Origin of the sequence: Leptolyngbya sp. KIOST-1 (genome assembly GCF_000763385.1) — a bacterium.
Lineage (GTDB): Bacteria > Cyanobacteriota > Cyanobacteriia > Phormidesmidales > Phormidesmidaceae > Nodosilinea.
In genome coordinates this window covers 1,774,784-1,828,789 of the sequence record NZ_JQFA01000002.1, presented here as the reverse complement: position 1 = coordinate 1,828,789, position 54,006 = coordinate 1,774,784, and the positions used below count along the sequence as shown (strand labels likewise).

59 protein-coding genes (2 of these 59 only partly in view) are annotated in these 54,006 nt (G+C 60.3%); 31 read left to right on the top strand and 28 right to left on the bottom strand.

The window, feature by feature from the left end; genetic code table 11:
* The 4 genes from glp to NF78_RS08035 form a co-directional block, all read right to left on the bottom strand.
* On the bottom strand, nt 1-775 hold the 5' portion of the coding sequence (gene glp, locus NF78_RS08050) for a gephyrin-like molybdotransferase Glp (protein WP_035985679.1). 458 nt of this gene lie to the left of the window's left edge; only the first 775 of its 1,233 coding nucleotides appear in the window; its start codon is at nt 773-775; its stop codon lies off the left edge, out of view.
* A gap of 94 nt (nt 776-869) precedes the next feature.
* A complete protein-coding gene (locus tag NF78_RS08045) occupies nt 870-1,088 on the bottom strand; it encodes a hypothetical protein (protein ID WP_035985678.1) in 219 nt (72 codons plus the stop codon).
* A gap of 301 nt (nt 1,089-1,389) precedes the next feature.
* Nucleotides 1,390-2,208, bottom strand: a complete 819-nt coding sequence (locus NF78_RS08040) for a tetratricopeptide repeat protein (RefSeq protein ID WP_035985677.1) — start codon at nt 2,206-2,208, stop codon at nt 1,390-1,392.
* Between the two features lie 7 nt (nt 2,209-2,215).
* A complete protein-coding gene (locus NF78_RS08035; RefSeq protein WP_081972549.1) occupies nt 2,216-3,049 on the bottom strand; it encodes an RMD1 family protein in 834 nt (277 codons plus the stop codon).
* Nucleotides 3,050-3,334: 285 nt separating this feature from the next.
* On the opposite strand from NF78_RS08035, the gene NF78_RS08030 reads away from it, so the two are divergent.
* Nucleotides 3,335-3,910 carry a cyclic nucleotide-binding domain-containing protein gene (locus NF78_RS08030; protein ID WP_035985676.1) on the top strand — a complete coding sequence of 192 codons (576 nt, stop codon included), beginning with the start codon at nt 3,335-3,337 and terminating at the stop codon, nt 3,908-3,910.
* A 279-nt stretch (nt 3,911-4,189) separates the two neighbouring features.
* A complete protein-coding gene (locus NF78_RS08025; protein WP_318655454.1) occupies nt 4,190-4,576 on the top strand; it encodes an FHA domain-containing protein in 387 nt (128 codons plus the stop codon).
* Nucleotides 4,577-5,090: 514 nt separating this feature from the next.
* Here NF78_RS08025 and NF78_RS08020 read toward each other — a convergent pair.
* Complete coding sequence (locus NF78_RS08020) at nt 5,091-5,408, bottom strand: hypothetical protein (RefSeq protein ID WP_035985675.1); 318 nt, start codon at nt 5,406-5,408, stop codon at nt 5,091-5,093.
* Between the two features lie 220 nt (nt 5,409-5,628).
* Between NF78_RS08020 and tmk the strand changes: the two genes are divergently transcribed.
* Both tmk and NF78_RS08010 read left to right on the top strand, forming a co-directional pair.
* The gene (gene tmk, locus NF78_RS08015; protein ID WP_035985674.1) at nt 5,629-6,312 is read left to right on the top strand and encodes a dTMP kinase; all 684 of its coding nucleotides are present in this window, start codon (nt 5,629-5,631) and stop codon (nt 6,310-6,312) included.
* A complete protein-coding gene (locus NF78_RS08010; protein ID WP_035985673.1) occupies nt 6,285-7,238 on the top strand; it encodes a DNA polymerase III subunit delta' in 954 nt (317 codons plus the stop codon). The genes tmk and NF78_RS08010 overlap by 28 nt, the downstream gene beginning before the upstream one ends.
* 236 nt (nt 7,239-7,474) lie before the next feature.
* Here the strand turns inward: NF78_RS08010 and sigC are convergent, their stop codons facing one another.
* Nucleotides 7,475-8,737, bottom strand: coding sequence for an RNA polymerase sigma factor SigC (gene sigC, locus NF78_RS08005; protein ID WP_035985672.1), 1,263 nt, complete (start codon nt 8,735-8,737; stop codon nt 7,475-7,477).
* 403 nt (nt 8,738-9,140) lie between these two features.
* On the opposite strand from sigC, the gene NF78_RS08000 reads away from it, so the two are divergent.
* From NF78_RS08000 to NF78_RS07990, 3 genes are all read left to right on the top strand, one after another.
* Nucleotides 9,141-9,311, top strand: a complete 171-nt coding sequence (locus tag NF78_RS08000) for a PCP reductase family protein (RefSeq protein ID WP_035985671.1) — start codon at nt 9,141-9,143, stop codon at nt 9,309-9,311.
* A gap of 346 nt (nt 9,312-9,657) precedes the next feature.
* The gene (dps, locus tag NF78_RS07995; RefSeq protein WP_035985670.1) at nt 9,658-10,188 is read left to right on the top strand and encodes a DNA starvation/stationary phase protection protein Dps; all 531 of its coding nucleotides are present in this window, start codon (nt 9,658-9,660) and stop codon (nt 10,186-10,188) included.
* A 207-nt stretch (nt 10,189-10,395) separates the two neighbouring features.
* Nucleotides 10,396-11,445 carry a cation diffusion facilitator family transporter gene (locus NF78_RS07990; protein WP_156119699.1) on the top strand — a complete coding sequence of 350 codons (1,050 nt, stop codon included), beginning with the start codon at nt 10,396-10,398 and terminating at the stop codon, nt 11,443-11,445.
* A 249-nt stretch (nt 11,446-11,694) separates the two neighbouring features.
* Here the strand turns inward: NF78_RS07990 and NF78_RS07985 are convergent, their stop codons facing one another.
* The 5 genes from NF78_RS07985 to tgt all read right to left on the bottom strand — a co-directional run bounded on the left by NF78_RS07985 (nt 11,695) and on the right by tgt (nt 16,620).
* Entirely contained in the window at nt 11,695-12,303 is a 609-nt protein-coding gene (locus NF78_RS07985; RefSeq protein WP_035985669.1) for a GUN4 domain-containing protein, read from the bottom strand.
* 15 nt (nt 12,304-12,318) lie between these two features.
* The gene (locus NF78_RS28115) at nt 12,319-13,863 is read right to left on the bottom strand and encodes a GUN4 domain-containing protein (RefSeq protein ID WP_052049976.1); all 1,545 of its coding nucleotides are present in this window, start codon (nt 13,861-13,863) and stop codon (nt 12,319-12,321) included.
* A 59-nt stretch (nt 13,864-13,922) separates the two neighbouring features.
* Nucleotides 13,923-14,981, bottom strand: coding sequence for a hypothetical protein (locus NF78_RS07975; protein WP_035985668.1), 1,059 nt, complete (start codon nt 14,979-14,981; stop codon nt 13,923-13,925).
* Between the two features lie 244 nt (nt 14,982-15,225).
* On the bottom strand, nt 15,226-15,363 hold the full coding sequence (locus NF78_RS07970; protein WP_035985667.1) for a photosystem II reaction center protein K: 138 nt from the start codon (nt 15,361-15,363) through the stop codon (nt 15,226-15,228).
* A 114-nt stretch (nt 15,364-15,477) separates the two neighbouring features.
* A complete protein-coding gene (gene tgt, locus NF78_RS07965) occupies nt 15,478-16,620 on the bottom strand; it encodes a tRNA guanosine(34) transglycosylase Tgt (RefSeq protein ID WP_035985666.1) in 1,143 nt (380 codons plus the stop codon).
* Between the two features lie 105 nt (nt 16,621-16,725).
* On the opposite strand from tgt, the gene NF78_RS07960 reads away from it, so the two are divergent.
* On the top strand, nt 16,726-17,061 hold the full coding sequence (locus NF78_RS07960) for an ArsR/SmtB family transcription factor (protein WP_035985664.1): 336 nt from the start codon (nt 16,726-16,728) through the stop codon (nt 17,059-17,061).
* A 154-nt stretch (nt 17,062-17,215) separates the two neighbouring features.
* Here NF78_RS07960 and NF78_RS07955 read toward each other — a convergent pair whose 3' ends face one another.
* Nucleotides 17,216-17,464, bottom strand: coding sequence for a hypothetical protein (locus tag NF78_RS07955; RefSeq protein ID WP_035985662.1), 249 nt, complete (start codon nt 17,462-17,464; stop codon nt 17,216-17,218).
* A 620-nt stretch (nt 17,465-18,084) separates the two neighbouring features.
* On the opposite strand from NF78_RS07955, the gene NF78_RS07945 reads away from it, so the two are divergent.
* The 4 genes from NF78_RS07945 to NF78_RS07930 all read left to right on the top strand — a co-directional run bounded on the left by NF78_RS07945 (nt 18,085) and on the right by NF78_RS07930 (nt 20,957).
* The gene (locus NF78_RS07945) at nt 18,085-19,236 is read left to right on the top strand and encodes an AAA family ATPase (protein WP_035989091.1); all 1,152 of its coding nucleotides are present in this window, start codon (nt 18,085-18,087) and stop codon (nt 19,234-19,236) included.
* Complete coding sequence (locus NF78_RS30980) at nt 19,233-19,976, top strand: hypothetical protein (RefSeq protein WP_156119698.1); 744 nt, start codon at nt 19,233-19,235, stop codon at nt 19,974-19,976. The genes NF78_RS07945 and NF78_RS30980 overlap by 4 nt, the downstream gene beginning before the upstream one ends.
* Nucleotides 19,977-20,156: 180 nt before the next feature.
* Nucleotides 20,157-20,495, top strand: a complete 339-nt coding sequence (locus tag NF78_RS07935; RefSeq protein ID WP_035985657.1) for a hypothetical protein — start codon at nt 20,157-20,159, stop codon at nt 20,493-20,495.
* On the top strand, nt 20,496-20,957 hold the full coding sequence (locus tag NF78_RS07930; protein ID WP_035985655.1) for a type II toxin-antitoxin system VapC family toxin: 462 nt from the start codon (nt 20,496-20,498) through the stop codon (nt 20,955-20,957).
* Nucleotides 20,958-21,091: 134 nt separating this feature from the next.
* Here NF78_RS07930 and NF78_RS07925 read toward each other — a convergent pair whose 3' ends face one another.
* From NF78_RS07925 to NF78_RS30975, 3 genes are read right to left on the bottom strand one after another with little or no spacing between them, the layout of a single operon-like run.
* Nucleotides 21,092-21,352: a DUF4926 domain-containing protein gene (locus NF78_RS07925; RefSeq protein WP_035985653.1), complete on the bottom strand. Its 261-nt coding sequence runs from the start codon at nt 21,350-21,352 to the stop codon at nt 21,092-21,094.
* Nucleotides 21,353-21,357: 5 nt separating this feature from the next.
* Nucleotides 21,358-21,687: a DUF6883 domain-containing protein gene (locus NF78_RS07920; protein ID WP_035985652.1), complete on the bottom strand. Its 330-nt coding sequence runs from the start codon at nt 21,685-21,687 to the stop codon at nt 21,358-21,360.
* Between the two features lie 59 nt (nt 21,688-21,746).
* Nucleotides 21,747-21,902 carry a hypothetical protein gene (locus NF78_RS30975; protein WP_156119697.1) on the bottom strand — a complete coding sequence of 52 codons (156 nt, stop codon included), beginning with the start codon at nt 21,900-21,902 and terminating at the stop codon, nt 21,747-21,749.
* A 42-nt stretch (nt 21,903-21,944) separates the two neighbouring features.
* On the opposite strand from NF78_RS30975, the gene NF78_RS07915 reads away from it, so the two are divergent.
* From NF78_RS07915 to NF78_RS29250, 5 genes are all read left to right on the top strand, one after another.
* Nucleotides 21,945-22,277: a nucleotidyltransferase domain-containing protein gene (locus NF78_RS07915; protein ID WP_035985650.1), complete on the top strand. Its 333-nt coding sequence runs from the start codon at nt 21,945-21,947 to the stop codon at nt 22,275-22,277.
* Nucleotides 22,252-22,641, top strand: a complete 390-nt coding sequence (locus tag NF78_RS07910) for a HEPN domain-containing protein (protein WP_035985648.1) — start codon at nt 22,252-22,254, stop codon at nt 22,639-22,641. Before NF78_RS07915 ends, NF78_RS07910 begins: the two co-directional genes overlap by 26 nt.
* A 382-nt stretch (nt 22,642-23,023) precedes the next feature.
* On the top strand, nt 23,024-26,326 hold the full coding sequence (carB, locus tag NF78_RS07905; protein WP_035985646.1) for a carbamoyl-phosphate synthase large subunit: 3,303 nt from the start codon (nt 23,024-23,026) through the stop codon (nt 26,324-26,326).
* 73 nt (nt 26,327-26,399) lie between these two features.
* The gene (locus NF78_RS32910) at nt 26,400-27,179 is read left to right on the top strand and encodes an NfeD family protein (protein ID WP_197064792.1); all 780 of its coding nucleotides are present in this window, start codon (nt 26,400-26,402) and stop codon (nt 27,177-27,179) included.
* Nucleotides 27,180-27,186: 7 nt separating this feature from the next.
* The gene (locus tag NF78_RS29250; protein ID WP_072016021.1) at nt 27,187-27,567 is read left to right on the top strand and encodes a PIN domain-containing protein; all 381 of its coding nucleotides are present in this window, start codon (nt 27,187-27,189) and stop codon (nt 27,565-27,567) included.
* A 46-nt stretch (nt 27,568-27,613) separates the two neighbouring features.
* On the opposite strand, the gene NF78_RS07895 is transcribed toward NF78_RS29250, so the two are convergent.
* On the bottom strand, nt 27,614-28,666 hold the full coding sequence (locus NF78_RS07895; protein WP_052049973.1) for an NERD domain-containing protein: 1,053 nt from the start codon (nt 28,664-28,666) through the stop codon (nt 27,614-27,616).
* A 179-nt stretch (nt 28,667-28,845) separates the two neighbouring features.
* Nucleotides 28,846-30,453, bottom strand: a complete 1,608-nt coding sequence (locus NF78_RS07890; RefSeq protein WP_035985642.1) for a photosystem II high light acclimation radical SAM protein — start codon at nt 30,451-30,453, stop codon at nt 28,846-28,848.
* A 481-nt stretch (nt 30,454-30,934) separates the two neighbouring features.
* Here NF78_RS07890 and NF78_RS07885 point away from each other — a divergent pair, with 481 nt between their 5' ends.
* The 5 genes from NF78_RS07885 to NF78_RS07865 all read left to right on the top strand — a co-directional run bounded on the left by NF78_RS07885 (nt 30,935) and on the right by NF78_RS07865 (nt 34,638).
* Nucleotides 30,935-31,300 (top strand): DUF1830 domain-containing protein, encoded by a 366-nt coding sequence (locus tag NF78_RS07885; protein WP_035985640.1) that lies wholly within the window; start codon nt 30,935-30,937, stop codon nt 31,298-31,300.
* A gap of 146 nt (nt 31,301-31,446) precedes the next feature.
* The gene (locus NF78_RS07880; RefSeq protein WP_197064790.1) at nt 31,447-31,887 is read left to right on the top strand and encodes a DUF4079 domain-containing protein; all 441 of its coding nucleotides are present in this window, start codon (nt 31,447-31,449) and stop codon (nt 31,885-31,887) included.
* Between the two features lie 93 nt (nt 31,888-31,980).
* Nucleotides 31,981-32,553, top strand: coding sequence for a hypothetical protein (locus NF78_RS07875; RefSeq protein WP_052049971.1), 573 nt, complete (start codon nt 31,981-31,983; stop codon nt 32,551-32,553).
* Between the two features lie 155 nt (nt 32,554-32,708).
* Nucleotides 32,709-33,854, top strand: coding sequence for an ABC transporter ATP-binding protein (locus tag NF78_RS07870; RefSeq protein ID WP_035985638.1), 1,146 nt, complete (start codon nt 32,709-32,711; stop codon nt 33,852-33,854).
* 148 nt (nt 33,855-34,002) lie between these two features.
* Entirely contained in the window at nt 34,003-34,638 is a 636-nt protein-coding gene (locus tag NF78_RS07865) for an SH3 domain-containing protein (protein WP_225885253.1), read from the top strand.
* A gap of 141 nt (nt 34,639-34,779) precedes the next feature.
* On the opposite strand, the gene NF78_RS07860 is transcribed toward NF78_RS07865, so the two are convergent.
* Together NF78_RS07860 and wecB are read right to left on the bottom strand one after the other, a co-directional pair.
* Nucleotides 34,780-35,712, bottom strand: coding sequence for an MBL fold metallo-hydrolase (locus NF78_RS07860; protein ID WP_081972546.1), 933 nt, complete (start codon nt 35,710-35,712; stop codon nt 34,780-34,782).
* 279 nt (nt 35,713-35,991) lie between these two features.
* Nucleotides 35,992-37,119: a non-hydrolyzing UDP-N-acetylglucosamine 2-epimerase gene (gene wecB / locus NF78_RS07855; protein WP_035985634.1), complete on the bottom strand. Its 1,128-nt coding sequence runs from the start codon at nt 37,117-37,119 to the stop codon at nt 35,992-35,994.
* A gap of 235 nt (nt 37,120-37,354) precedes the next feature.
* Between wecB and NF78_RS07850 the strand changes: the two genes are divergently transcribed.
* Nucleotides 37,355-37,831, top strand: a complete 477-nt coding sequence (locus NF78_RS07850; protein WP_035985631.1) for a CRR6 family NdhI maturation factor — start codon at nt 37,355-37,357, stop codon at nt 37,829-37,831.
* Nucleotides 37,832-37,983: 152 nt separating this feature from the next.
* Here NF78_RS07850 and NF78_RS07845 read toward each other — a convergent pair whose 3' ends face one another.
* Together NF78_RS07845 and NF78_RS07840 are read right to left on the bottom strand one after the other, a co-directional pair.
* Nucleotides 37,984-38,715: an EcsC family protein gene (locus tag NF78_RS07845; protein ID WP_052049969.1), complete on the bottom strand. Its 732-nt coding sequence runs from the start codon at nt 38,713-38,715 to the stop codon at nt 37,984-37,986.
* 197 nt (nt 38,716-38,912) lie between these two features.
* Nucleotides 38,913-39,752, bottom strand: a complete 840-nt coding sequence (locus NF78_RS07840) for a DNA adenine methylase (RefSeq protein ID WP_035985629.1) — start codon at nt 39,750-39,752, stop codon at nt 38,913-38,915.
* Between the two features lie 170 nt (nt 39,753-39,922).
* On the opposite strand from NF78_RS07840, the gene NF78_RS07835 reads away from it, so the two are divergent.
* The 4 genes from NF78_RS07835 (at nt 39,923) to NF78_RS07820 (ending at nt 42,930) form a co-directional block, all read left to right on the top strand.
* Nucleotides 39,923-40,120, top strand: a complete 198-nt coding sequence (locus tag NF78_RS07835; RefSeq protein WP_035985628.1) for a DUF751 family protein — start codon at nt 39,923-39,925, stop codon at nt 40,118-40,120.
* Between the two features lie 27 nt (nt 40,121-40,147).
* A complete protein-coding gene (rbfA, locus tag NF78_RS07830; protein ID WP_035985627.1) occupies nt 40,148-40,606 on the top strand; it encodes a 30S ribosome-binding factor RbfA in 459 nt (152 codons plus the stop codon).
* A complete protein-coding gene (locus NF78_RS07825; protein ID WP_072016020.1) occupies nt 40,603-42,258 on the top strand; it encodes a glycoside hydrolase family 3 N-terminal domain-containing protein in 1,656 nt (551 codons plus the stop codon). The genes rbfA and NF78_RS07825 overlap by 4 nt, the downstream gene beginning before the upstream one ends.
* Before the next feature lie 225 nt (nt 42,259-42,483).
* Nucleotides 42,484-42,930, top strand: a complete 447-nt coding sequence (locus tag NF78_RS07820) for a hypothetical protein (RefSeq protein ID WP_035985626.1) — start codon at nt 42,484-42,486, stop codon at nt 42,928-42,930.
* A gap of 156 nt (nt 42,931-43,086) precedes the next feature.
* On the opposite strand, the gene NF78_RS07815 is transcribed toward NF78_RS07820, so the two are convergent.
* Both NF78_RS07815 and NF78_RS07810 read right to left on the bottom strand, forming a co-directional pair.
* Nucleotides 43,087-43,500: a ketosteroid isomerase family protein gene (locus tag NF78_RS07815; protein ID WP_035985625.1), complete on the bottom strand. Its 414-nt coding sequence runs from the start codon at nt 43,498-43,500 to the stop codon at nt 43,087-43,089.
* 193 nt (nt 43,501-43,693) lie between these two features.
* On the bottom strand, nt 43,694-44,191 hold the full coding sequence (locus tag NF78_RS07810; RefSeq protein ID WP_035985624.1) for an orange carotenoid protein N-terminal domain-containing protein: 498 nt from the start codon (nt 44,189-44,191) through the stop codon (nt 43,694-43,696).
* Nucleotides 44,192-44,573: 382 nt separating this feature from the next.
* On the opposite strand from NF78_RS07810, the gene trpD reads away from it, so the two are divergent.
* Nucleotides 44,574-45,653, top strand: coding sequence for an anthranilate phosphoribosyltransferase (trpD, locus tag NF78_RS07805; protein ID WP_318655453.1), 1,080 nt, complete (start codon nt 44,574-44,576; stop codon nt 45,651-45,653).
* A gap of 9 nt (nt 45,654-45,662) precedes the next feature.
* Nucleotides 45,663-46,109 carry a hypothetical protein gene (locus tag NF78_RS07800; protein ID WP_052049968.1) on the top strand — a complete coding sequence of 149 codons (447 nt, stop codon included), beginning with the start codon at nt 45,663-45,665 and terminating at the stop codon, nt 46,107-46,109.
* A gap of 74 nt (nt 46,110-46,183) precedes the next feature.
* On the opposite strand, the gene NF78_RS07795 is transcribed toward NF78_RS07800, so the two are convergent.
* Complete coding sequence (locus NF78_RS07795; RefSeq protein ID WP_035985622.1) at nt 46,184-46,390, bottom strand: DUF2283 domain-containing protein; 207 nt, start codon at nt 46,388-46,390, stop codon at nt 46,184-46,186.
* Nucleotides 46,391-46,597: 207 nt separating this feature from the next.
* On the opposite strand from NF78_RS07795, the gene NF78_RS07790 reads away from it, so the two are divergent.
* Entirely contained in the window at nt 46,598-50,458 is a 3,861-nt protein-coding gene (locus tag NF78_RS07790) for a CHAT domain-containing protein (RefSeq protein ID WP_035985621.1), read from the top strand.
* 100 nt (nt 50,459-50,558) lie between these two features.
* Entirely contained in the window at nt 50,559-50,795 is a 237-nt protein-coding gene (locus NF78_RS07785; RefSeq protein ID WP_035985620.1) for a hypothetical protein, read from the top strand.
* Between the two features lie 323 nt (nt 50,796-51,118).
* Here NF78_RS07785 and NF78_RS07780 read toward each other — a convergent pair whose 3' ends face one another.
* The 4 genes from NF78_RS07780 to NF78_RS07765 form a co-directional block, all read right to left on the bottom strand.
* Nucleotides 51,119-51,322, bottom strand: a complete 204-nt coding sequence (locus NF78_RS07780) for a hypothetical protein (protein ID WP_035989074.1) — start codon at nt 51,320-51,322, stop codon at nt 51,119-51,121.
* A 120-nt stretch (nt 51,323-51,442) separates the two neighbouring features.
* Nucleotides 51,443-52,048 carry a rhomboid family intramembrane serine protease gene (locus tag NF78_RS07775; protein ID WP_225885252.1) on the bottom strand — a complete coding sequence of 202 codons (606 nt, stop codon included), beginning with the start codon at nt 52,046-52,048 and terminating at the stop codon, nt 51,443-51,445.
* Between the two features lie 29 nt (nt 52,049-52,077).
* Nucleotides 52,078-53,700 (bottom strand): bifunctional ADP-dependent NAD(P)H-hydrate dehydratase/NAD(P)H-hydrate epimerase, encoded by a 1,623-nt coding sequence (locus NF78_RS07770; RefSeq protein ID WP_072016019.1) that lies wholly within the window; start codon nt 53,698-53,700, stop codon nt 52,078-52,080.
* 49 nt (nt 53,701-53,749) lie between these two features.
* On the bottom strand, nt 53,750-54,006 hold the 3' portion of the coding sequence (locus NF78_RS07765) for a hypothetical protein (RefSeq protein ID WP_156119696.1). The gene runs 742 nt beyond the window's last position; 257 of the gene's 999 nt are visible here — the last part of the coding sequence; its start codon lies off the right edge, out of view — the gene reads right to left on this strand; its stop codon occupies nt 53,750-53,752.

Sequence of the window (54,006 nt, the reverse complement as noted above, 5' to 3'; positions counted from 1 at the left end):
AGTCGTAGTCGCCTACCGAAACGCCCCCGGAGGACACGATCACATCCGCCTGGGCCAGGGCCGATTGAATTGCGGCTCGCAGCGCCTGGGGTTGGTCAGCTACAATGCCCAGCGGCACGGGGATTGCCCCCGCCTGCCGCACCAGCGCCGCCAGGGCGTACTGGTTGGAGTCAACAATTTGCCCCGGTTGGAGGGCCGTTCCGGGCATCACCAGCTCGTCGCCCGTGGACAGAATCGCCACCCGAGGTTGGGGAAACACCGGCACCTGCACGCACTGGGCCGAGGCCAGCACCGCCAGCTCAGGTCCACCGATCGCAAGCCCTGCCTGCATTAAAGGATCGTCCGCCCGACAAAAGCTGCCCCGGTGGCGGACAAACTGCTGGGGTTCGGGCACCTCTAGCACCAGCACTTGCTCGCCCTCCCGCCGGGTTACCTCTTGCATGACGACGGTGTCGGCCCCAGTCGGCAGCATGGAACCGGTGAGGATGCGCGCCGCCTGGCCGGGGCCGACGGGCTGGGTGGGCGATCGCCCCGCCGGAATGGTCTCGGTCAGCGCCAGCGCCACTGGGCTCTCGGTGCTGGCTGCCTGCACATCGGCGTAGCGTACCGCGTAGCCATCCATCGCCGAATTGTCCCAGTGGGGAAAATCGAGCGGGCTGGGGATCGCCTGGGCCAGAACGCGCCCCAGGGCCGACTCCAGGGGAACCTGCTCCGCCGCCGCTGGGGATACAACTAAATCGAGAATCTTGGCTTCGGCCTCAGCGGCGGGGAGCATGGGCGGGGTGGGGAGATGAAGAGGTGAGGGTGTGAGGGGGATGGGAAGGGGGTGAGCGATCGCCTGAGAGCCAAAGTATGGGAAAGGCTAGGGTTTAGAAATCGGGACGGGTGATCAGGCAGCTCAGGGCCAGGGTGACGGAGCCGGCCAGGGTGGCGGCGGTTGAGGCATCGGTGCCAAAAAACACCAGCAGGCCGTAGAGCGTGACGCCGACCGTGGCTACCATCCCTAGCGGGGTTGTGACCACATCCAGAAATTCCAGCAGTCCTTCGAGAAACCGCAAAAACTGAAGCCAGCGGGTTAGAAATGCCATAGGTTTACCGCTCAGGTAGCGTCGGCAGATTGCTTGGGAATCAGCTTAGGGAACTACTTCCAGAATAACTGTTGTGGTCTTGACCAAATTTGTCCAGCCTGAAATTCTTCAGAATTTCCCCCAAAATCGACTTCTGGCCCAGCCATGGCGGTTTACCGGGGAAAACCGACGGCATCCTGGTCGTTCGGGCGGTAGAACGTCCCTGACCACAGGTATGAAACAAAAAATCAAGGCCTCTCGCAGGGGCAAACGACCGTTTGCCCCTCCCCATATGCAGGCCCCAATTCAGCAACGGCCGAGATCAGTACAGCGCCTGCATCAGGCGTTTGCGGTAGGTGATGGTGAGCGGATCGCTGCTGCCCAACAGTTTAAAGACGGTCAGCATGGCCTTGCGGGCGCTGTCGTCCCGGTAGGCTCGTTCGCGCTCTACCACGCTCAAAAACCCCTCCAGAGCGGTAGCAAAATCTCCCTTCAGCGCCGCCTGAGCGGCCGTACCAAAGGCTGTATCCAGCTCGGAATCGCCCAGGTCGGCCAGGGACTGGCGCAGGGTGATCAATCCTTGCAGGCCTTCGGCCATATCCGTGGCCTCGCGATCGCTGGGGTCGATCAGCGCCAAATACTGGGTGGCCAGGGCATCGTCTCCCTGGAGGAGGTAGAGCTGAGCCGCCTTGAGCAGAATCTGACTGTTGTTGGGGTAGCGGGTCAGCAGCGTGGTCAGGGCCGGAAAAACCTGGGCGGGGTCGGCGGTGGCCAGGGCGGCATCAAAGGCGGCCAGGTCTTCCTCCAGGCTCGATCGCAGGCCCAGCCCGGCCAGCAGTTCCCGCAGCTGCGGCTCGGTCAGCACGCCCACAAACCCCTGCTGCACCTGCCCCTGGGTCACAATCCGCACGTCGGGTACCCCCTCCACCCCAAAGGTTTTGGCCAACTCCGGGTTGGCATCAATATCCACCTTGGCCAGGGTGAAATCGTACTCCTGGGCCAGCGTTTCGAGCATGGGCTTGAGCAGCTGGCAGGGGCCACACCAGGTGGCAAAAAAATCCACCAGCACTGGCTGCTCAAAGGAGGGCTGCAGCACGGCCTGCTCAAACTCAGCCTGGTTCACCACAATTGATTGTCCCATCGGTACCTCAGCGGGGGCTAACAAACAGGTCGTACAGCGACAGCAGCACTTCTATCACAATCAGCAGCACTACGTACCACTCCAGGCGCAGGCCCGTCTGCTGCCGCTGCAGGTCGAGCACGGTTTCCACGGTCCGGTTGACCAAATCGAGCTTGCGCTCCAGGGCCGAGTGGCGATCGCGAATTTCGTACTCATCCTCCAGGCGCTGGTAGAGCAGGTCAAGCTCTGGATATTCCCACAGCAGCTCAGGCTTATCGATAATTTCGACCCGCCCCACGATCTTGTGCTGAATGGTCAGCGTCTGGCCAATCTGCTTGAGCAGCTGATCGCCCCGCACCCGAATCTGACGCTGGTGCTGGAGTTCGGCTGCATAGGGCTCAATCCGGTCAAAGACGGCGGCCGCCCCAATCTCGTAGTGGGCTAGCACCACGCTCTTGGCCATCACATCGGCCACCAGTTGGAGCCGCAGCTCATCCAGGGACGAGAGCAAAATCAGACCGTCCTGCACCTTGCCGCTGCTGACCTCAGACAGCCGAATGGTCGCGGCTTCGGTCTCGGGCTGCTCAAAGGGGGCATTGATATGGGGGGTGAGGGTGGCGAGAAAGCCCTGGGCTGCCGCCTCCGAGAGGCCAAACAGCACTACCGCTCCGTAGCTGAATAGGACGCCCTGGCCGCGATCGCCGATCGACACCACCAGCAGGGCTGGCAGCGATGGCTGCACCTGTCTCTGCTCGGCGATCGCCCTCAGGTCAATGCTTTGACCTAAAAAATAAGCCCGCACGGAAATATCGGTACTTGGGGTCGGTTCAGCGACCGTTGCCGCTGGATTTACTGTAGTCATAGGAAAGGATTAAAAAACAAGATAGAAGGGCCATCTGACCGCCCCAGCGCTTAAAGCTTAAGTCTAGTGCCGTGTTGAGAACTGTTGCAGAACACCGTGGCAGCAGCCACGTTTCATACAGGCCATCGTAGGGTATGTTAGAAAACTGGCAGAACCTCTATAAGGTAGCTATGCGGCAATATTCCAGCGTTGCAGGATGGTCTTCCTTTAGCTGTGGCCTAGGTCCAAGTCTCAACCCCGGCCTTGCCAACGGCAGGCGGGCGATCGTGGAGTAGGGCTGCAGCCATGAAACGTGTAGTATTCATCCTTGGGGTTTTAGAAGACGACGACGTTGACTGGCTGATCGAGGTTGGGCAGCGGCAGGAGCTTCAGCCTGGGCAGGTGCTCATTCGCGAGGGCGAACCCTGCGAACACATCTATCTTATTTTAGACGGGGGCCTGGAGGTGTCGGTGGCGGCTCTCAACGCTCAGCCCATCGCCCACCTGGCTACAGGGGAAGTGGTTGGGGAAATGTCCTTTGTCGATAGCCAACCACCCTCCGCCACGGTGTCTGCCCTGGAGCCAAGCATTGTGATGTCGATTTCCTGCGCCCAGCTGCGCCACAAACTTCAGCAGGACATCTGGTTTGCCTCGCGCTTTTACCGCGCCCTGGCGATTTTGCTTTCCAGTCGTCTGCGCAGCACGGTTAAGCACCTGCAGGGAGAGCACTGGCGGCCAGTAGCCAGCCTCAACGACGCTGGGCTAGACGAAATGAACGACATGCTGTCCATCGGTGGCATTCGTTTTGACTGGATGCTCAAGCGTCTGCGTGATGTCAACTCCAATCCCTGGGAAGAATTAGAAGTAGACGCCACCGACTGAGGCGGACACCCAAAGGGGATTCTGCTACCATTCAGGCAATGGCTACACAGGGTAAACTAGTGGGCGACCGTCCGTTGACTTTCAGCGTTGTCTTCCCCGGTGGCGTCAGGCTACCCAGCTTACTCCTGGTCAGCTAACCACGCGCCGTGTCGCTAATCGGTTCTCAAGAGCCGAGGCGCTGGTGAAATGGGAAGGGGTGCATTGACGGTTGGGTTGCCGAAAAGATTGGTCGTTTCCTGTCAAATTGATTCTGGGCTCCGTTTTTGCAAGTGTCCGAGCATGCCACTCCATACCAAACTCAGCAATATTCTCATCGTCGAAGACAGTAAAGGCCGTCGAGAGATCGTTCTGGACGGATCGGTCTACTCCATTGGACGGGATCCCAAGTGCGACATTCGACTGTCGTCGCAGTTTGTCTCACGCCACCATGCCACCCTGGTACAACTGCCAAAGGACGACGACACCTTTTACTACCGCATTGTAGATGGCAATTTAAAGGGGAAGCCCAGTGCCAACGGCATGCTGATTAACGGGCGTAAGCTTCAGGCCCACGACCTTAAAAATGAAGACGAAATTGTCTTTGGTCCCCAGGCCCGTGCAATTTATTACCAGCTCAAGCGCGATAGTCAGTCCACGCTCCCCCCGGACGAGTTCGAATCACCCTGATCAGCCCCAATATGGTGGAAGAGGGCGACGAGGGGTCAGAGGACCTAGACGAAGATACAGAGATGTAGGCCAGCTGGGGCTACTACAGCGTCTGGCGTAGGAACTGCTCGGGGAAAACCTGGTGCCGTGAACGACTGAAGTTCGGATGTTGGCTGAGAGGCGTTCTCTCTGACGGTGGCCAATGTCAACCCTGCGGCGGTTTAGGTTGCTAGGAATGGGGAAATCTCGGGCCTTGAGACTGTTCGGCATCTCGTAGCTTGGGTGCAACGGAGCCGTTTGGACCGCGTTTCTGAGGAAGAACGCTTAACATCCAAGAGATCCTTCGGGTTCTGCTATCGCGGCACCCAACCCACGGGTTTGAGCTAGGTTTTGCTTGGCTCACAACGCCCAAGGGGCTGTCATCAATTAGCTGCTAAACGCTCAACAACCAAGGGCTACAGCTCCTAGGCTGTCGTTTGGGTCGGGCGTGGCAAAGCTTGATATACCGGGATTTTGCCACAATTGATGACACGCCCTAGACCAGCGCTACAATGGCCTGATTGACGGCGCTAAACACCTGCTCACAGTGGTTGTCCCGCCTGAGCGGCAGTTCTTCGTTTTTTACCACCAGGTTTACACAGCCCGCACCTGCGGCCACGGTCGGTTGATTGATCAAAACTTCAATGGTGGTGAGCTGAGATATAGAAACTTGACCGGGTTGCTCTTTGGCGACCAGGTAATCGCCGTTCTCGTAGACCATATTCAACCCAAAGGACTTAAGCGAGCTGATGATAGAGTCTCGCAGTCGAGAGGTTGTCTCTGGAACCGGAAGAGAGTTGGTATAACGGGCCATAGGCGTCCTTTGCTGAGACTGTAACAACTGTTGCTCAGTACAAGGTCGATGGCGACTTAAGCTTAGTTCCCCAACGAACCCATTTGCCTGGGTATGCTCCACCCCAGGTTTGTATCTTATTGTATAGCATATTTTTTGCGGGCGGCGGCGGCCGGCCAGAGGGCCGAGGCTGGCGGCATTGCCTGTAAGCTTGAAGGGGCAACCACTAGGGGCACAGGCAATGCCAGGCAAACTGCTGGTCTTTGAGGGGGTAGAAGGGTGTGGCAAATCGACTCAGCTGCCCATTTTGCAGGCGACGCTGCTCAAGCACCGTGCGTTTCAGCGGCTCCAGGAGCAGCATGCGGTATCTGGGCTGCTGACCACCCGTGAGCCAGGGGGCACGGAACTGGGGTTGGGGCTGCGGCACCTCCTGCTGGGCTATCAGGGTAGGGCGGCTATGGCCAGTCGGGCCGAACTGTTGCTCTATGCCGCCGATCGCGCCCAGCATGTCGAAGAGGTGATCAAACCTGCCCTGGCCGAGGGCTGCTGGGTGCTGTGCGATCGCTTTATTGACTCAACGGTGGCCTACCAGGGCTACGGGCGCGGCCTCGATCTGGACCTGATTGACCAGCTCAACCGGGTGGCCACCGGGGGGCTGGTGCCCGACCTCACCCTCTGGCTCCAGCTCGATGCCGAAGTGGGGCTGGCCCGCACCCAGCAGCGAGGGGGTGCCGATCGCATGGAGCAGGCGGATCTGAGCTTTCACCAGCGGGTGCAGGGGGGCTTTGCGGCCCTGGCAGCGCAGCACCGCGAGCGAATTGTGGCGATCGACGCGGCGGCTGGGGTAGAAGCTGTGGCCAGGGAAATTTTTGCCGTTGTGGAAGGGTATTTGCAGCAGTGGTACGCCCCCAATTTGATGACCTAGTTGGCCAGGACACCGCTGTGGCCCTGCTCTGCCGCGCCTGCGATCGGGGGCGGGAGGCCCCGGCTTACCTGTTCGCTGGTCCCCAGGGGGTGGGGCGGCGGCTGGCCGCTGAGCGGTTTGCGGAAATTCTCCTGGCGACATCCGAGCCGCCATCGCCGGTCCTGCAACGGCGGATTGTGCAGCGCAACCACCCTGACCTCCTGTGGGTCGAGCCCACCTACCTGCACCAGGGCCGATTGATCGCAGCATCCCTGGCCACAGAGGAGGGCCTCAGCCGCAAAAGCCCACCCCAGACGCGCCTGGAGCAGGTGCGCCAGATTGCCCAGTTCCTCAGCCGTCCGCCCCTGGAAGCCCGTCGGGCGGTGGTGGTGATTGAAGCCGCCGAAACTATGGCCGAGGGGGCCGCCAACGGTCTGCTCAAGACCCTGGAGGAACCTGGGCAGGCGACCATCCTGCTGCTGGCCCCAGGCCCCCAGGCGCTGCTGCCCACGCTGGTATCGCGCTGCCAAACGATTCCGTTCCAGCGGCTGAACGCAGCCGATATGGCGATGGTGCTCCAGCGGGTAGGGCAAGGCGAGGTGCTGGAGCAGCCGCAGATCTTGGCGATGGCCCAGGGCAGTCCGGGGGGGGCGATCGCCGCCTACCACCAGCTCCAAACCATTCCCCCCGAGCTGCTCACCGCCCTGCACCAGCCCCCCCGTACCCTGCGCGAGGCCCTCGACCAGGCCCGCCAGGTGGCCAAAGCCCTCGACACCGAGGCCCAGCTCTGGCTGCTGGACTATCTCCTCAACTGGTACTGGCAGAGTTACCCCGCCGAGAGCCCCCGCTGGCTACCTAAGCTGGAAGCCGCTAAGGGCCATCTGCGCCGCTTTGTGCAGCCCCGCCTGGTTTGGGAGGTGATGCTGATGGCGCTGGTGCAGGTCTAGGCGTCAGTAGGGTTCCCGTAGATTGGGTAAATCGGAGCGTAACCCAACGGCAGTCAGCCTGGTTGGGTTACGCTAGCGCGCCACCTAACCCTACAAACTTAGGTTTGACAGAACATTAGGGGCTGTCAGCGTTGATGCCTGATCCCAAATCCGACTCACAAAACCCCGATTTGAACCCAATACCTGGTAGGGGCGTTGCAGTGCAACGCCCCTACGACCCTTGAGGGCATGGTTCTCTAGTTGAGCGCTTCGAGGTAGTCGCGAACGCGGTTGCGGCGCTTGGGCTGGCGCAGCTTTTGCAGCGCCTTGGACTCAATCTGGCGCACTCGCTCGCGGGAAAGCTCCAGGGCGCGGCCAATTTCGGCCAAGGAGTAGGGGGTGCCGTCGCCGAGGCCAAAGCGCATGTTGATCACGTCCTGCTCACGGGTGGTGAGGTCGGCCATCAGCTGCTGCAGGTCGCGGCGCAGGGACTCGCGGATCAGCATGTCTTCGGGGGACATGCAGTCGGTTTCGAGCAGATCGCCCAACTCGGTGTCGCGGTCTTTGCCCACCTTGGTTTCCAGCGATACAGCGCGGGGCACGCGCAGCAGCACCTCGCGCACCTGGGCGGCGGTCATATCCAGCTCGCGGGCGATGTCTTCGACCGAGGGGGTGCGGCCCTTTTCTTGGGAGAGTTTGCGCTGGGCTTTTTTGATTTTGTTAAGCTTTTCGGTGATGTGGACGGGCAGGCGAATGGTGCGGCTCTGGGTGGCGATCGCCCGGGTAATCCCCTGGCGAATCCACCAGTAGGCGTAGGTGCTAAAGCGGTAGCCCTTGGTGGGGTCAAATTTTTCCACCGCCCGCTCCAGGCCCAGGGTACCTTCCTGAATCAGATCGAGCAGCTCCAGGCCCCGATTCTGGTACTTTTTGGCCACCGAAACCACCAGGCGCAGGTTGGCCTTGATCATGTGCTCTTTGGCGCGAATGCCCTCGGCAATGGCCTTCTCAAGCTCGGCCACGGTGAGGTTGCTGAGTTCGGCCCAGGCCCGTTTGCCGGCGGTGAGGGTGGGTTTGAGGTCGGCGCTGGGCACGCCGGCTTCGGTGGCCCAGCGCTCCAGGGATGGGCGATAGCCCAGCTGAGAGGAGAGGCGATCGCGGGTTTTCAGCAGGTTGCTGTAGACGGCTAGAATGCCGCCACTCTGGTCGGCGGCCTGGGTTAAGTCCTCTAGCAGCTGCATGTAGCTCTGCACACACTGGGCTTCGGAAACCTCTTCGTGGCGCTCCAGCAGCCGGACCCGGCCAATTTCTTGCAGGTAGAGGCGCACCAGGTCGGTGGTGCGCTTGCCCTTCAGCACGGCGGCGGCATCGGCTTCAAAGTCACCCTCCTCAACATCGACGGAGGAAAAGTCATGGAGCTGAAGGGATGCCCCTTCGTCCTCTTCTCCTAGGCTGCGGAGGCCAAGCTCCTGATCGGGTAGGGCGGAGGCTTCATCTTTTTTGTAGTGGGGTGTTGCTACCATGACGCTCTCTTGTAACGTGTCTAAACGTGTGCCGATAGGCCATTTGCCAACCTGGGCTTAGTATTCCCAATCCGCCAGGACTTTAGAACAAGGGCTTGAGTTCCAGGGCCTGGGAGCCTGACCTGAAGCCGCCGGGGTTCTAGCCCCTGGGGGTTTAGGACGGCCAGCCGCATTGGTTAATCTGGGGTGACTCTGGGGGTGGGCCCTGGGGGCGGGCCCTGGCGGGGGGAGAGATCGAGGCGATCGGGGGCTGAGGTAGAGTTGGGCAAACCGACACCATAATCTACGCATCTACGGCCTGGCTTTCCTGATGGAACGTTACACCTTGGCAAAAACCTTACATTGGCCCTGAGGCGACGTATAGGATTAGGGCATTCGTTGCAATTGGGAGCAGACTTCGCTAATGGTTGACGACCTTCCCTGGACGCCCGATGCCCAGGCCAAGCTCAAAAATATTCCGTTTTTTGTTCGGGCTCAGGCTCGCAAGCGAATTGAAGATGTGGCGCGTCAGGCCGAAGCTGAGGTGGTAACGGCCGATTTGGTCGAGCAGGTGCGGCTGGAGTTTGGCCAGTAAACCCTGGGGCGTGCCCTAGTGCCTGGCGAAAGCAAGAAGCGGCAAAAAACTGGGGCACTGGAATACAGATCCAGCTGCTGGGGCAGCGCTATGCTGGCGAGGGCACTGCCGAAGCGGGCAGATTCAAGCCAGGGGAGCGCTTTTGGACCCCTGGCCAGCGTGATTGACCGGGGCGACGGCGCAATTTTATAAAGAGGCGAGGAACCGAGGTTGCAAGTCGTACTCATAACGAGTATGATTTAGAAGAGGCCGGGGCGATAGTGGTAGGATTGCCAAGACTGGGCCCGCAGGCCGTACGGCAGATTTGTTAGTTATCCGTTTGATTGACAGAACAAAGAGAGGCTCCATGGTTGCAACCGCTGAAAAAACCAAGACCAAGCGCGGATTTTATCCCACCCGCATCGATATGTCGGCTGAGGTGCGATCGCAGGTGTGCGCCCTGCTAAACCAGACGCTGGCCGCTACCCTCGACCTCAAGACCCAGACCAAGCAGGCCCACTGGAATGTGAAGGGCATGAACTTCTACCAGCTGCACGAGCTGTTTGACGAGCTAGCTGGGGAACTGGAGGGCTACGTCGATATGGTGGCCGAGCGGGTTACCGCCCTGGGGGGAACCGCCATGGGCACCGCCCGCATCGCCGCCGCCGAGTCGATTTTGCCCGAGTATCCCACCGATGCGGTGGAAGGCCCTGAGCACGTGACGGCCCTGGCCGAGCGCTTTGCCGCCTACGGCAAGCACGTGCGTGAGGCCATCGACACCACCGATGACCTGGGCGACGCCGACACCGCCGACCTCTACACCGAGATCTCCCGCACCATTGACATGCGGCTGTGGTTCCTGGAGGCGCACCTGGTGAAGAAGGCCGATCTGGGCTAGGCATAGCCCCTGTGTCTACAGTCCGGTGGGGGCCGGGGGGACAGATTCTGTCCCCCCGGCCCCTGATTGTTTGGGGCACCGATCGGGTCCGAACGACTTGCCCAGGGGCGGTTCCTGAGACCTGACTGGATCACTATCTAGGCCATGCAGTGGTGAGACTGAGGCCTGAGCCGCTACCATAACGCTTCAGTAGCTCTTGCGCGCACTATGACTAACTTGGCTTCTCGGGCTTCTCAAGGGTCTGGCTCTGATGCGGCAAATAGCGCTGCCGATGGCGCGATCGCCTCAGCGACCCTGGTAAATACTCCCCACAGCCACGGGCATGCCCACCCCTATGACCACGCCCACGGCGGCCACGGCCACACCCACGGCGCGGTAGATCCTGAAATTGCCGCCTCGGCCCGGGGGCTGTGGGCGGTGAAGTGGTCGTTTGTGGGGCTGGCGATAACGGCGATCGCCCAGGCGGTGGTGTTTGCCCTCTCGGGCAGCGTGGCGCTGATGGCCGACCTGATTCACAACCTGGGGGATGCCCTGACCTCGGTGCCGCTGGGGGTGGCCTTTGTGCTGAGCCGCGCTCGGCCCTCGTCCCGCTTTGCCTACGGCTATGGCCGAGCCGAAGATTTGGCCGGGGTGGCGATCGTAGGGGTGATTTTTTTGAGCGCGCTGATTACCGGCTATGAATCAATTGAGCGGCTGCACCAGCCCCAGCCAATCGACCATCTGGGGGCCCTGGCGGCGGCGGCGGTAATTGGCTTTGTGGGCAATGAGGCGGTGGCTCTGTTTCGCCTGCGGGTGGGGCGCGAGATCAACAGCGCCGCCCTGGTGGCCGATGGGCTGCACGCCCGCGCCGATGGCCTGGTGAGTTTGGCGGTGCTGGTCAGCGCCCTGGGGGTGGGGCTGGGCTACCCCTGGGCTGACCCCATGATCGGCCTGGGCATTACCCTGGTGCTGCTGCGGGTGGTGTGGGAGTCGGGCCAAACGGTATTTACCCGGCTGCTGGACGGGGTAGAGCCGGAGGTGCTCGATCGCCTGCGGCATGAGGTGGAGCACGGGCTTGAAGATACGGCTGCTGCCACCGTTCAGCGGGTCAAGGGGCGGTGGCTGGGGCACCGGCTCTACGCGGAGGTCACCCTCGGGGTAGAGGCTCAGCTTTCGGTGGCGGCGGGGGACGCGATCGTCACCCGGCTCAAGGCGCACCTGCACCAGCAGCTGCCCTACCTGGGCGAGGTCACCGTTGAAATTCAGCCCCAGGCTTAGGGCGTGTCATCGATTGTGGTGAAAACCCCGGTATATAGCGATGGCCATTGCGCTTAGGACAATGCCCCCTGTAACCGCTGCAAACTGGGGTAGCGCAACGGCGTATAGCCATCGCTTCAAGTGTATCGGTCATGGCCTAACTGTTCTGGCGATGGCTATATCCAACCTTGCCACGCCCGACTTAAAAGACAGGTTAGGGGCTGTACCCCTTGCTTTTTGAGCGTTTAGCAGCTAATCGATGACAGCCCCCTAGCCGCCGAGTTGACGGCAGCGCGAGAGCCGCAGCATCATGGCGTCGAGTCGGGCCAGGTCGCCAAAGCAGCCGCCCTGGCCGGTCAAAAAGCCCCCCATCTGAAGCGAAACGAGGCGAGGCACCCGCCAGTACCAGAGGGCTGGCAGGTGGCCTCTGGGGGCATCGAGGTCAAACTCCAGCCAGTTGTAGAACCGCAGAAAGCCAAGGGGGCGCAGGGAGGGCAGCATCAGCCAGCCCACCTCGGCAAAAAAAGGGTGGGGGGTAGACCAGTTGTTCAGGTCGGGGTCGAAGTCCACGGTTTCGAGCAGGTCGGCGTAGATTTGGAGCTGGGCCGAAAAGCCGAAGTGCCCGCCGCTGGAGCGCTGCCAGCGATCGTCAATGGCCTGGAGCAGGGAGCAGGGCAGGGCTGCGATCGCCTCGGGAGTCAGGTAGGGGGCCTGACGCGAGGCGGCTCCCTGCCCCTGGGCGGCCTGGTTCTGGGCTACGGCGTCCAGCAGCAGCGCGGCCGTCAGGCGATCGCCCTCCTCCCAGTCCTCCTCGTCGAGCAGCAGGCTGAGTTCATTGAGATTTTCGTCTAAACCACGGCTGGTGGCGCTGGTGTGCATGGGCAGACCCTCCGGTTAGGCAAGCTGGGTGGGGAAGGTTGAGTCAAGGGCTGGAATCGGTACGGATTCCAGAGGCATACAGTCGTTGAGGTGGTGGATGACAGCGGCCATCACCTGCAGGTTGATTCTGTAGCGATCGCTCAGACTGGGGCAGCACCAGCGCCAGGTGGGCAGATGCCCTGGAGGAGCCTCAAGGCTGAAGTTGAGGCTGTGGTAGGGCCGGTAGCCTCTGGAAAGCCAGGCGGGCTCCTGGCTCCAGCCCAGCGCCCGCTCAAAGGCCAGGCAGCGCTGGCGATCGTCCGGCTGAATTTGCTGCTGGCTCCGGTAGACCTGCTGCTGGGCCTTAAACCCAAACCGGCCGCGACTGTAGCGCTGCCAGAGGCCGTCGATGGTGGCGATATCGACGGGGGACAGGCGCTGCACCGTGGCGGCGGTGACAGGCTGCATATCGAGGTTGACGGCCCTGAGAATAGCGACTTCGGTTTCCAGATCGGCCTCGTGCCAGGCCTGTCGGTGCAGCAGACCCCGCAGACGACTGTAGTCAACCCCTGCGGCGGTCGCCACGCCGCCGTACAGCTCGTCGCGCACCTCGGCTTCCAGTTGCAATGCCTGCTCGACCGGAACATTCCACAGTCGCCGGGCCTGGTCGAGTCGGCCCTGGTCAAACTCAGAGGGGTAGATGCCCTTAGCCATGCCCTGGCGGCACAGCTCCCGGTACTGGTCGTAGTGTTCCTGCTCCCGCTGCGCCTGTTTTTGCCGTTCGGCTTCGGCTTTGGCTTCGGCAGACAGGCGGGCATCGTCAGCGGTTTTGGCCCTGGTGTGCTCAGTTTGGAGCCGCAGATGGTCGGCGTAGCGCTGCTGGTGGGTTTTAAAAATCGCCTCGGCTTCCAGAATAGACAGGCCCAAATTTTCGGCCAGCTCCTGCAGCACGGGCCAGATGTCTTTGGGGGCAAAGGGGGGGCCTGCATCCATGCCCCGCAGGCGGCTGAACTCAGCGGCGGTGATGTCTTCAAAATGGCGACGTTTGTCGGCCTGGGTGGGGTAGGGGCCAGCGGCCCTGGCGTTGAGCACTTCGGCCTGCTCGGCGGTGAGGCCCAGGCGCTGGCGCAGCAGGTTGAGGTTGTCGCGTTCGGTGGGCGATAGCTCGCCCTGGGTGCGGCTGTAGGTTTCGGCTTCGGCCAGGTAGTCGCGCTCGGGGGAGAACAGCAGCCCGCTCTGGGCTGCCGCCATGAAGCCGATCAAATCTTCGGCTTGATGGGTCTGAATTTGCAGCATCAGCTCTGCGATCCGAAAGCGAAAGCAGGTCTCAATCGGGTGGTAGTAGAGGCGATCGCGCAGCCGCCGCAAAATCGATTCCAGCAGGTTTGAGGGAGCCCTAAACTCAACCCCAACGCGAGTTTCGGCCACATCTCGTAGTTCTGAGATGGTTTCAAAGCGGGTCTGGCTCATGCCGTCGAGATCGCGCAGATCCTCAATTAAGTAGTGAACCTCAGTGACCAAATCCTCGCTCTTGCACTGAGGATCGACAAACTTGATGGCAACTAAAACATTTTGCGCCAAGCCAGCACCTCACAGACGCACCCAAGCCGGGTTTTAGCCAATGTATCCCTACGCAACTTTTATAGTAAGCGAGATAGCAAATACAGCTCATCCAAAACGCGCTTTTCCAGGGCATCGGCCTCCTGGGGGCTGAGGTTATAGAAGGTCCGGGCCTGGGTCAGGCGGCCCTGGTTAAACTCTGGGCCAAAGAGCTGAGCCAGGACAGCCTGCCGAAACTGGGCAACATCGGCGGCACCCTCCAGCGGCACCAGGGCATCGATCAACAGAGCCTCAAATTGCTGGCGGTAGTTAGACAGCCGCTGCTGCTGCTCCCGGTACCGCTGGCGCTCGGTTTCGGCCTCGGCCTCCAGCCGCTGGCGCTCTCGCTCCGCCTCCTGGCGCAGGGCCCCGAGGCGCTCGGCCTTGAGAAACTGAGCATCGGCCTCGGGCAGGCTCATGGTGTCCGCCTTGGCCTGCATCACCTGCCAAAACTCGCTGTCGAGGTCGCTCTCCTGCTGGCAGGCCAGCAGCTCTCGACGAAAGTGCTGATACTTCTCGCCCAGGGTTTTAAACGGACCCATGGCTTTGGAGTTGAGGTCGTTGGTTTCTTCCGTAGACAGCTCCAGGCGATGGCGCAGCAGGAGCAGGTTGGCCCTGGCGGCAGGGGTCAGTTCCCCAAAGGTGTCTACATAGCTCGCGGCTTTGGCGAGGTAAAGCTCATGGGGGGGCAGCAGCGCTTCACCCAGGGGGATGACCTGGGCCAGCACCCTGGCCTGGTCGGCGTGGAGGGTAATGGTGTGGGCGGGCGTCAGCGCAATGTCAAAGCTATAGCGCTGGGTGGTGCGATCGAGCCAGTTGCCCACGCACCGGAGCACAGTTCTGAACTGGGGCAACGGAGCTGCCATGCGAAACCCGATGTAAAGGTCAGGTTCTGCACCGTTGGTGGGAGCGCGGCCCAAGCCAGTGGGCCGTTGGGAGCGGGGGATAAACTCAAACTCACTGTGCTCTAAACCGCTGAGCTGGGCAAGGCTGCTCTGCAATGTCTGAACGTCGTTGTGGGTAACCCGCGGGTCTAGCTCATGCTCCGGGGATTTCACCGAAAGCTGGAAATTCGTGACCGAATCAAAACTGTTGACCATGGTGGGTACTGAGCATTTTGGCTACGGGCAATGGTGCCGACAACCCAGGGGCGACCAGCCCCCCGCGATCGATGGAGACGGTGTCATCACTGTTGGCTCAGTATAGACGTCAGCCCGGGAAGTGGAGTGGGCGGGACCCCACAGGACTTTGCAGCCGTAGACGGTACGGGGGGGAGGCCAGCCAAAAAACAGAGCCCCAAAGCTAAAAAGCTTTGGGGCTCTGGGCTAACCAAGGCTGAGACAGTTACTTAAAACCGACGGAAGCCTGCCACACGAAGGCCAGCAGCAGGAAAAACACGGGAATAATGGGCAGCACATCTACCAGGGGGTCGAACAGGGAGTAAGCCTCGGGCAGCTTGGCCAGCAGCATTGCGACGTCCATTGAATTATTATCCTCTCTTTACACAGCCGAAACCATCTTTCAGATGCCAGCGCAGCCAAGCCCTTGAGCGCCCTGGCCGGAATCTGAGAATTGGTAAATTTTCTTCGCATTTTATCACGGGTGGGGGGCGTCGATCGCGGTTGCAGTCGAGTTTGGCGCCAACCAGGGGGCAAATTCTGCGGCAAAGCGATCGCCCACAATCGCCTCCCGGATCCGCTGGGTAAAGCGCACCAGCTCGGTGATGTTGTGGATGGAAATCAGGGTGAAGGCCAGCATCTCCTTGGCGTGGATCAGGTGGCAGAGGTAGGCCCGGGTGAAATTCTGGCAGGTGTAGCAGGGGCAGGCGGCATCCAGGGGGGTATAGTCGCGGCGAAAGCGCTGGTTTTTCAGGTTCCAGCGGTCTCCGCCCACCAGGGCCGCGCCGTGGCGGGCCAGCCGGGTGGGGATGACGCAGTCGAACAGGTCCACCCCGGCGGCGATCGCCTGGGCCATCTCTTTATAGGTGCCCACCCCCATCAGGTAGCGGGGTTTGTGCTCCGGCAGGCAGGGGGCGGTGGCCTTGACAATGGTTTCGATCAGCTCCGGCGGTTCCCCTACGCTGACCCCGCCGATGGCATAGCCGGGCAGGTCCAGGGTGGCCAACTGCTGGGCCGCCTCGGTGCGCAGGTCGGGGTAGACGCCCCCCTGCACAATGCCAAACAGGGCCTGGTCGGGCCGTTTGTGGGCCTCGGCGCAGCGCAGCAGCCAGCGCCAGGTGCGCTCCGTCGAGGCTTTGATGGTCTCGCGGCTGCACGGGTAGGGGGGGCACTCGTCGAAGGCCATGATCACATCGGCCCCCAGGTCGTTCTGGATCTGGATCGAGGTTTCGGGGCGAAGGTTGATGATGCGGCCATCCTTGGGCGACTTGAAGGTGACGCCGTCCTCGGTAATGGTGCGCATCTGGCTGAGGCTGAACACCTGGAACCCGCCGGAGTCTGTCAGCATGGGGCCATCCCAGCCCATAAAGCGGTGCAGCCCGCCCGCCTCGGCCACAATGTCTTCGCCGGGTTGGAGGTGCAGGTGGTAGGTGTTGGAGAGCACCATCTGCGCCCCGGTGGTGGCGAGCTGGGCGGGGGTGACGGTTTTGACGTTGGCCAGGGTGCCCACGGGCATGAAGCGAGGCGTGTGGACGGGGCCGTGGGGGGTGGTAAAGGTGCCGGCCCGCGCCTGGGTGTGGCTACAGCGGGCGTCGCAGCGGAAGGAAAAGGGCTGGGTCAAGGGGGCGATCGCGAGGGTGAGAAAGCGGGTTTATCATATCACCCGGCCTGGCAGCCCTGGTTCGCTCTGCTACGCTAGAGGTCAGTCTTTGTGCAGCCCACGCCCATGTCGCCCACCCTGCAAACCGACTCCTCAGCCACCACCCTGGCCAAGTTCAAGGCCCTCTCGGACCCGCTGCGGCTGGCGGTGATTGAGCTGCTGCGATCGCAGGAAATGTGCGTGTGCGACCTGCGCGATCGCATGGACATTGCCCAGTCAAAGCTCTCCTTCCACCTCAAAACCCTGCGTGAGGCCGGGCTGATCGCCGCCCGCCAGGAGGGCCGCTGGATCTACTACCGCCTCAACCCCACGGAGTTTGGCGAACTGGAGGACTACCTCAGCGCTTTGGGCCAGATCAGCCCCCAGCGCTCCGCCAACCCCTGCGCCCCCGATCGGGCCTAACGCTCCCCTCGCTGGGCAGATGTAGATCGGGTGCGATCGACGCCGTAGGCAGCGCCTCCATAGAACCGTAGGGTGCATTCGCGAAATCCACACAACATAAAAACCTCGGCGTGGTGCATTGCTCCGCTGCGCTGCGCGAATGCACCCTACGGAACTACTCCACCAGTACATAGCGGGTGAGGACGCGCATGATTTCGTTGATGCGCCCGGTGGGCTGGGCTTTGCTCCACTCGCGCACTTCGGCAAAGCCAAGGCGGTACAGCTCGTGGACGATGCGATCGACGCCGTGGGCGCTGCCAATGACCAAGATGCGAATCACCTCCCGCCCCGGCTCGGCGGCAGGCTCGATGGTGACTTGCAATGCGGGGTCAGCCAGGGTTGAAGGGAGAAAAGCTTGAGGCATGGGGGAATTGTCCTTGTAGCGTCACAGTCCATTTGGCATGTATGCAACGATAGCACAGTCCAATTGGCATGTATACGCTTTTCCTTGCTTCTGTAACGATTGGAGTATGGGAAGAGCAGGCAAAGTACTGAAGACTGTCTTGGAAAAGTACGAGATCAGCCAAGGCAAGTTAGCGACTGTGATGGGCATCGGCTCGTCGAATGTGTTTAGATGGGCAAATGAGTTGCGTGATCCAAGCTCTGAAACTGTATTGGCAATAATTCGATCACTCTATAAAATCGACTCTAGAGCAGCAGAAGACTTTAAGGCTCTATATCTGGATGAATTGAACTGCGAAGATTGATCACTCTAGAATAAGTCTGCTGAAACTCTCAAAATGCAGCAAGCTTCTTTGACAAGGAATGCCATCAGTAGTCGGATTAATTGATTCAAATGGACACAAAGCTGGATGCTAACCCTAAATAGGGTGATAGAAAAAATATTGATGCCTAACTTTTTTAACTCATGACTAGCGACCAATATAGTCGATGGGAAAAGAAGAAATTCTGTTAAGGATTAATGATTTAACCGTGCTCTATTTGGCTTGAGCTTGCTGATCTGCATTTTTGAGGAACAAGATGATGAAAATTACAAGCTTCAGTTTCAAGGATAATAGTCAAGACTGGAACATTCAGGGGATTCATTTCGAGCAGTTGAATTTGCTTGTTGGAGCTTCAGGTGTTGGGAAGACTAGAATACTTAGAGCGCTAGATCTCATATGTGATGTGGCTAAAGGGAAGAAACGAAAACTGGACGATGTGGAGTGGGCAATTTCTTTCTCACATTTGAACAAAAATTATGAATGGAAGCTTAAAACATCTAAGTCTGTGGACGAAGCTTTCTCAAGTGAACCTGGTCAGGCAGAGATTCTATCCGAAAGTTTGGTTGGTGGCGAGAGCTTCAACGAGATAGAAATTCTTTATCGAAATGAGGGAGAGTCAAGATTAAAGGATCAAAATTTACCTAAATTAAAAAGAACTGAGAGTGCAATTACCTTGCTTTCTGAAGAGGATTCAATAAAGCCTGTCTCAGAAGCCTTTAAGAGATTTATTTTCAATGAAACGCCTCAGCAAGCAGTGGTCACAATTCCGTTCAATCCTGAAAATGCACACGTGGAAATAGATTTTGAAGGAGGTGTCTCAGAAGCAGAAAAAGTAAAGCAATTCAAAGAATCTGTTGTAGATGCGCCAACAGTATTTAAAGCTTATCTCCTCCAAAAATTCTTACCCTCTCTTTTCGGAGAGGTTAGAGAAGCATATGTTGATGTATTTCCAAATGTCAAAGATTTTAGAGTTGTAGTCAATAGAGATTCAAACAATTCATACATTCTTATTTTTGAGATAAATGAAGGTATTAATGAAAGCTGGATTTCTCAGCAAAGAATTTCATCCGGTATGTATCGAACTTTAATATACTTGGTAGAAATTATGACCGCTCCTGAGGAGTCAGTAATTGTGATAGACGAATTCGAAAACAGCTTAGGTATTAACTGTATGCCTGAATTGACAGATTTTATCTTGGAAAGATCTCCAAGATTGCAATTCATTCTTACGAGTCATCATCCTTATATAATAAATAATATTCCATGGAAAACTTGGCAAGTTGTTTCAAGAGTTGACGGCAAGATAACTTCCAAGAAGGCCGAAAATATTCCTCAACTTGATACAGCCTCAAGCCTTGATAAGTTCACGCAATTGGTTGATCTTCTTGAATATGAGGATGACGTAGCGTGAATCTCCTTCTACTAGTTGAGGGCAAAAGAACAGAGCCCAAAGTTTATAAGGCATGGTTGACGCACCTGTTTCCAAATTTAGATTTTGTCTTTAGGCCCGAAGATTTATCTACATTCTCATGTCGCATTGTTCCTGGGAATGGTTACCCCAATATGGTCAGCGCTCCAAAGTCCTACACAGGAGTATCTAGACTAGAAGCGTGTCTCCTTGATATTAAAAACTATGATAATATAGATTATTTTTTAATTTGCGTTGACTCGGAAGAGTGTGATTATGGTGACAGACTTGAGGAGGTAAGGAAAAAGCTTCAAGAAGCAATTGTAAGGGTCGGTTTGGATGGAAAGTATGTTAAAAAAATCTTTATCATCGTCCAGCATTGCTGTCTTGAAACATGGGCTCTGGGAAATCATGAGATCCCTCTTATCCATACCCCTGTAATGTCTTTGGATGTGTTTTCAGAGCTTCAAAGACATTACGATGTTATTAATAGTGATCCTGAGCTTCTATGTATTTGGCCTCAAGAATTCTCTTATTCAAATAGAGCTAAGTTTCACGAGTATTATCTAAAAAGGTACTTGGAAAGCTATGGTTTTTCTTATACCAAGAAAAATCCGAAAGTGATTGGAGAGAAATGGTATCTTGAGGCTCTTATTAGAAGATGCGACTCCACAGATCATTTGCGTAGTCTAAATTATTTGTTTTCTGTATTAAAGGATATTCAAGCAAGCAGTAGGAAGTAGAATAGCACAGCTTATAATTCAATTTAGGCTGCTTTAGTTAGCCCAATCCTCCTTAAAAGCAGATAAGTCAGCAGATTGCATTGGGGCGATCGCCCCTTCCCCCCCCCTCCACAGCCATCAGTGCCCACTCTGCCCTAGCGGCGATCGCTATAATAGGCACAAGTCCTCACACCTGCTGACATGACATCCCAACAACTCGAAGAGCGATCGCAGCGCCTCGAAGCACGAGTTGCTGCCCTCGAAAAAGAACTGGCACAGCTCAAACAGGTTTTGTCTGCTCTTCTGCAAAAGCCAACCCCCTGGTGGTCAGCGATCGCAGGCAGCGCTGAAACTGACCAAGCGATCCCTTTATCTAGCCAGCCCTCGCCTCTGGCGCAGACCACCTTTCATCAGACGCTACAAGCATCTGGCCTAGTAAAATCGGTACGCCCACCCGCCGTTACCCCCCAAAACAACTTTCAGCCTATTCCTGCCCAAGGTGAAGCCGTATCCCAAACCATCTTGGATGAGCGGCGCTAAGTGGCTGTTTACTTCTTAGACAGCAGCGCCCTGGTTAAACGGTATATCCGGGAAACAGGAACCGATTGGGTTGCAAGCCTGTTTTCGCCAGAGTTAGGCAACGATTGCTTTGTGGCTGCGATCGCAGGGGTTGAAATTGTCGCGGCTATTACCAGACGTGCCCGTAGCGGTAGCATCAAAACCGCCGATGCGGCTTTAGCCTGCGCTCAGTTTAGGCAAGACTTTCAGACAACTTATCAAATTATTGAAATTACCGAAGAGATTATTAGTCTAGGGATGGCTCTAGCCGAAGCAAAAGGGCTGCGAGGCTATGATGCCGTACAGTTAGCCGCAGGTTGTGCCGTCAATGCCCTTTGCCTAACGAGCAGTTTGCCACCTTTAATTTTTGTCTCAGCCGACAACGAACTCAATGCCGCCGCCCGCAGCGAAGGGCTAATCATTGAGAATCCTAACGAGCAATAGTCTGAGCCCAATCTTTTTTGGAAACGAGCAAGCTTAGCGAATTGTATGGGGGCGATCGCCCCTTCCCCCACAGCCACCAGTGCCCGCCCTGCCCTAGCGGCGATCGCGCTACCCACCAAAGCAACCTTCTCGGCTCAGCTCGCCAACAGCAATTCATAACGCAGTGGCAGCACCTCATCCGGCGTCAACACCGCCATTGCATATTCGCGACCTGCCAAATCCGCAAACTCAACTAAATAGCAAAGCTCCTCTCCCTCATAGATCTCCAATACAGTGCCCACCTGCCCCATAGGAAGCTGCTGAATCGCCTCGAACTCGGTCTCAACCAGCGTGAGGCGATCGCGGGCGATCGGCTTTAGGTTGGCAACGGTATCTAGAGTTGTCACAGAATCCATAGCCTTTATTTGATAAACGCCGAAACCAAATGGGGGACAGACTGGCCCGCGCGCACCTCCCACAGTGTCCGCAGGACAACAGAGTCGTGATCAATTATGACCCAATCGACTTTGTACAGTTGCCCGAATGCTGTAGAGCCTTGCTGCACGACCTCTCCTTCCACAGCGGCTTGAGCAATCAACTGCCGCAGAGCCTCTGCATTGTCAGCCCTGATGCCCAGAGCCGAGGCAAAAACCCTCGCTTTGTGCTTGCCCGATGAATGGTTTGGGTTAAGGCAGTAGCCTACCAGCTTGTCCATCGGAATAATCGCTGATGCTCCGTTGGGCAGCTTCATGACTATGGCCGCAGAGAACGCCAATCAATTTTAGCTGTGCTGGTTAGTAGACAGAGAAGTTAGGCAACTTCAGCGGATTGCGTTGGGGCGATCGCGTAGCGTGTGCAGCGCACAATCGCCCCTTCCCCCACATCCACCAGTGCCCCCTCTGCCCTAGGGGCGATCGCCCTACCCGCCGTGAGCCCCACCCCCCATTGATACAATAGTGAGGCCACCCAACGCCACTCCCCACGCCTTTCCCCTGCAGGCGACCTGACATGCTCACCCAAGCCACCATTCAGCAAATCAGCGATCGCATCGCCGATCGCTTCAGCCCAGAAAAAATCATCCTCTTTGGCAGCTACGCCCGTGGCGAAGCCCACCCCCACAGCGACCTAGACCTGCTTGTTGTTGTAGAAACCCTCCCCCCTCGGGGTCAGCGCAGCGCACCCATCCTCAAAATGCTGGCCCAAGACTACGCCGAACCCATCGACATTGTCATTCGCTCAGCCCAAGCGTACAAAGATTGGGAGCAGGTGCCCGGCAGTTTTGCCCACCAGGTGCTTACCGAAGGAATTGTGCTCTATGACCGCCAAAAGCAACCCGTCTGATGCCTGGTTTGCCAAAGCAGACGCTGATCTCCAAGCCGCTGAGTTACTGCTCAATACCAACAACCCTCTACTGGATATCGTCTGTTACCACGCCCAGCAATGTGCCGAGAAATATCTTAAGGGCTACCTTGTTGCCCACAGCATCCCGTTTAAGTTTGTGCATGAGTTGGTCTACCTCACTCGCCTTTGTGGAAAGCAAGAGCCCAAGTTCTCAAACCTACTCGACATCGCCTCAGAGCTGCAAGACTACGCAACCGGCGTGCGATATCCCGATGACGAGCTGGAAGAACCTACCCCTCAAGAAGCCCAACGAGCTATCGTTTGTGCCGAAGAAGTCCGGGCTTTTGTCAAGCAATGCCTGTAGAGCCAGGCGACCATAAATTCTGCTCCGATGAGGCCCTTCAGCCCATTGATACAATCACTACACGACCAACTCACACCCCTGCCTTTGCATGTTTAGCAGATTGCATTGGGGCGTTCGCGTTGGCGGAGCGTCTCTGCAAGAGAAAGCGTATGCAGCGCACAATCGCCCCTTCCCCCAGCCATCAGCGCCCCTCTGCCCAGCGGTGATCGCGGCCCGCCAAACCTGGCCCTGATCCCTGGCGCTTTGGGAGTTTTGCTTAAGTTCACCAAACCGTGACAATCGGGCGATCGCCCAACCTCTCCCGGTTTCGCCGCGATCTGAACAGTCGGATCGGGCGAATACCCCTTAGAATAATTTGGATTTTCCCTGAGCACCCCGCCCTATGCCTCGCCGCGACGACATCCACAAGATTCTGCTGATTGGCTCTGGCCCGATTGTGATTGGGCAGGCCTGCGAGTTTGACTACTCCGGCACCCAGGCGTGCAAAGCCCTGCGCGAAGAGGGTTACGAGGTGGTGCTGATCAACTCCAACCCGGCGACGATCATGACCGACCCGGAGACCGCCGATCGCACCTACATCGAGCCGCTGACGCCGGAGATTGTGGAGCGAGTGATCGAGCGGGAGAAGCCCGACGTCATGCTGCCCACCATGGGCGGCCAGACGGCGCTGAACATTGCCGTGGCCCTGTCGAAGAATGGGGCGCTGGAGCGCCACGGCGTCGAGCTGATTGGGGCCAAGCTGGAAGCGATCGAGATGGCGGAGGACCGCAAGCTGTTTAAGGAGGCGATGGCCCGCATCAACGTGCCCGTGTGCCCCTCGGGGCTGGCGGAGACCATGGACGAAGCCCGGCAGATTGCCCAGCAGATCGGCAGCTTCCCGCTGATCATTCGCCCCGCGTTTACCATGGGCGGCACGGGCGGCGGTATCGCCTACAACCAGGAGGAGTTTGAAACCATTTCGCGCTCCGGTCTCGACGCCAGCCCGGTGTCGCAGATTTTGATCGAGCAGTCGCTGCTGGGCTGGAAGGAGTACGAGCTGGAGGTGATGCGCGACCTGGCGGACAACGTGGTGATCATCTGCTCGATCGAAAACCTCGACCCGATGGGGGTCCACACCGGCGATTCGATCACCGTGGCCCCAGCCCAGACCCTCACCGATAAAGAATACCAGCGGCTGCGGGATGCCTCGGTGAAGATCATCCGCGAGATCGGCGTGGAGACGGGCGGTTCCAACATTCAGTTTGCCGTCAACCCCGACAACGGCGACTACATCGTGATCGAAATGAACCCCCGGGTGTCGCGCAGCTCGGCCCTGGCCTCCAAGGCGACAGGCTTTCCGATCGCCAAGTTTGCCGCCAAGCTGGCGGTGGGTTACACCCTCAACGAAATCTCCAACGACATCACCAAGAAGACCCCGGCCAGCTTTGAGCCCACCATTGACTACGTGGTGACCAAAATTCCCCGCTTCGCCTTCGAGAAATTCCCCGGCACCACCCCCACCCTGACCACCCAGATGAAGTCCGTGGGCGAGGCGATGGCGATCGGGCGCACCTTCCAGGAGTCGTTCCAGAAGGCGCTGCGATCGCTGGAGACGGGCCGGGCGGGCTGGGGCTGCGATCGCCCCGAAAAGCTGCCCAGCCTGAACGAAATCCGCCCCAAGCTGCGCACCCCCAACCCCGAGCGCATCTTTGACCTGCGCCACGCCATGCAGCTGGGCCTCACCGTCAACGATATCTACGACCTCACCGGCATTGACCCCTGGTTCCTCAACCAGCTCTGCGGCCTGCTGCGCACCGAGAAGTTTCTCAAGCGCACCCAGCTGAGCGACCTCACCGCCGAGCAAATGCGGGCGGTGAAGCGCCAAGGCTTTAGCGATCGCCAGATCGCCTACGCCACCGGCACCACCGAAGACGCCGTGCGCGACTACCGCAAGGGCCTGGAGGTGATTCCGGTGTACAAAACCGTGGACACCTGCGCCGCCGAATTCGAGGCCTTTACCCCCTACTACTACTCCACCTACGAAGACGAGACCGAGGTGCTGCCCAGCGATCGCCCCAAGGTGATGATCCTCGGCGGCGGCCCCAACCGCATTGGCCAGGGCATCGAGTTCGACTACTGCTGCTGCCACGCCTCCTTCGCCCTGCGCGACGACGGCTACGAGACGATCATGGTCAACTCCAACCCGGAGACGGTCTCCACAGACTACGACACCAGCGATCGCCTCTACTTCGAGCCCCTGACCAAAGAGGACGTGCTCAACATCATCGAAGCCGAAAACCCGGTGGGCATCATCATCCAGTTTGGCGGCCAAACCCCCCTAAAGCTGGCCGTCCCCCTTCAGGAATATCTGTCCAATCTAGAATCCTCTGCCAGGGCAGACGACCGTCTGCCCCTACCCGCCGCCCCATCCACCCTCCCACCCTCCCACCCTCCCACCCGCATCTGGGGCACCTCCCCCGACTCCATCGACACCGCCGAAGACCGGGAGCGCTTCGAGGCCATCCTGCGCGAACTGGACATCAAGCAGCCCCCCAACGGCATGGCCCGCAGCTACAACGACGCCCTGCGCGTTGCCCAGCAGATCGACTACCCGGTGGTGGTGCGGCCCAGCTACGTGCTGGGGGGCCGCGCCATGGAAATCGTGTATTCCGACGCCGACCTGGAGCGGTACATGACCTACGCCGTGCTGGTGGAGCCCGACCACCCGATCCTGATCGACAAGTTTTTGGAGAACGCCATTGAGGTGGATGTGGATGCGATCGCCGACCAAACCGGCCAGGTGGTGATCGGCGGCATCATGGAGCACATCGAGCAGGCGGGCATCCACTCCGGCGACTCCGCCTGCTCCCTGCCCACCATCACCCTGCCCGATGCCGCCCTCGCCACCATTCGCGACTGGACGATGAAGCTGGCCAAGCGCCTGAAGGTGATCGGCCTGATGAACATTCAGTTCGCGGTCAAGGGCGACCAGGTCTACATCATTGAGGCCAACCCCCGCGCCTCCCGCACGGTGCCCTTTGTCTCCAAGGCGATCGGCCATCCTTTGGCCAAAATTGCCGTGCGGGTGATGTCGGGCAAAACCCTGGCAGAGCTGGGCTTCACCGAGGAGGTGATTCCCCACCACATCGCCGTCAAAGAAGCCGTGCTGCCCTTCGACAAGTTCGCGGGCACCGACGCCCTGCTCGGCCCCGAGATGCGCTCCACGGGCGAGGTCATGGGCATCGACGCCGACTTTGGCAAAGCCTTTGCCAAGGCGGAGCTGGGGGCCAACCAAAAGCTGCCCCTGGCGGGGACGGTGTTCATCTCCATGAACGATCGCGACAAGGCCGCCGTCATCCCCGTCGCCAAGGAACTGGCCAGCCTGGGCCTGAAGCTGATCGCCACCAGCGGCACCCGCAAGGCACTGCTGGACGAAGGGCTGGAGGTGGGCCTGGTGCTGAAGGTCCACGAAGGCCGCCCCAACATCGAAGACGCGATCAAAAACGGCGAGATTCAGCTAATCATCAACACTCCGGCAGGCAGCACGGCGATCGAAGACGATCGCTCCATCCGCCGCACCGCCCTGGCCTACAAGGTGCCGATCATCACCACCATTGCGGGGGCAAAGGCGACTACCGCTGCGATCGGCTCCCTGCAACAGCACCCCCTCCAGGTGAAGTCTCTCCAGGAGTATGTGGGGATGTAGAAATTGCAAAAGGACTGTAAGCTTCGCTGATTCAGTAGCTAACATAGTAAGTACAGTAGATCCGTGAATGCATATGGCTGATCCAATCAAGCCCAAAGCTCAAGGTTTGCGTCCAGCTCTAAGGAGTTCAAAGAGTCGGCAAACCGCTACTGTTACTTCGCCGATCCTTCCAGGTGAGCCTGGCAGAATTCTTTGGGATGGTTCTGAGTGGCTAGCAATTTCAAATACCTCCAATCCTATAGACGTTGGAGAATTAGTAAAGATTGTTAGTAGGCAAGGTGGAACCTTAATGGTTCAGCCTCTCTCTACAAGTTATCCTGTTCCAGTAAAGGTTTTTCACCCAGTCCGATCAGGTAATACAAGCAGCAGTATCTCCTCCTTGAGTGAAGGTATCGTGAGTGCCGCTGGAGCAGCAGCACGTCTTTTTTCGACGACGCTAAAGAGCATTGCTAGTACTGGCAGAAACGATCAAAATGACAATGATGCAGCCAATGGTGATTCTCTTGATTTACCCGTTGGATCGACTGCCTATATAGCCGACATAGAAAAGCGTCTCCAAGATGTTGAAGACTCCATCAGCGCTTTGCAAAAAGTGGTTGTGCCTTCACCTTCACAATCAGCCAGTTGGATTCAGGATATCGAAAGTGCATTTAAAGATGACCCCGCCTTTGAGGACATTTTCGCCTACGAGAGAGCTATTCAAGAAGGTGACGAATCTCTTCCAAAAACAGGTGCTGAGCTTGTTGCCTACTGGGAAAAGGTTGGGGTGATTAACTCCCGACCCGATATTGATGACAGCCAAGAGTATGCACGCAGACTGCGTGACCAGGCTGAACATCGCGAGCAGACTTAGGTGTTGAATGTACCTGGTTGATACAGATGTCATGATCGACATCCAACGGGGTTCTAAACCAGCACGGGCCTGGTTTGGCTCCCTTTCTGAGCCGCCCGGCATTCCTGGTTTTGTGGTGATGGAATTAATACAGGGAGCCCAAAACAAGCAAAAGTTGCGCGAAGTGCTACGACTTGTAAGACCACTAGACATTGTTTGGCCCACCACATCTGACTACTCTCGCGCCCTATCTAACTTCACAAGTTATCACCTGTCTCACAAGGTTGGTCTAATTGATGCCTTAGTTGCAGCCTGTGCCGTTGGTCGCAATGCCACTCTTTGCACGTTTAATGTGAAGCACTATCGAGTCATTTCAGACTTGAGCCTGGAACAACCCTACAGCCGCTGACGGTGCCGCGCTGATTTTGGCGAGAAAGTTCTAAGTTTGACCAGGGTCAAACAGAACCAGGGGAAGTGCTTTCGGGGTTGACGTAGAAAAGCTGAGGTTCTGATCGGTCGGGGCACACCACATAGAACTCTCGGCCCTGCTTGGTGATCCTGGCGCGATCGCCATTGGCGCAGGTGACCTTGATGGGCGTATTGCCGCCACAGGCACCGCACTTAAAGTAGTAGCCGTACTTGCCGTAGACAATCGTTAAGTCACCACTCCCGCAGGTGCGGCAGGCCTTTTTGGCATCGGGCTGGCTCTGGACAGGTACTTTTGGGGGTTGAGGAGAGGGGGCACCTTGGGGATGGGCTGAAGTTCCAGGGGCCCTGGAGCGTGGCTTACCAAAGTTGCTTTCGGAGCGGTTTTGAGGCTTGCGGACGGGCGGAGACGATGAGGACGGCGGCAGGGGTTGAGGACTGTGCCGTTGCAGCAAAAACTCTGTTAACCGCTGCACGGTTTTGTCGCTAAACTCGGCCCCCGCATCCTTGAGGCTCAGGGAAAACAGACTGCTGCCCCGGCGGTAGTCAGCGTGTATCTCCTGAATCCGGGGGACGACCTGATCCGCCTTGAGCACCTGACGGACCGCAAAGCCCTTGGGGCGATCAATCACTCCAGTATCTGAAATGGCCACCAAGCCGTCAAAGGGCACCGAGGTAAAGGTGAACTGAAAAGCCAACACTTTGCGAAAAAAGAGATCGACGTGGTCATTAAGCAATGACCTGATTAGATTGGCCTGGCGCTCCACCTGCAGCAGGGGCGACGGCATGCCCTGCCAGTTTTGCCCTACCTGACGGGTCCACTCTTCCTGGGCATTGACGCGAATCTGGGTAGTGACGCTTTTACTCTCGATTAAAATCAGCCCGTGGGTGCTGAGAACCAAATGGTCAACCTGAGCGATTTCACCTTTGCGCTCGACCCGCAGGCCATTCAGCACAACGATTTTAGGATCGTCGGCGAACGCCCGGCGTAGGTAAAATGCCATTTGTTCCTCTGCCCGGCGACCCGCCTGCACCCGTGGACCGGATCCAGGAGCTAGGGGGTCCAACTCTTTGACAATCATGCGTACTGTCCACTCTCAACCTCATCACTCACATAAGATACCCAGATGACTCACTGGAGCGAGTGTGGACGGATGCTCAAAGTTTGGCGCGTAGAACTGTCGCCCTCCGCAGCACTTCAGCGCCTACTGAGTAAGGGTTTTAGGCAGCAGAAATTGAGCCGATTCAGCCAGTTGCGGCTTTACTTCAGCGCCGGTTCCTTGGCGGCGGCGAGGTCAGCGGCTTTGGGCGCGATCGCAGCGGTGAGGGCTTCCTCCAGGGGGGCCCGCCCCAGGCGTTCCTCCAGAATATCCATCACCTCGCGGCCAAAGTCATCGGGGTTGCGCTGCCACGCTTCCAGGCATACTTCGCCAAAGAACGAACCCAGCGGTTCCGGGTTCCACAGCAGCTTCTTTGACACCCAGGGCAGGTGAATGTCGAGAGGGTTGTAGTCGCGCCGGAGAATGTTTTTATCGAAGGCGTACTCCTCCAAGTGGGTGTGGGGCTGCAGGCCAATGAAGAAAATAGCGGGCTCCACCTTGTCGCGGCCAAACACCTCTTCCAGTGCCCGGTGGTAGGCAATGGTCTGGCGAATAGTTTCGGGCCGTTCGTCAATTACATTAAAGGAGTAGTTGACTGAGACCAGGTCGTTGAACCCGGCTGCCTTCAAGTCTTTGCAGTTTTGCAGCACCGTGCGCAGGTTGTAGCCCATGCGCATTTTCCGCACCAGTTCCTGGGAACCGCTGGTAATGCCAATTTCAAAATAGTTCATGCCCGTGTCGGCCATCAGCTGGCAGAGTTTGGGCGTCAGGTTGTCGGCACGAATGTAGGCGGCCCAGTGGATGTCGTCCATACCGGCATCGAGGATTTTTTGCAGCAGTTCCTCGGCATCCTGCATGAAGCGGCGGGCGGGAATGAACTGGGCATCGGTAAACCAGAAGTTGCGGACGCCCCGTTTATAGAGCTGCTGCATTTCCGCCACCACTTCATCGGCGGGGTTGATGCGCACCTGCTTGCCCTCGACCACGGTGTAGACGCAGTAGCAGCAGTTGTGGGGACAGCCGCGCTTGGTCTGTACGCCAATGTAAAAGTCCTGCTCCTGAAGGTAGTAGTCGAACTCGGGCCAGATCGCCTCAATGTAGTCGTAGTTGCAGGCGGTTTTCTCCAGCGGAGCGGGCTCTTCGTGGATGAGGCGATCGCGCGGTTGGGTCTCCCCGGCGATATAGCAGCGCTGGTCCGAAAAATCTTCGCCCCGCAGGATCCGCTCCAGCAGCATTTCCCCTTCGCCCACTGAGATAATCGTGCCCTTGGGCAGCCGATTGTGGAGCTGCTCGTAGAACACGCTCACCGCTCCGCCCCCAACCACCGTGGTAACGTCCTGGCGGTAGCGGCGCGCCCGCCGGAGCCCGCGCTTGATCAGTCCCTGGTTGCGCCAGAGTTCGGCCAGGTAGGTGGTGGCCATGCGCAGCCCCCCCAGGGCACCCCTGGCCTTTAAGAACAGGTTGCGGGCGTAAAAGAACTCAAAGGCGTTTTGCAGCGGATTGCCCCCGCGACCGCCCACGGGCGCAAAAATCTGGATGTCGCGCCAGGAAAACACCAGCACCGTGGGTTGAAAGTCGTCGATGCAGCGATCGAGGGCGCCACCGTAGTCCAGGGGAGGCACCGCCCCCAGATCAAAGATGCGCTGCTCCAGGTCGGGAAATAGCTTGTGAACGTGATCAGCCAGGTAGACCACCCCAACCGGGAAAATGGGATTGCAGGGCAGCCGTACGTAGAGCACACGGGCCTGGCCAGTGGTAGAAAAAGGCATGCTTATCAGGCTGGATATATATCTTCACGATAGCACCGTCTCTTCGCCAGAGCAGGGTCAAACTAGAAATCCTCCCACCCACACACAGCACTATAGATAAGACTCAATTTGGCAGGAGGATTTTGTACGAACAAGTTGTGGTGGCATTTCAGCCCTCAGGCAGAGGGTGAACTATCCCAATTGGGACATCTCTCTAGGAGAGCCGAAAATATCTCTGGGCATGGTATAAAAATATAATTAAATTTTTAGGCCGCTGACGGGATCGAGAACCCCAAGTTACGTGCTCCGCTGCTTTAGGTCGAGCAGGACGTAAGGGAAAAAATGCTTCAAACCAGGGCTGTTGCAAAGCTTGAAGCATTGTGTCCAATTGTTTTGAATAGTGAAGCAGCTGTAGGGGTTGGTAGTCGCCTTTACAGCAGCCGGGGATCGCGAAGTGTTAGGCTTTGCGCAGTGATTCTTGCAGTATTGCCGTAAAGCATCAATGGCACAAATCCTTGATCCCCTTCCCTCCGATGGCCAGAGTCAGATTCTCTGCTGCTATGTCAACGCCACCAGTAAGATCCAGGTTGCTCGTATTACAAATGTGCCCGATTGGTACTTTGAGCGGGTGGTTTTTCCGGGGCAGCGATTGCTTTTTGAAACCGTTCCTAAAGCGCTTCTAGAGATCCACACCGGCATGATGGCCAGCGCCATACTGTCCGACAGCATTCCCTGCGATCGCCTCCAGGTCGATGCTCCAGAACCAGCGGTTTTTGAGTCGGCCTCAAGCCCCGCGCTTGAGGCCAACTCAATTCACGACACACTGGAACAGCCAGCACCTGCGGTAGTGGCCTCACCTGCCAGCTAAGCCGACGGCCTTGCAGACGATTACACTGTGAGGGAGTGGGGCGATTAGCCTTGGTTCTGGCAGCTTGCGGTGATTAGAGGAATGACGGTAGGTCACCTGCCCGTTCGATGTCGCCGGGGCAAAGCCGATGGCGTCGATTGGGGGGAATGGTGGACCTACCTTCGTTTTTGTGGCTGTGGCGCATTGCCGCCTGGTCCATGGGGCTTACGCTTACGGCCTACGCGCTGCTGGCGCTGACGGGCGGCGTGCTGTTCTATACCCGGACTAACAAGCAACCGCGCTCAGCCTGGCTGCGACCTTTGCACATTGGTCTTGGCAGTGTGGCGGTGGTGCTGGTGCTGGTTCTGCTGGCCATCGGTTTGATTGGTACCCTGGGGGAATACGGCAGTCTGGGCCATTCCGTGCACCTGCTGTTTGGGCTTTCGGTGGTGGTTTTGGTGCTAGCCTCGGCCTGGAGCGCCAGCCGGATCGCCCCAGAGCGTCCCTGGGCCAGACCCCTGCACGTTGGCCTGAACGGTGGGCTGGGCCTTGGTCTGGCGGCAGCCGGGCTCTCAGGTTGGCAGGTGGTGCAAAAGTATTTACCTTAGAGTAGTCTCCGTCAGATTGGGCCACCGAGGTGCTTTGCCTTGATCTGATTGGTCTGCTTTTTTCTCGGCTGTAAACCCCTGCGCCCATGCCCCATGGTTGAATCCACGCCATTGCCCTCTGCAGCTATCCAAGAGCGCCAGGTTTTCGGTATCTCTCCGCTAATTCGTCTGACGCTGCTGCTGCTGTACCTGGCCTTAATGGGCCCCCTGCCTTTTCTGGCCCAGGCCACCCGGGCGGCGGTGTCCCCTCTGTGGTTGACGGTGGGCATTGGGCTGGGCGGGCTGGGCCTCTATGGTGCCCTCAGCCAGCGAGTCGAGGTGGATGACCAGAGGATTCAAGTGACCTATCCAACCTGGATTCGCTGGCTGTTTCGCGGCGGTTGGCAGCTGCCCTGGCGTCAGGTGCAGGCGCTCAAACCCCGTTCTACCGGGCAGGGGGGCATTGTGTACTACTTTGTTGGCGAGGGGGGAGAGGCCTACCTGTTGCCCATGCGGGTAGCGGGGTTCGCCCGTCTGGTGACGCTGGTTGAAACCTACAGCGGCATTGACACGCAGGATGTTAGGCCCCTGGCTCAACCCTGGATGTATTTCATTTTGCTGGGGTTCACCCTGCTGCTGCTGCTGGTAGATGCCTGGACTATTACCACCGCCCTGGGCATGACCTAAGGCAGGAAGCCCCGTCTGCTTCCCTGGCTTCTGGTGGGGATGACTGTACCGCAGCCCACCAAACGGTATAGTTAATGAGTCGCATTTGCAATAAGGCTGGGTTTTGTGCCCCGCATTGCCGCTAGCGGCCTGTCGCCCTCCGTGTTTTGTCAGGTATGACCCCACCGGATATTCTGCGCCTCGATACCGTTACCAAACGCTATAGCCCCCAGCTGCCCCCGGCGGTAGATCAGGTGAGCCTGAGTCTGCACCAGGGCGAAATTTTGGCGCTGCTGGGACCGTCGGGCTGCGGCAAAACCACCCTGCTGCGGCTAATTGCGGGGTTCGAGCGGCCCGATCGCGGCACCCTCTATTTTGGCCGTCAGCCGGTGGATGGGGCCACCTGGCTGCCCCCGGAGCGTCGGGACGTGGGCATTGTCTTCCAGGACTATGCCCTGTTTCCGCACCTGACGGTGGAAAAGAATGTTGCCTTTGGGCTTCAGCCTCGGGGGGGCAAGGGGAAGCGGGGAGCATTGCCCTCTGGGGGACTGACGGCGGCGGATGTGGCTGAGCAAACGGCGGCGGCGATCGCGCTGGTGGGGCTAGAGGCGCTCAAGCATCGCTTTCCCCACGAGCTGTCCGGGGGGCAGCAGCAGCGGGTGGCCCTGGCGCGGGCCCTGGCTCCGCGTCCGGCGATTGTGCTGCTCGATGAGCCGTTTAGCAACCTGGACGTGCAGGTGCGGCTCTACCTGCGCCAGGAGGTGCGCGATATTTTGCGCCGGGTGGGGGCCTCGGGGGTGTTTGTCACCCACGATCAGGAGGAGGCTCTGGCCCTGGCCGATCGCGTTGCGGTGATGAACCAGGGCCACCTGGAGCAGATCGATGCGCCGGAGGTGGTCTACGGCCAGCCCGCCTCTCGCTTTGTGGCCGAGTTTGTCACCCAGGCCAACTTTTTGCCCGCCCAGCTCAGCCCTGAGGGCTGGCAAACCGAGATTGGCTGCTTTGCCGTCGATGGCCCTGGGGAGGGTGCCTCTCGCGGAGACGTAATGGTGCGCCAGGACGACATCGCCCTGGCGGAGGACGCTGCGGGGGCGGCGGTGGTGCGCGATCGCCAGTTTTTGGGTCGCGAGTACAAATACTGCCTGCAGACCCCTCAGGGCACTCTGATCCACGCCCGCCTGCCGCTGGATGCGGCGATCGCAGTGGGCCGTCGGGTCCGGCTGACCGTGCCGCCCCAGCGGGTGCGGCTGTATCCAGCGTTGTCTCCAGTGTCGGCCCCCGCGTACGCCAGCCCTGCCAGTCTGTCCGCCCCCCTGGCCTAGCCGCTGTTACCAGGTCGCTCAGCCCTGGTATTGTTCAGTAAGGTTAACCCAAGGGCTTCCCAGCTCTGCCTTTGCCCTGTCTCAGTCTCTTCAGGTCGCTGTGCTTATGAACCGGTCTCAACGAGTTTGTCTGGCCTCTCTGGCTGCCTTGGGGTTGCTAACTGCCCCGCTCCAGGCCGCCGCCTCTCTCGCCTTGTTCGCCAGTTCAGGCGATCAAACCCTGCTGGCCCAGGCGGCTACGGTTGAAACCGTGCTCAACTTTGAAACCGCGTCGAGGGCGGTGCGGGTCTATCGCAGCGGTGGCCGTCTGTTTATGAACCTCTACAACAAGGCTACCGACGTGGTTGAAGTCCGGGCTGCGCCCGCCCAGCTGGTTCCCAGCACCCGCGACCAAACCGTTTACGCCACCACCCAAGGGGAGGCTCAGCGCTTTGCCCGCATCAACGTGCAGGGCGAAACCGAGCTGGAGATCGTCGCTGCCAACGGCAATGTGGTGCTGCAAGAACCCGGCTTCAACACCGTGGTAGGGGTTGCCAATGGAGTCAGCGACTTTCGCGGCAACAACTTTGCACCGGGTACCCCGGCCGTGGTGCTCTCCGCTGAAGCGGCTCGGCTGCGCTCGGGGCCGCGGTTGGGGAGCACCATTTTGGGCAGCGCCCCTCGCCGGGCGGTGGTGGATGTGCTGGACCGGGTGGGCAACCCCGCCGATGGCTTTATCTGGTACCAGGTCATCCACAACGGCACGACGGGCTGGGTCCGTGGCGATCTGCTCCAGCCCACTTGACCTAGTGCTCTGCGGCGTAAGTTGGCTAACCATTCTTGACACCTGGCACCCGGTACCCAACACCCAAAGCGAGGGTTGTTATATTTCTGCCCGCCAATACTAGCCCGCTGTGCCTGACTGATAGCGATTCCCTAACTGAGATTAACCAAGATTACAGCCGCTGGCCCGGAGCAGGTCTAGGGTCATGCCTTCGCGGGCCAGACGGGTAGGGGCAAAGCTCGTCTGCACCTGCCGCTCGAGCTGGTCGAGCTGGTCGTCGCTGTGGCAGGGGTCGTGGTGAAACAGCACCAGATGCTTAACCTGGCTGGCCCGAGCCACCTCGACCCCCAGGTGCCAGGGAGCCAGCCCGGCACCGTTAGGATCTGAGTAGGCGGTATCGGCATAGGTGCCGTCAAAAATCAGCACATCGGCACCGCTAGTCAGCATCAGCAGGTTGGGATCGAGGCTGGTTTGGGTGGGGTCGGTGTCGGTGGCATAGACCAGCACAATGTCGCGCCAGCTGACCCGGTAACCCAGGGCGCCAGTGTGGCGGTTGAGGCTCCAGGTTTCGACCACCACGTCCCCCAGGCAAATCGAATCTCCGGCGGCAATATTGTGAAACGCCATAGTGGCCGCCATAGTTTGCAGGGGCTTAAAGAAGTTAGGCCGCAGCATTTGATCCATCAGGCGCTGCTTGATGGAGGCCCCGTTCAGGGCTGGGGCGCCATAAATATTGAGTTGGGTGGCGGGCACAAAGGCGGGTGCAAAAAACGGAAAGCCCTGGATGCGGTCCCAGTGGGTATGGGTGAAAAACAGGTGGGCATCCACAGGTGGCCCCTGCTCCATCAGGTGGCACCCCAGCACCCGCAGCCCGCTACCGCCGTCAAAAATGAGCCGCTGACCGCCCACCAGCACTTCCACACAGGCTGTATTGCCGCCGTAGCGCACGGTATCGGCACCCGGGGCCGGGATGTTGCCGCGCACGCCCCAAAAGGTCAAGGTAAACGTCTGTTCGACTGGGCGGGGCTCAGACTGAGCGGGGTCGCCAGCGCGAACCGGAAATAGGGCATCGGAAGGACTAGCGATATTGGCCATGAAGGTTCAGCATTTTACCAAGTTGGAGATGGTGTTTAGACAGCGGTTTACTGCCGCGAGCACCCGTACGGCCAACCTCATACGATGTCTAACAATCTGGTGTCAGGATCCACCCTTAAGCCTTAGTCCAAGTTTACTCCCAGATTAAAGTTAGTATGCCCCGCTGGGCCATTCTGACGGTCTGACGGGCGGTGCCGATTCTGCCATTTGGCGTAATGGCAGAATCAGAGTGGGGGTTTTGCCAGCGCTGAGGACAGTGGATCGGGCTGGTTTCATCCGTTAATGTAGAACTGGTTTGAGCCCGTGGGCTTTGACGATGGCCAAAATGCGATCGGCAGCGTGGCCATCCCCAAAGGGGTTGACGGCTCGGGCCATGGTTCCGTAGGCGGCCTCGTCGGTGAGCAGTTCCAGGGCGTGGTGGCTAATCGCCTCGGCGCTGGTGCCAATCAATCGGGCGGTGCCAGCCTCGATAGCCTCCGGCCGCTCGGTGGTGTCGCGCAGCACCAGCACGGGTTTGCCCAGCCCCGGCGCTTCCTCCTGGAGCCCGCCCGAATCGGTGAGCAGCAGGTGACAGCGGCCCATCGCGCCGACTAGTCGGCGGTAGTCCAGCGGTTCGGTCAAAAACACGCGGGGATGGTTGCCCAGCAGCCGGGTCAGCGGATCGCGTACGGTGGGGTTGCGGTGCAGGGGCAGCAGCAGCGCGGTGTCGGGCTGCTGGTCAAGCACAGTGAGAAAGCCTTTGGCAATGTCGTTCAGGGGCTCCCCCCAGTTCTCGCGGCGGTGAACCGTGGCCAGCAGCACGCGGTGCTGGTCCCAATCGAGGCCGTCGATGGGGCAGTCGGGGTTTTGCCCGGCTACCGTCAGCAGCGCATCGATGACGGTGTTGCCCGTGTGGTGAATTTCTCCGACCACCCCCGCCGCTTTGAGGTGGCCGACGGCGGTGGTGGTGGGAGCAAAGTGTAGTGTGGTGAGTTGCGAGATCAGCCGGCGGTTGGCCTCCTCCGGGTAGGGGCTGTAGATGTTGTCGGTGCGCAGCCCCGCCTCGACGTGCCCCACCGGAATTTTTTGGTAAAAGGCAGCCAGGGCGGCGGCAAAGGCGGTGGTGGTATCGCCCTGCACAATCACCAGGTCGGGACGGTGGGCCTGAAAGCAGTCCTCCAGCCCTTGCAGACTGCGGCAGGTAATCTCGGTGAGGGTTTGCTGCGGCTGCATTATGGCCAGATCGGCATCGGCTTTGAGGTCAAACAGCGCCATCACCTGATCCACCATTTCGCGGTGCTGTCCGGTGAGTACGACCAGGGTTTGAATCGCCGGGTCCTGCTGAAAGGCGCGAATCACCGGGGCTAGCTTAATCGCCTCCGGTCGAGTGCCCAGGGTAATGCACACGCGCAGGGAAGAGTCAGACATGGGGCCGCCGCCAAAAACACTACAACAGACCGCTGGGCAAGGTGTCAGAGCTGCACTGCCCAAAGCGTTATCTATGATGGCATGGCCTCTGGCCCCTGACTATGGGTTGAGGGGAGCGCGTGCAGCACGGGTCAGCTGGGCGGTGGCCGTCCCCCGGCGGAGAGAAATTCCCTCAGCCCAGGGCCACCCTCTGAGACAATGGGCAATAGCGCCTGTCAACGAGCGGTATTGCCCCATGGCCCACACCATTACTCTGCAAGACTCCCATTTTCAAACCCTGGACCTGACTCCGGCCCGGCGGGTGATTGACCCACTGCTGGCCGAGGGCAAGCTTCCCCACGGCGAGGGTGGTCTGCGCTTTGAAATCGACATCAGCCGCGACCCCGCCGACCCCAGGGAACTTTCGGAACTGCCAGAGGTGCGGCTGTGGTTTATTCGTCTCGACACCTGCTACCCCTGGCTACCCCTGGTGCTGGACTGGGAGGCGGGCGACCTGGGCCGCTACGCCGCCATGCTGGTACCCCACCAATTCAGCCCCACCGAGGGCATTCGCTACAACCCCGAGGCGCTGGAAATTTTCATGATGGCGAAAATTTTTGCGATCGCCGCCTGGTTGCGCAGTCAGGGGGTGACCCAGTACACCCGGCTCAAGTTCATGACCCAGATGCTGGGCTACGAAATTGACGAGGGGTTGTTTGAGCTGCTGGTTTAGGGGAACGGTGTTGGGTGTTGGGTGTCGGGTGTCGGGTAGAGATTTGGATTGGGGGCACCCCGGCAACGTTCCTGGGACCTGAAACCCTGTACCTGAAACCCCGTACCTGAAACCCCCACCAGCCTTGCCTTGACGACGGCAAGCAACCTTGCTTACACCACAATTTCGTTGGGGGCCGATCGCTTGGTTTCGTAGTAGCGGCAGGCAAAGTAGCCGACGCTATAGATCAGCGACGCGTCGGTGGCAACGCCCAGCAGCGCCCCCAGTCCGGGAATCAGTTCGGCGATGCTGAGCCCCGACTTGACCATACCGGCGGTGGTGGAGGACAGCAGCCAGATCGCCAGCACTTCGCCCCGGCGATCGTGGTCGGTGGGCGAGTAGCCGTAGATGGTGGCAATGCGGTAGATCATGCTGGCCTGGAGGGCGGCGACTGCGCCAATGTCTACCAGGGTGAGGGTAAAGGCAATGGGGGGCAAAAAGTTGGTGGCCAGGCCCACCCCGGCGGCCTTGAGGGCGGTTTCGGCCATCACCCGCTGGGCCAGGCCGCGCTTGTCGTCCAGGGGATACTGCGATCGCAGCTCATCCACCTGCGATCGCACCCCGGCCACGTTCACCTGGCCCAGCGCCGCCAGCAGCACCCGCAACCCCGGCAGGGCGGTGGCGTACTGAATAAACGGCAGGCTGACAATCGGGCCGATCACGCTGCCAACGGTGGTGGTAACCGGCTCTAGAACCGGCTGCAGCCGGGAGACCACCGCATTGCCGGTGTTGGCGCTGGCGTTGTCCAGCACGCGCACAATGACCTGCATCACCTGGGTGACCGCTTCAAATGTATTGCGGGTCTGGTCATTGGGGGTGGAGTTGGGGGGTGGGGTGGTGGTCACAGGACTGGCCTTTGGATCGCGTCAGGGTTATCTCTTTACAAATAAACCATCGACGCAGCAGACGGCATCCATCCTGGGCTAGGAGATGTGAACAATTCTGGCCCACCGTCTACTCCAGCGGTGCCACGGCTGGTCCTCAAAGTGGCCAGTGCCGCTACGGGAATTCAACCTGCACATTCAATAATGGCAACCTCTGCTCAGGTGGTAATGAGCAGCTCGCCGATTTTGCCCCGGCACCCGGCCCGGGAGTTGATTGCCCGCGCCGCCAGCATGGGGTGGATCGCAAACCCTTGGTACAGTTCGCGGATGAACGCGCAGTCGGAGTTGGAGAGCATCACCCGCTGTCCCTGGACCGCCAGGGCACGGAACACCGCCGCCAGCCGCTCCTGATCGGCCCCGGTGAAACCGTAGCGGCTGTAGCTGGTAAAGCTGCTGGTGGTGCTGATCGGGTGGTAGGGCGGGTCAAAGTAGACAAAGTCGCGGCGGCTGAGCGATCGCTCCAATAGCGTTTCGAAGGAGAAGGTCTGAATCTCGGCAATTTGCAGCGCCGCCGAGGCCGCCCGCAGCAGGGAGGGATCGCAGATGGTAGGGTTTTTGTACTTGCCCATCGGCACGTTGAAGTGGCCGCGAGAATTTTCGCGGTAGAGGCCGTTGTAGCAGGTTTTGTTCAGGTAGATGAGCCGGGCGGCCCGCTCCACGGGCGATCGCAGCTGCTGCCGCTGGCGCACCTCGTAGTAGTAGGCGGGGGTGTGGCGGCGCTGGTGATCCCACAGGTGGCGAATCAGCGGTTCCACCTGGTCGCGCACGCAGCAGTAGACGTTGACCAGCTCGGGGTTGATATCTCCCAGAACCGCCCGCTGAGCCCGCCCGGCCAGGTGAAAGAACACTGCCCCGCCGCCTAAAAATGGCTCATAGTAAGTGTCAATGCGCTGGGGCAAAAACGGCTCGTACTGGCTGAGCAAACGCCCCTTGCCCCCGGCCCACTTGAGAAACGGGCGCGGGTAGAGCGAGGTAGAAGCCGAAAGTGCCGCTGTCACAAAACCGTCCTACAGTTGTCTCAGATCAAATGTACTTGGCCAGGAATGCCCCAACTATAGCAAAGCTCGCCCTGGCGGTAACGCCAGATTTGGCAGTCCTGGGGAAAAGGGGGCCTGCGGGCGTTTTATCGTGGGTTAGGATGTAAGACGACTCCTCCCGCTCTGCCGCCATGAAAGATTTTTTTGATAACGTTTCTCGCTACCCCCGCTACTTTATTTCTTTCACCCTGGGGGTGTTTTTTAATGCCGCCCAGCCCCTGGTGCCGCTGCTGCAGCGACCCACCACGGCGATCGCGCTGATTGGGGCGGTGGTGGCCGCGTTCCTGTTTCTTACTTTTACCCTGCGGGCCATGCTGGGTCTGGGTTAATGCCGTTGCGTTCAGGAGTACAGAGCTATGGCCAACAGTCGTCGCGTCGAGCGGGTGGCGTCGCTGATCAAGCGCGAGATCAGCCAGATGGTGATGCTGGACATTAAAGATGACCGGGTGGGGGCTGGCATGGTCAGCGTCACCGATGTCGATGTGTCCGGTGACCTGCAGCACGCCAAGGTGTTTGTCAGCATCTACGGCACCGACGAGGCCAGGGCCGAAACCATGGCGGGCCTGAAGGCGGCCACGGGCTTTGTGCGCAGCGAACTGGGCCAGCGGCTGCGGCTGCGGCGCACCCCTGAAATTATCTTTAGAGAAGACGTGGGGGTTGAGCGCGGCACCCGCGTGCTGTCGCTAATCAACCAGCTCAGCCAGGAGCGGGCCGAAAAGGGACTCCCCGACGAGGGGGAGGCCGCCTGGGAGGGCCATGACCTGACCGGCGAGGAACCCGATACCGAACCCCCGACCGCTGGGGAAGAGGAGTGAGTCCGGCGATCGCCACCGCCCGCCTGCCCGCCCCCGAGAGCCTTTCCCTGGCGGAGCAGGTGGCTCAAATGGTGGTGGTGCGGGCCTCGGGACACCTGTTTGACCACGAAATTCGCTACCCCACCTGGGAGGCCGACCAGGCCACCCTCACCCAATACGTAGAGGAGCTGGGGGTGGGTGGCGTCATTTTGCTGGGAGGTAGCGCCGCCGAAGTAGGGCTCAAAACCCAGGCGCTGCAGGCTCAGGCCCGGATTCCGCTGCTGATTGCCGCCGATGTGGAGGAGGGGGTGGGCCAGCGGTTCAGCGGTGCCACCTGGTTTCCGCCGCCGATGGCCCTGTCGGCGGTGGCCGATCGCGACCTCGGCACAGCCCTGGCCTATGCCGAAGCCTTTGGGGCCGCCACCGCCACCGAGGCTCTGGCGATTGGCCTCAACTGGGTGCTGGCGCCCACGGTTGACATCAACAACAACCCGGACAACCCGGTAATCAACGTCCGGGCCTTTGGAGATAGCCAGGAGCGGGTCTGTGCCCTCACCCAGGCGTTTCTGCGCGGCGTGCAAACCCAGCCGGTGCTGAGTGCCGCCAAGCACTTCCCCGGCCACGGCGACACGGCGGTGGACTCTCACCTGGAGCTGCCGGTGCTGCCCCACGATCGCGATCGCCTCGAAGCCCTGGAGCTAGTGCCCTTTAGAACTGCGATCGCCGCCGGGGCCGACGCCATCATCACCGCCCACCTGCGTATTCCTGCCCTCGATGCCCGCCACCCGGCCACCCTCTCCGCCCCCATTCTCACCGGGCTGCTGCGTCAGCAGCTGGGGTTCGACGGCCTGATTGTCACCGATGCCCTGATCATGGGGGCGATCGCCAACGCCTACGGCCCCTACGAAGCCGCGGTGCTGGCGGTCGAAGCGGGGGCCGACGTGCTGCTCATGCCCGGCGACCCCGAGGGGACGATCGCCGCCGTGGTGGAGGCCGTCCACCGGGGTCGCCTCACCCCCGATCGCATTGTGGCCAGCGTGGAGCGGATCTGGCGGGCCAAGCAGAAGGCGGCCCCCGCTCTTCTCCCCGATGGGGCAGGCCACGCCTGGGAGCACCTGCCGCCGCCCCCGGTTCAGCTCCAGGCCCTGGCCCAGCCCGCCACCCGCCGCCTCGCCACCGAAATGCTCACCGCCTCGATGACGGTGCAGGGCCAGGTGCCCCCCTGTCCGGCCTCCGCCCCTGGCGACAACCTGGTGCTGGTCGATGACGTCGTCGGCTGCCGCTTTTTAGACCGCACGGCGGCGGCGATCCTCTGGCCCCAGAACCACCACTACCAGCTCAAGCTCGTCGATACCCAGGCCTGTATTCAGCTGCCCCATGCCCCCGAGCTGAGGCCCAGCCTGGTGCAGATCTTTGTGCGCGGCAACCCGTTTCGCGGTACCCAAGGTCTGCTGGAGCGGGCCGAATTGTGGCTGGAGGCCCTGCGGCAGGCCGACTGCCTGCGGGGGGTCGTCATCTACGGTAGCCCCTACGCCCTCGAGCAGTTGCGGCCTCATTTTGGCTCGGCCCCCTACGGCTTTACCTACGGCCAAATGCCCCTGGCCCAGAGCCAGATTTTGCAGACCCTGCTGCCCGTCCAGGGGACGACGCTGAACCGCGAGTTTACTGACTGAGCCGGGTTGCGGTTCGCAGACAAAAATCAATGGGAAGCCGTTTGGCCCTGCTGATGGGTATTTTTCAGCCGCTCTCGCCAGCCTCGGCAGCCAACCCTCCCCAGTCGTCCATTAAAAAACGTAAAGTCACCTATCAGGTTTCCTATACTTTTGTTTCGACAGATTGAGAAAACCTGGGTGACTACCCGATGCTAAAGGAGTCGCTTACCCCCCGTCGGTAAAGTCATGTTCTCTGAGCTGTCCTTAGCCCCCCGCTACCGCCTTGACGACGAATCTCCCTGGCTGAAGGGCATTGATCCCCTGCGCCGCTACTGGATCTGCGTCAACGGCGATCAGCGAGCTATGCGGGTGCTGCCGGGCCTGGTTACTCAGAGCACAGAGGCCTTCAAACAGGCCATCAAGGGGTTCAGGCGGCTAGCGATTGGGGAGGAGCTGACCCTGCCCGCTGGCATGAGCGATCGCATGACCCTCTACTGCGTGGCCGAAAACTGCTACGCGATCGCCGACAATTCCACCGGGGCCGAGGTGTGGCACCTGTTCGATGCCGAATCTCTGGAGTCGCTGTTGCTCACCGCCCATCCCGACTGGCAGTGTGCCCCCGAGCACCTGAGCCTGGGGCGATCGCTGCTGACTGCCGCCTGGGGCCAGGTTTCGGTACCCAAGGCAGCTTAGCCTGCACGATCATTTGGCGTTGCTGAACACAGGGATAAATCAATCATCCAACGCCCCTAATCGGGGCAAACAGCCGTTTGCCCCTACCCAAAATCATGTATCAATTCAGCAACGCCTTTTCTTTGAACTTTACCGTTTGAATGCCGCGCGGCGGCACTAACCCCGATCCAGCTGCATCAGCTCCTGTAGCGAGGCCAGCAGCTTGATCTCGGCAGACCGCACTGTATCCGCTGCCGTCAGTTCAAACGTCCACCGCACGTTGACAGTGAAGAGCAGGGTTTTGACCCGGCCCTTGACCACCACCTGTTGGCCACCGTCGGGGTGGGGGGTAGCCTCTACCTGAACCGGCGTGGCCCGCATGTTGAGAGCCTCGGCCTGCAGGTAAATGTAGATGGCCTCCGGACCGACGATTGGTTCCTCAAAGGGAGCTAGCAGCGCCCCATCGGTCTCAAACAGCGTCGCTACAGCTCGATAGTCTTCGGTGTTGAAGCCGGCAAAGTAGCGCTCGACAGCGGCAGAAACCGCCGCCAGGTCTGGGGTTGTGTTGGCCACACGGGTAGATAGGCTCATCTTTCCAACGCAAATAGTTTAAGCATAGGGGGTTGGTTCTGGCCGGGCGTCTACCCTGGGACAGGAGAGCCCTGGGCCAGAAGAGCCCTTGGAAAGGAGTCATAGACCCCGAGTTCCTGTGTAGCGGCGGTCGCTACCCTCAGGTTTGCCCCTGGCAGAAACTCGGCGTCTAATCAGCCTTTAGCTCCCCGGTTTAGGCGAGGGGGTCAACGCCCATGGCCACTACGGCCTGGCGCAAAACCGTGATCTGCTGGTTGAAGTCGAGCTTGGAAATTTGTCCGAACACGGCCATCCCGTCGCCGCCTAGCTTGTAGTAGTCGGGCACGGCAATGACGGCACCAGCGCGCATGGCTTCGGCCAGCTGGAACCAGAAGGCCAGCTTGGTGTTGTTGGTCAGCACCCCGTAGGCACGGGTGGCCGGGGTATTTTTGCGCTCGACCAGGTCGCGCATAAACTGAAGCTGTTCCGTCGGGGCCATGGCTCGCACCTGGGCCAGCAGCCCTTCGGCGAACTGCAGGCGGGCGGCACCGGGGGCGGCGGGGGTAATCGCGCGGCCCATGTTGTCGTACAGTACCCAGAGCAAGCCCAGTTGCTCATCGGTCGCTAAGCCCTGGAAGGCCGCAATTGCACTAGCAACTGGAGTCACGGTACCAAGAGAGGCGATCGCCGGAGCGGTTGTTGTGTAGGTCATGGAAACCTCCAAGGAGTGAACAATTTGCCTTCACAGCTCTACCGTAACAAAAGATTACGAAATGTTTAGCGATCGCGCATTTGACAAATTTATATGCGTGGTCGAGGCTTTTCAATGTTCCCCGGCTGCTTGCAGCCTGAAACGCTTATTCTATTTGGGCTGGAGCTGAATAACCTGGTTTGAACAATGAGTAGTATTGCTTATGAATGGGCTCTGGCTCCTGCATGAAATGTAAAGCTGGCATTGGCGCCAGTCGCTGAGCTGGGGTGGTATTCGGGAGGCGATCGCGCCTTCAGCCCAAAAACGCGCTCTGGGGAACGTTCTGGGAGAAAATAGGGAGACTATGCTTTGAGTTGTCCCCGTTGCCCAAGGAGCCTCCGCTGTGACCCAAGCCATGCCTGCTGCCCCCATTCAAAACTGGCAAGACTGGTCAGCCCTCTTGCAGCGGTTGATCGGGGGGGAATCGCTCAGCCAAGATCAGGCTGAAGCCCTGATGCGCGGCTGGCTTCAGGAGGCTATCCCCGAGGTGGTGTCGGGTGGGCTGCTGGCGGCGCTCCAGGCCAAGGGCGTCTCAGCCAGTGAGCTGGCGGGTATGGCCCGGGTCTTGCAGGGGCAGTCCCTGGGGGGCGAAGGCAAAATCCACCACCCCACCCCCTGCATCGACACCTGCGGCACAGGTGGTGACGGGGCGCACACCTTTAATATTTCGACCTGCGTGGCCTTTGTGGCGGCGGCGGCAGGGGTGCGGGTGGCCAAGCACGGCAACCGCTCTGCCTCCAGTAAGGTGGGCTCCGCCGATGTGCTGGAGGCCCTGGGGGTCAACCTGGGAGCGGCGCCAGAACGGGCCAAGGCGGCGCTGGACGAGGTGGGCGTGACGTTTCTGTTTGCCCGAGGCTGGCACCCGGCCATGAAGGCGGTGGCCCCCCTGCGCAGCACCCTCAAGGTGCGCACGGTGTTTAACCTGCTGGGTCCCCTGGTCAACCCGCTACAGCCCACTGGTCAGGTGATTGGCGTTTATGATGCGGCGGTGGTGCCTGCAATGGCCGAAGCGCTGAACCAGCTGGGCCTGCCCCAGGCGATCGTGCTGCACGGGCGGGAGCGGCTCGATGAAGCGGGCCTGGGCGACAAGACCGACCTGTCGGTGGTCGAACAGGGTCGGGTGACTAGCGCCGCGATCGATCCCCAGGCCCTGGGACTGGCAGCGGCTCCCCTCAGCGCCCTGCGCGGCGGCGAACTGGAGGAAAATACCGCCATTCTCACCGCCGTGCTCCAGGGCAAGGGCACCGAGGCCCAGCGGGACGTGGTGGCCCTGAATGCGGCCCTGGCCCTGAAGGTGGGCGAACAGGTACAGGCCGATTCGCTGGAGGGCGCGATCGCCGAGGGCATTGCCCTGGCCAAGGACATTCTCGCCAGCGGGGCCGCTTGGGAGAAACTGCAGGCGCTGGTGAATTTCTTAGCTTAATACTCTGCCATGGCGACCATCTTTTCTGACCCAGAGGTACAGACCCTAGCAACGGCAATCGATCGCGAGCTGGCGGGCATTGAGCACAGCCGACCCACCGGTGCGGTGCAGCGCAGCCTGGAGGAACCCGACGCCCCTCTGGCCAAACAGGCGGCAGAAATCGAGCGCATCACCCAGGAAAAGCCGGTGACGTTTCTCAAACAGTTCCGAAAAGCCGCCAAAGCAGACCTCTGCCAGGAGGGGGGCGTGCTCTATACCCAGTGGCAGCAGTGGAAAGACCTGGCCAGCGGCGATGTAGTGAAAAACTTCGGCCCGGTGCTGGTGGCGATGGGGTTTAGCGGCGTGCTGCTAGAAACCCTGGTGGTGGCGGTGGGGGTGATCGTCATCCACATCGGGCTGAAGGCCTTTTGCGAGGAGTTTGGGGATTCTCCCCCACCCCCGGACGCCCGACTGTGAGCAGCCCTGACCAGTGGATTCAATAACAAAGCCAATGCCTAAAGCAATGGTGGGCAGTGCCCACCCTACAGCCGCTAGGACACCAGCTCCTTGGGTAGGTTGACCTCAATGGTGGGTGTGGTGACGGTCTGGCTATAGTGCTCTACGGTAATACCCACTGGGCGGCCTGTATCGTCCAGGTCAATGATCAAATTGTCGTTGACCACCTCGGACTCGACGCTGGGGCGGTCGGCGAGATCGATATAGAGAGTGTCGGTATCGGGGAAGTAGGTGAGCTTCATCGAGGTTCTTCTCCCCTGAGTTGACGACGGTAAAAGCTGCGATTGCTGCACCCACTCTATCTGCACGTCAGGATGCTTGTGGGGCACAACGTTACGAAAGTAGTCGGTACTTTTCACCCTGGCATGACTCGCAACACAACGGGACAGGCAAAGTCTACAGGGCTATAGTAGTGGGCAACTCCCGCCGTTTCCTCGGTCGCTTTACCCATGGGCCTAGAGCTGCGCCTTGTCTTTCCTGACCCGCACCACGTCACGGTGCAGTCGCCGACGGGAACCACCCAGCCCCTGCCCTTTGCCAACCCGCTCACCGCCGAAGATTTGCAGGCGATCCGCTGGTATCTGGAGACCTATTCGGCCCAGTACACGGCGGAAGAGGACGACCGGCAGGCCCAGGCGATTGAGGCGCAACTGCCCCAGTGGGGGACGGTGCTGTTTGAGGCGGCCCTGGGGAACTTTGCGGCCCAGGCGGCGTTTATGAATTTCTACAACCAGCGGCAGCAGGAGCGACGGTTGATCATCGGGGCCAGCCATCCCGAGATTTTGGCGCTGCCCTGGGAGTTGCTGCATGTGCCCCAGGGCAGCTATGTGTTCAACAGCAATCCCCGAATTACGGTGCAGCGGCAGTTCAACAGCACGGGTGGGTTCAATGTGCCCCCCGGCCCGCCCCGGGAGCGGGTGCGGATTTTGTTCATTGTCAGTCGGCCCCGGGGGGCGGGGTTTATTGACCCCCGCAGCGATGCCCAGGCGGTGCTGGCGGCACTGGAGCAGGCGGGGCAGGGGCGGTTTGAGGTGGAGTTTTTGCGGCCAGCCACGGTGGAGGCGCTGCGCGATCGCCTGGATGATACCCGCCTGCCCCCCATCGACGTGATCCACTTCGATGGCCACGGGGTCTACGACGCCACGGGCGCTTTGTTTGAGGAAGCCCGCCGCCACCAGGGGCTGTCGCCTACCCGCCAGAGCCCCCAGGATGCGGCGGAGATGGGCTATCTGCTGTTTGAGGATGATAGGGGCGATCGCGCGATCGTGAGTGCGGAGAAGCTGGCGGCCCTGCTGAACGAGCAAACCGTGGGGCTGGTAGTGCTGTCGGCCTGCCAATCGGCGATGGTGGGCAGCCCCCGGCCCGCCGATGCCACCGACGAAGCAGCCGACCCCACGGCGGGGGTGATGGGCAGCGTGGCGGCGCGGCTCACCCACGGGGGCATTCCGGCGGTGCTAGCGATGACCCACTCGGTGCTGGTGACCACCACCGAGGCGCTGTTTGGCCAGTTTTACCAAAACCTGGGCCGGGGCCAGGGCATGGGCGAAGCCCTGGACAACGCCCGCCGCCATTTGTTCTTTAACACCGACCGGGGAACGCGCCTGCGGGGGCAGCAGCAGGAGGTAACCCTGCGGTTGCAGGACTGGTTTTTGCCAGCGCTGTATCAGGCGGGGGGGGATGTGCCGCTGTTGGTGGGCGGTGGGGAGGGTGAGGGTGGTGAGGATGGTGAGGGTGGTGGGGAGAACCTGCCGGAGGTGCAGGAGGCGGGCTTTTGGGGCCGCAGTTGGGAGCTGTGGCAGATCGAGCGGGCTTTTGTGGGGGGCACGCGCCGCCTGAGCATTACGGGGTTTGGCGGCCAGGGTAAAACCTACCTGGCGGTGGAGGCGGGCCGCTGGCTGTACCAGACAGGGATGTTTGAGCGGGTATCCTTTGTAGACTATGCCGCCTACCAGGGCCTGGACCCGGTGAGCTACGCCGTGAGCACCCTGGCCACGGTGCTGGGGCACAGCCTGCTGGATGCCGCCGTCGCCACGGCGCACCTGGGGCAAACGCCCACCCTGGTGATTTTAGACAACCTGGAAGCGCTGGAGCCCGAGCCCCAGCGCCGCCTGCTGGAGGCCGCCAAAGCCTGGTCGGAGGCGGGCCAGAGCCGGGTGCTGCTGACCACCCGCCAGCCCAGTTTTGCCCACCCCGCCTACCCCACCGAGGGCAGCCGCCAGCACCTGGCCCTGCCACTGCGGGGGCTGGGCAGCACCGCCTACCCCAACGATGCCCTGGCCTACTTTAGGGCGCTGTGGGCGTTGCCCCCCGCCGCCACCACCCCCACCCCAGAGCGCGCCGCCCTGGTGAAGCTGTTTGCCCTGGTGGATTTTCACCCGCTCTCCATTGGCCTGCTGGCGCGGCAGCTCAAGACCCGGCGCATTGCCGAGGTGGGGACACGACTGGCGGAGCTATTGCAGAGTAGCCCAGTACAGGCGGGGGAACCCCCAAACCCCCTGGTAGCCTCACTGCTGCTGTCGCTGGATCGGCTGGATGATCAGGCGCGGCAGTGGTTGCCCAGGCTGGGGGTGTTCCAGGGAGGGGCAATGGAGCCTGATCTGCTTGCCATTACCGAAATTACCGAGGCCGAGTGGCAACCCATCCGAGCCCAGCTAGAGCATACGGGGCTGATCCGGGCGGAATATCTCCCCAACATCGACCCGCCCTACCTGAAGTTTCACCCCACGCTGGCCCCAGTGCTGTGGGCGCAGGTGCCCGCCGCCGCCGAGGCCGAGCTGCAAACCCGCCACCGCCAGCGCTATTACCAGCTTTCGGGATGGCTGTACCACGAAGATGTTAAAAAACCCCATGAGGCGCGGGCCATTGCTCGCCGCGAACTGCCCAACCTGATGGCGGCGGTAAACTGGGCCATTGCCGCAGGGGATGGGGATGCGGTGGCCTTTGGGGAGTACGTCAACAAGTTCCTCAACAACTTTGGCTTGAGTAAGGACCGGGAAGACCTGGCGACACTGCTTCAGTCGCTCCAGGGGGAGGTGGGGTCGCAGGCGTGGTACCTGGCCCGCAGCAACCAAGGGGAGGTGTTGCTGGCGACGGGGCGGGTAGCAGAGGCGCTGGAGGTGTTTGCTGATGTGTTGCAAGGGCTGGGGAACATGCGTAGCTATGATCGGTGTACGACGCTGGGGAGGATGGGCCGTTGCTTAGAAGCACAAGGGCAGGCGGCCCAGGCGGCAGCGTGCTTTCGGGTGGGGATTGCCGAGGCGGCACAGTTGGAGCAGAACAACGATGCGAAACAGCTGCGGGGGTTGCTGCAGACTGATTTAGGGAATGTACTGACGGTATTGGGGGACTATGGAGAGGCGCAGGCGGCCTACGAGGCATCTCTGATGATCGCTCAAGAACTTAGCGATGCTGTAAAGGAGTCGGCTGTGCAGAGCAGCATCGGGATGCTGGCGCTGGAACAGGGTGATTTGGCGACAGCGGAGACCCGCTACCAGGCAGCCTTGGCTACGTTTCAGCGATTGGAGGAACCGGCTGGCGAAGCGGTGGCCTGGCATCAACTAGGCAGGGTGTACGAGGAGGCACAGCAGTGGGAGGCGGCAGAGCGGCACTACCGGGAGGCGGCACGACTAAAGGAAGCCCAGGAAATGATTGGGGGCAGTAATGGTGCGGTGAAAACCTGGAATCAGTTGGCGATTGTAAATCAGTTGTCGGGTCGGCTGGAGATGGCAATCGCCTGGTACGAGAAAGCGATCGCAGGGGGCAAAGCCACAGAAGATTGGCTTACTGTATCTCGTACCCTCAGCAACCTCGCCGCTCTTCTGCAAAGTCAACCCCACCCCAGCCACGCCGACCTGGCCACCGCCCGCCACCACGCTGAAGCGGCCCTGGCCATTAAACAAACCCTCGACCCTGCCGCTGCTGAAATTTGGAAAACATATACCATTCTGGCCGAGATTGCTGACCAGCAGGATCAGGCCGATCAGGCACAGGCCTATCGGCAGCAGGCACGGCATGCCAGAGCCGCCTTCGCAGGTACCCAGCAGGAGTTGCGGCAGTTGGGGCCATTAATTTTGCTGGCCGTTTCAGCGTTGACAAATCAAGAGGCTAGAAGGCAGCTTGACGAACTGCTGAGCGCTTTGGAAGATCAAATTCCAGGTCTTTCCAACGCCATTTGCCGCATTCTCAGCGGCGATCGCAATGAAGCCACCCTCGTCGATCCCCTTAGCCTTAGTGGCTCCATGATCGTCAGCGCCATTCTCCGGGGCATTGCCGACCCTACCACCCTGCAAGCCCTCCTGGGCGACGAGTGACCAGATCCCAGGGTTCTTGAAGAACCCTGGGATCTCTCCGCGATTCCAGGCTTCTTCAACCACAATAGAAACAGATTCCAGCCTTAACTCCTGACCTGCCATGAGCCCCAGACTGGCCCTTCACCAAGCTATAGACACCCTTAGCGACCCCGAGTGCAGCAAACTCCTACTGCTAATCAACACCTGGCACAATTCCGTCGCCCCCGCCCTGGCCCAGCTGGCAGAAAATCCTACCTTTCTCATTCCCTCCCAGACCTTGCCCGTATTCCCTAGTGTGACTCCCATCCACGCTGAAGGCCCAACCGCTTCTGCCCAGCTAATCGAGGAACGCCGTTGAGGGTTGACTACCTTGATGCCAGCGCCTGGGTCAAGCGCTACTACCAAGAGCCAGGTACTGATTGGCAGCAGTTTTTCAAGTGCAATTTTCCGCAGACGTACAAGCCAAGGCACTGGTACTGACGTCAGATCTACGTCCTGAAATAATACCGCCCTGCAAGCCCTCCTGAGCAACGAGTGACCAGATCCCAGGGTTCTTCAAGAACCCTGGGATCTCCCCGCAGAGCATCCCCATCCCCCAGAAACTGGGTTTCTGGCGGGGTTTAGCCCACTATCCACAAACCTGAGCAGAAACCCGGTTTCTCACCATCCTCTTATCGCCCCTCAACCGTCGGGAAATTGCCAGCAGGCGATGTGCTCGACCCGGCGGCTGCCGCAGGGACAGACCAGGTTTTCGTCGTCCGAGGCCATCCAGGTTTCGTCGCAGTCGCGGCAGTGGCAGAGGATGTTGTTGAGGTTGGCCTGGGCCAGGCCAAAGCGCCAGCGGGCCAGTTCTTCGGGGGTGAAGTGGGAAGGGGAGTCGGACATGTTGGATTGGGAATTTTGGATTGGGATTAACGAGACCGTGCCAGCCGTGGGGGCAAACGGCGTTTGCCCTACCCAAATTTGTGCATCCATTCAGCAACACCCCTGGGGCAGCAGCGGCGGTTAAAACCCCGAATTGTAGCGCACCCATTCCAGCATGATCGGCAGTTTGCGGGCCACGATCACCCCGCCCACAAAGCCCATTCCATGGCCCACCCACGACTTGCCTCGCTGGAGCGGCAGCAGGCCCCACAGGGCCCCGCCGTAGAGCAGCCCCACCACCACGGCGGCGGCGATCGCCCCCGGACTGCGTTCAAAATAGCCCCGCAGCAGTAGGTAGCCCAGGTAGCCAAACACCACGCCGCTGGCCCCCAGGTGGCGGGTGCCGGGGCGGCCCAGCAGCCAGATGCCCACGCCGCTAAACAGCCAGCAAAATCCCGTCACCAAGGCCAGGACCTCCAGCCCCTGGAGCAGGATAATGGTGCCCAGAATTGCCAGCGGTCCAGAGTTGGCGGCCAGGTGGCCAAAGCCGCCGTGGAGTAGGGGGGCGATGGCAATGCCCGGCAGCCCCTCCAGACGGCGGGGCCGAATGCTGAGCGGAGTGAGCAGCCGTCGTCCGGTGACAAAATCGGCAACGGCGATCGCCCACATCAGCGCCAGCAGGTAGGCCAGCAGCATGATGCCCTGACGAAAGCCCTCGGGCGGCGTGATGGAGTCAAAGAAAGCCAAGGCTAGGGGTGCAAGCGACAGTACGTTCCTCAGGCTAGCACCTGGGCCAGCACCGGATTCAGGTATTGGGCCAGCTGGGGGCCATCGACTCCCAGAACGGTGCGATCGCAGGCGGCGGCGCGGGCGGCGACACCGTGCCACCAGGCCCCAACCAGGGCCGCATCCAGGGCCAGGTCGAGGGATGTGGCCCTGGATTTTTCTCTGCTGGAGGACTCGGTCTGGGCCAGCAGCCCGCCAATCAGGCCCGTCAGCAGGTCGCCGCTGCCGCCTCGGGCCAGGGCCGGGGTGCTCTCGGGCACGTACCACAGGGTGCCGTCCGGGTGGGCGATCGCGGTGCAGGCCCCCTTCAGCAGCACCACGGCACCACTCTGGCGGGCCGCCGCCACCGCCGCCGCCCCGGCATCCTCGCTGGCGGTCAGCGGATCGGGAAACAACCGCTTAAATTCCCCCCGGTGTGGGGTGAGAACGGTGGGGGACTGCCTGTCCGCCAGGGCCTCGCCACCGCCCAACTCCGCCAGCAGGTTGAGGCCGTCGGCATCGAGCAGCAGGGGGGCCTCGCTTCCCAGCACCGCCTCCACGGCGGGCAGAGCCTGGCGGCTGAGGCCAGGCCCACAGGCGATCGCGTCGTAGCGGCTCAGGTCCAGGTCGTCGGGGAGGCGGGCGATCGCGCCGCTGTTGGTCTCGGGGCAGCCCACCACCAGCGCCTCGGGCAGCTGGGCCACCACCATCAGCCGCAGCGACTCGGGCACCGCCAGGGTGAGCATGCCCACGCCGCTGGCCCTGGCCCCCAGGGCTGTCAGCAGAGCCGCCCCCCCGTAGGCCCGTGACCCCGCTACTAGCAACAGCTGCCCAACCCGATACTTGTGGGTGTCGGGCAGCCGGGGCAGGGGCAGTTTGGCCCGCACGGTGGTCAGGGTGGCCCGCCGCACCAGGGGTAGAGGCCCAAGCTCGGCGGCGATCGCCTGGGGGGGAATGCCAAAGTCGATCAGGTGGGACTGGCCCAGGTAGGCCAGCGCCCCCGCCTGGCAAAAGGCCCGCTTCCACAGGCCCAGGCAGAGGGTGTGGGTGGCCCGCACCGCCGTCCCCAGGACGGCCCCGCTGTCGGTGTGCAGCCCGGAGGGCAGATCGATACTCACCACCGGACAGTCGAGGTCATGGATGGCGGACACCAGATCGGCGATCGCCCCTTCGATCGGGCGCTCCAGGCCGAAGCCAAACAGCCCTTCAATCAGCAGGTCACAGGGGCCAAGGTCCGCGACCGTCTCTGCCACCGGAATGCCCAGGTAGTCTATATATTTCAGATGATCGGCGGTGAGGGGCTTAAGGCGGCTGATCGGACTGTGCACCTGCACTTGATAGCCCTGGGCCGCCAGTTCCCGCGCCACCACCAGGGCATCGCCGCCGTTGTGCCCCGGCCCCGCCACCACGGCAACGCGGGGGTAGCGCGACAGCGGAAAGTGCCGCACTATCCAGACCGCGATGCGGCTCGCCACCTTCTCCATCAGGGCAGCCACGGGCATTCCGGCGGCGAATAGCTGCCCCTCAATGGCCCGCATTTGGGCCGCGGTGACCACCGGGTCGAGCGGTCCGTCAAAAAGCCCGCCCAGGGCTCCGGTGACGGTTCCTGTGGCGGGCTGATGTTCAAGTTGCATAGGTTGGGGCCTTCCCAGCGAAGGCAGTGTCTCTACCGTTGCCAGCATTCTACCGCTGGAAGAAGACGCGGCTGTTGCCCAGGCCCGCCTCGCGGTAAAAATCATTCCAGCGGTTGGCCAACCCGCGATCGGTAAAGGGACCGACCGCCACGTGGGGACCCCTAGGGGCGGTGCGCTGCTGCACGCGATCGGGGGGCGTGCCCAGTTGAATCACCTGGCTGCTGAGGTTGCCCAAATTGCTGGCGTCGGTCGGAATCACCACGTAGTAGGGGGCATGGAAAGACTGGCTCACCGGAGGAGCCCCAG

What these genes read in the sequence shown, in the direction of transcription:
- NF78_RS08045 (WP_035985678.1), bottom strand. Translation starts at nt 1,088, where the DNA reads ATGGCATTTCTAACCCGCTGGCTTCAGTTTTTGCGGTTTCTCGAAGGA.
- NF78_RS08040 (WP_035985677.1), bottom strand. Translation starts at nt 2,208, where the DNA reads ATGGGACAATCAATTGTGGTGAACCAGGCTGAGTTTGAGCAGGCCGTG.
- NF78_RS08035 (WP_081972549.1), bottom strand. Translation starts at nt 3,049, where the DNA reads ATGACTACAGTAAATCCAGCGGCAACGGTCGCTGAACCGACCCCAAGT.
- NF78_RS08030 (WP_035985676.1), top strand. Translation starts at nt 3,335, where the DNA reads ATGAAACGTGTAGTATTCATCCTTGGGGTTTTAGAAGACGACGACGTT.
- NF78_RS08025 (WP_318655454.1), top strand. Translation starts at nt 4,190, where the DNA reads ATGCCACTCCATACCAAACTCAGCAATATTCTCATCGTCGAAGACAGT.
- NF78_RS08020 (WP_035985675.1), bottom strand. Translation starts at nt 5,408, where the DNA reads ATGGCCCGTTATACCAACTCTCTTCCGGTTCCAGAGACAACCTCTCGA.
- tmk (WP_035985674.1), top strand. Translation starts at nt 5,629, where the DNA reads ATGCCAGGCAAACTGCTGGTCTTTGAGGGGGTAGAAGGGTGTGGCAAA.
- sigC (WP_035985672.1), bottom strand. Translation starts at nt 8,737, where the DNA reads ATGGTAGCAACACCCCACTACAAAAAAGATGAAGCCTCCGCCCTACCC.
- NF78_RS08000 (WP_035985671.1), top strand. Translation starts at nt 9,141, where the DNA reads ATGGTTGACGACCTTCCCTGGACGCCCGATGCCCAGGCCAAGCTCAAA.
- dps (WP_035985670.1), top strand. Translation starts at nt 9,658, where the DNA reads ATGGTTGCAACCGCTGAAAAAACCAAGACCAAGCGCGGATTTTATCCC.
- NF78_RS07990 (WP_156119699.1), top strand. Translation starts at nt 10,396, where the DNA reads ATGACTAACTTGGCTTCTCGGGCTTCTCAAGGGTCTGGCTCTGATGCG.
- NF78_RS07985 (WP_035985669.1), bottom strand. Translation starts at nt 12,303, where the DNA reads ATGCACACCAGCGCCACCAGCCGTGGTTTAGACGAAAATCTCAATGAA.
- NF78_RS07975 (WP_035985668.1), bottom strand. Translation starts at nt 14,981, where the DNA reads ATGGTCAACAGTTTTGATTCGGTCACGAATTTCCAGCTTTCGGTGAAA.
- NF78_RS07970 (WP_035985667.1), bottom strand. Translation starts at nt 15,363, where the DNA reads ATGGACGTCGCAATGCTGCTGGCCAAGCTGCCCGAGGCTTACTCCCTG.
- NF78_RS07960 (WP_035985664.1), top strand. Translation starts at nt 16,726, where the DNA reads ATGTCGCCCACCCTGCAAACCGACTCCTCAGCCACCACCCTGGCCAAG.
- NF78_RS07955 (WP_035985662.1), bottom strand. Translation starts at nt 17,464, where the DNA reads ATGCCTCAAGCTTTTCTCCCTTCAACCCTGGCTGACCCCGCATTGCAA.
- NF78_RS07945 (WP_035989091.1), top strand. Translation starts at nt 18,085, where the DNA reads ATGAAAATTACAAGCTTCAGTTTCAAGGATAATAGTCAAGACTGGAAC.
- NF78_RS07935 (WP_035985657.1), top strand. Translation starts at nt 20,157, where the DNA reads ATGACATCCCAACAACTCGAAGAGCGATCGCAGCGCCTCGAAGCACGA.
- NF78_RS07925 (WP_035985653.1), bottom strand. Translation starts at nt 21,352, where the DNA reads ATGGATTCTGTGACAACTCTAGATACCGTTGCCAACCTAAAGCCGATC.
- NF78_RS07920 (WP_035985652.1), bottom strand. Translation starts at nt 21,687, where the DNA reads ATGAAGCTGCCCAACGGAGCATCAGCGATTATTCCGATGGACAAGCTG.
- NF78_RS07915 (WP_035985650.1), top strand. Translation starts at nt 21,945, where the DNA reads ATGCTCACCCAAGCCACCATTCAGCAAATCAGCGATCGCATCGCCGAT.
- NF78_RS07910 (WP_035985648.1), top strand. Translation starts at nt 22,252, where the DNA reads ATGACCGCCAAAAGCAACCCGTCTGATGCCTGGTTTGCCAAAGCAGAC.
- carB (WP_035985646.1), top strand. Translation starts at nt 23,024, where the DNA reads ATGCCTCGCCGCGACGACATCCACAAGATTCTGCTGATTGGCTCTGGC.
- NF78_RS32910 (WP_197064792.1), top strand. Translation starts at nt 26,400, where the DNA reads ATGGCTGATCCAATCAAGCCCAAAGCTCAAGGTTTGCGTCCAGCTCTA.
- NF78_RS29250 (WP_072016021.1), top strand. Translation starts at nt 27,187, where the DNA reads ATGTACCTGGTTGATACAGATGTCATGATCGACATCCAACGGGGTTCT.
- NF78_RS07895 (WP_052049973.1), bottom strand. Translation starts at nt 28,666, where the DNA reads ATGATTGTCAAAGAGTTGGACCCCCTAGCTCCTGGATCCGGTCCACGG.
- NF78_RS07890 (WP_035985642.1), bottom strand. Translation starts at nt 30,453, where the DNA reads ATGCCTTTTTCTACCACTGGCCAGGCCCGTGTGCTCTACGTACGGCTG.
- NF78_RS07885 (WP_035985640.1), top strand. Translation starts at nt 30,935, where the DNA reads ATGGCACAAATCCTTGATCCCCTTCCCTCCGATGGCCAGAGTCAGATT.
- NF78_RS07880 (WP_197064790.1), top strand. Translation starts at nt 31,447, where the DNA reads ATGGTGGACCTACCTTCGTTTTTGTGGCTGTGGCGCATTGCCGCCTGG.
- NF78_RS07875 (WP_052049971.1), top strand. Translation starts at nt 31,981, where the DNA reads ATGGTTGAATCCACGCCATTGCCCTCTGCAGCTATCCAAGAGCGCCAG.
- NF78_RS07870 (WP_035985638.1), top strand. Translation starts at nt 32,709, where the DNA reads ATGACCCCACCGGATATTCTGCGCCTCGATACCGTTACCAAACGCTAT.
- NF78_RS07860 (WP_081972546.1), bottom strand. Translation starts at nt 35,712, where the DNA reads ATGGCCAATATCGCTAGTCCTTCCGATGCCCTATTTCCGGTTCGCGCT.
- wecB (WP_035985634.1), bottom strand. Translation starts at nt 37,119, where the DNA reads ATGTCTGACTCTTCCCTGCGCGTGTGCATTACCCTGGGCACTCGACCG.
- NF78_RS07850 (WP_035985631.1), top strand. Translation starts at nt 37,355, where the DNA reads ATGGCCCACACCATTACTCTGCAAGACTCCCATTTTCAAACCCTGGAC.
- NF78_RS07835 (WP_035985628.1), top strand. Translation starts at nt 39,923, where the DNA reads ATGAAAGATTTTTTTGATAACGTTTCTCGCTACCCCCGCTACTTTATT.
- rbfA (WP_035985627.1), top strand. Translation starts at nt 40,148, where the DNA reads ATGGCCAACAGTCGTCGCGTCGAGCGGGTGGCGTCGCTGATCAAGCGC.
- NF78_RS07820 (WP_035985626.1), top strand. Translation starts at nt 42,484, where the DNA reads ATGTTCTCTGAGCTGTCCTTAGCCCCCCGCTACCGCCTTGACGACGAA.
- NF78_RS07815 (WP_035985625.1), bottom strand. Translation starts at nt 43,500, where the DNA reads ATGAGCCTATCTACCCGTGTGGCCAACACAACCCCAGACCTGGCGGCG.
- NF78_RS07810 (WP_035985624.1), bottom strand. Translation starts at nt 44,191, where the DNA reads ATGACCTACACAACAACCGCTCCGGCGATCGCCTCTCTTGGTACCGTG.
- NF78_RS07800 (WP_052049968.1), top strand. Translation starts at nt 45,663, where the DNA reads ATGGCGACCATCTTTTCTGACCCAGAGGTACAGACCCTAGCAACGGCA.
- NF78_RS07795 (WP_035985622.1), bottom strand. Translation starts at nt 46,390, where the DNA reads ATGAAGCTCACCTACTTCCCCGATACCGACACTCTCTATATCGATCTC.
- NF78_RS07790 (WP_035985621.1), top strand. Translation starts at nt 46,598, where the DNA reads ATGGGCCTAGAGCTGCGCCTTGTCTTTCCTGACCCGCACCACGTCACG.
- NF78_RS07785 (WP_035985620.1), top strand. Translation starts at nt 50,559, where the DNA reads ATGAGCCCCAGACTGGCCCTTCACCAAGCTATAGACACCCTTAGCGAC.
- NF78_RS07780 (WP_035989074.1), bottom strand. Translation starts at nt 51,322, where the DNA reads ATGTCCGACTCCCCTTCCCACTTCACCCCCGAAGAACTGGCCCGCTGG.
- NF78_RS07770 (WP_072016019.1), bottom strand. Translation starts at nt 53,700, where the DNA reads ATGCAACTTGAACATCAGCCCGCCACAGGAACCGTCACCGGAGCCCTG.